The sequence below is a fragment of the Thermoanaerobaculia bacterium genome, assembly GCA_035717485.1.
Taxonomy (GTDB): domain Bacteria; phylum Acidobacteriota; class Thermoanaerobaculia; order UBA5066; family DATFVB01; genus DATFVB01.
Genome location: DASTIQ010000315.1, coordinates 1 through 57,671 on the forward strand (window position 1 = coordinate 1; position 57,671 = coordinate 57,671).

Below are 57,671 nucleotides of genomic sequence, written 5' to 3' on the forward strand. Positions count from 1 at the left end.
CCCGGCGGGTCGCCGACTTCCTCCTCGCCGCGCACCTCGCGGGAGGCCGCGTCCTCCACGGATCGCGCGGCGGGAAGGGGAAGATCGCGGGGTTCCTCGAGGACTACGCCTTTCTCGCCGACGCGCTGCTCGACCTCGCCGACGCGACGGGGGAGAAGGCGTACGCCGAACGGGCCCGCGGGATCGCATCGGAGATGGTGCGCCGCTTCGCCGATCCCGGGGCGGGCGGCTTCTTCCAGACGGAGACCCCCGATTCCGGAAAGCGGGGCCTCCTCGATCTCGCGAAGGAATACCTCGACCAGGTGGTCCCGTCGCCCGACGCGGTCGCCGCGCGGGTGCTCCTGCGGCTCGACCGCGCTTCCGCGGCGCCGGATCTCCGGCGGGCGGCCGACGCCGCGCTCGCATCGGCCGCGCCGTACGCGCGCGCGTTTCCTTCCGCCGCGACCTCGTGGGCGATCCTCGCCTCGGCCACCGCGGCCATCCCGGAGACCCGCCCGGCGGCCGCGACCCGCGGACCGGTCCGCGTTCGCGTCGCGCGGCGGCCCGGCGAGGTGGAGGTGCGGTTCTTCCTCGACGGCGGCTGGCACGTCCAGAGCCGGAATCCATCCCGCCCCGACCTCGTCCCGACGCGCGTGACGCTCCGAACGCCGGGCGCGGCCGAGCCGGCGTACCCGGCGGCGCAAGACGTGATCGTCGCGGGCGAGCGGCTGTCCGTCTACTCGGGGCAGTTCTCGGTGACGGCGAAGGCGGCCGGCCGCGGCGCCGTGGGCGTCGACGTCGAATTCCAGTCGTGCGATGATTCGCGCTGCCTGGCGCCGGTCCGGCTGGAGCTCGAGGCGCCGTCTCTTCCGGAGGAGAACCGATGACGCGCCGTATCGCTCCCCTGCTGCTGCTCCTGGCGATCGGTCCCGCCCGCGCGCAGGAACTGTTTTCGGGCGTGGGAGCCGTCCACCACGCGATCGCGACCTCCTCGCCGGAAGCGCAGAAATACTTCGATCAGGGTCTCGCTTTCGCCTACGGATTCAACCACGACGAGGCGATTCGATCCTTCGAGAAGGCCGCCGCCCTCGACCCGAAGGCCGCGATGCCGCTCTGGGGAATCGCGCTGGCGCTCGGGCCGAACATCAATCTGGACGTCGATCCCGACCATGAAAAGAAGGCCTTCGACGCGGCGCGGAAGGCGCTCGCCCTCGCCGCCTCCGCGCCGGAGCCGGAGCGGGCCTACGTGCGGGCGGTCGCCCGCCGCTACACCGACGATCCGAAAGGAAATCTCAAGGCGCGTGCGGAGGACTACGCCGCCGCGATGAAGGACCTCGTCGAGCGATATCCCGACGACCTGGACGCCGCGACGCTGTACGCGGAAAGCCTCATGGATCTCCGTCCCTGGAAGCTCTGGAAGCCGGACGGCACGCCGGAGCCGGGGACGGAGGAGATCGTCTCCGTCCTCGAGTCCGTTCTGAAGCGCGATCCCTCGCACCTCGGCGCGAATCACTATTTCATCCATGCCGTCGAGGCGTCCGGCCATCCGGAACGGGCGATCGGGAGCGCGAAACGCCTCGAAACGCTCGCTCCGGCGTCGGGACACCTCGTCCACATGCCGGCCCACGTCTACATGCGGACCGGCGATTACCCGGGGGCGATCCGGGCCAATGAGCGCGCCGCCGAGGCGGACCGAGCGTACATTGCGCGCACCCACGCCGAAGGCGTCTACCCCGCCATGTACTACAACCACAATCTCCAGTTCCTGGCGGCGGCGGCGATGATGCAGGGCAAGCGCGCCGACGCGCAGAAGGCGGCCGACGAGCTCGCGAAAAACGCGGCGCCGATCGCCAGAGAGATGCCGATGGCCGAGTTCGTCGTGCCGATGCCGCTGTTCGTCGAGCTGCGGTTCGCCGACTGGAACGCGGTGCTCGCCGAGCCCGATCCCGGACTTCCCCTCGCGGGCGCGATCCGACATTTCGCGCGCGCCTGGGCCGCCGCGGAAAAGGGCGACCGCGCCGCGGCCGACGCCGAAGCCGCGGCCTTCGCGCAGGCCCGGAGGGCCGTCCCGCCGGAAGCGACCTGGGGGAACAACACGGGGGCGGACGCGCTCGCCGTCGCGGCCGCTTCTCTCGAGGCGCGCCGCGCCGAGATCGCCGGGCGGGGCGACGCGCTCGCGCTCTGGAAGAAGGCGGTCGACCTCCAGGACGGGCTCTCGTACGACGAGCCGCCTCCCTGGTACCGCCCTCTCCGCGAGAGCTGGGGGGCCGCCCTCCTGCGCGCCGGAAAAGCGGAGGAAGCGGAGGGGGTCTATCGCGACGACCTGCGCCGGAATCCGAAGAGCCCGTGGTCGCTCGCCGGTCTCGTCGCGAGCCTGGAGGCGCAGAAGCGCGCCGACGACGCACGCGGAGCCGACGCGGAGTGGCGCGAAGCGGCGGCGGGCGTCGACGCCGCGGTCTTCCGGCCGAAGCCGTGAACGGACGCTTCGCGAGCTTCGAGGATTTCTGGCCCTTCTACGTGTCGCAGCACGCGAAGCCCGCGACGCGGCGGCTGCACTTCGCGGGCACGGCCGGGGCTCTGGCGATCCTCGGGGCTTCGGCGGCGCTCCGCCGTCCGGCGCTCGCCGCGGCTGCTCCCGCGTTCGCCTATGGCCTCGCGTGGTTCTCGCACTTCGCGATCGAGAAGAACCGGCCGGCGACCTTCGTCCATCCGTGGTGGTCCCTGCGCGGCGATTTTCGGATGTTCGGCCTGATGCTCTCGTTCCGCATGACCGGCGAGGCGGAGAGGCTGCTCGCCGCGAGAAATTGATAAAGTGACGCCGTGAATCTTCCCCAGCGGATCCAGGAGCTCCTTGCCGAGCTCGCCGCGAGAACCGAGCGGCCGACGCCCGGCTCCGTGCTCCTGCCGATCGCGCGCGAAGTCGAGTCCTGCCTCGACCGCGTGCGCTACAGCGGCGAGCGATACATGCGCCATCCGGTGTATCTCGCGCCCGACTGGGAAATCATGATGATCGCCTGGGAATCCGGGCAGAAGACCCCGATCCACGATCACCGCGGCGTGATGGGCTCGATGCTCGTGATGTCGGGAGGTCTCGTCGAGGAGTGCTTCGAGACTCCCGACGACCGCCCGCAGCTGCTCGAGCGCGCCGATCGCGCCTCCGGGACGACCTGCCTGACGAGCCCGACGCTCCTCCACCGGCTCTTTCCCCGGCGCGGCCGCTCGCTCTCGCTCCACGTCTACCGGCCGCCCCTCCGCGAGATGGGGATCTGGGAAGCGGACGGGATGCGGGAAATTCGCGCGTCTGAGTACGACCTGCCGGCCGATACCCTCACCAAACAGATCAGCTGACGCGTCCTTCCGGCCGCGGGCGGAAAACGTCCATGCTTGCCGGCGCCGGCTAGCGACGGGCCGCCGGGACAGGACGCCGGCTCGGTTTGGGATGAGCCGGCTCCCGCAGGATCCGCGACCGGGAGGGAGCTTTCCTTCGCCGCAGGCCGAACTGCTCGATCGCGTGCTTCTCGATGTGGGCGATCGCCTCGTCGATCGAATCGGTGAGGAGGATGAGATGCAGGTCCTCCGGGGCGATCGTCGCCTCGGCGACCATCTTCTCGAGCATTTCCGTCATCGGCGCCCAGAACGACTTCTCCATCACGACGACCGGAAACGAGAGGATCTTCTTCGTCTGGATGAGCGTCAGGGACTCGAAGAGCTCGTCCAGCGTGCCGAGGCCGCCGGGCATGACGACGAAGGCGTACGAGTACTTCACCATCATCACCTTCCGCATGTAGAAATGGTGGAAGGTGATCCAGCGATCGAGGTACGGGTTCGGTTTCTGCTCCATCGGGAGCTCGATGTTGCATCCGATCGAGGGGCCGCCGACGTCCCGTGCGCCACGGTTGGCCGCCTCCATGATTCCGGGACCGCCTCCGGTCATGACGGTGAAACCGAGCTTCGCGATGCGACGTCCCATCTCGCGCGCGACGGCGTAGTAAGGATGGTCCTCCTTGAACCGCGCGGAGCCGAAGACGCAGACGCAGGGACCGACGAAATGCAGCGCGCGGAACCCGCGGATGAACTCGCCGAGGATCTGGAGAACCGAACGAAGCTCGGCGAGCCGCGGCCGCGGACCGGCCAGCAGGCCTTCGGGACGCGGCGTCTCGGGCTTGGCGAACCGGTCCGCTTTTCGATCCACGTTTTCGATCATAAAGGAACGCCCGACGTCCCGGCCCCGCCGCGCGTTGTGGTAGAAAAGTCGCGCGTGAATTCCGACACATCTCCCGCGATCCGCTGCCGCGGCCTGCGAAAGGCGTTCGGATCCGTCCAGGCGGTCAACGGACTGGACCTCGAGATCCCCCGCGGCGAATGCTTCGGCCTGCTCGGCCCCAACGGCGCCGGAAAGACGACGACGATCGAGATCCTCGAGGGCCTCACGGTGCGCGACGGCGGCGAAGTGGAGATCCTCGGAATGGCGTGGGAATCGGCCGCGCGGGCGATCCGCCGACGGATCGGCGTCTCGCTCCAGGAATCCCGCACGACCGAGAAGCTGACGGTGTTCGAAACGCTCCGGCTGTTCCGCTCGTTCTACGACGCCGGGATCGATCCCGAGGAGGCGATGCGGTTCCTGTCGCTGGAAGAGAAGAGGAACACGTGGGTCGTCAAGCTCTCCGGCGGCCAGCGCCAGCGGCTCGCGGTCGCGTGCGCGCTCGTGGGGGATCCCGAGGTCCTCTTCCTGGACGAGCCGACGACCGGGCTCGATCCGCAGAGCCGCCTCCAGCTCTGGGATCGGGTCGAGGCGCTGCGCGAACGGGGCAAGACGATCCTCCTGACGACTCACTACATGGACGAAGCGGAACGGCTCTGCGCGCGCGTCGCGATCATGGACCACGGAAAGATCATCGCGGAAGGCACGCCTCCCGAGCTGATCGGGCGCCTCCACGCGTCGAACATCCTCGAGTTCTCGAGCGAGCCGATGATCGCGGAGGAGGACGTCCACGGGATCGCGGGCGCCCGCGAAATCCGCGCGCGCGACTCTCGATGGCTCGTCTCCGTCGATTCGCTCGTCACCGCGATCCCGTCGCTCTTCCCGCTCCTCGAACGGCAGAACGCGCGGCTCGTGACGCTGTCGACGCACCGCGCGACGCTGGAAGACGTGTTCGTGGCCCTGACCGGGCGGGAGCTGCGCGATGAGTGAACCTCGGCCGACGATGCCCCCGGCCCGGGGGCCCGCGATCCCGACGTCGGCGTCTTCCGGGTCGAAGACCCCGGTCGCGCCGCCGCTCCTCGAGCTCACCCGCATCCGGATCCTCGCGTTCTTCCGGGAGCCGGGCGCCGTTTTCTGGGTGTTCGTCTTTCCGATCCTGATGGGGCTCGCGCTCGGCTTCGCGTTCCGCGAAAAGCCGCCGGAGAAGATCGCCGTCGGAGTGGAAACGGGCGCGCTCCCGCCGCCCATCCTCGCGGCCGTGTCCCGCGATGCCGACCTCGCCGTGCGGGAGTTCGCCGACGAGGCGGAGGCGCGCCGGGCGCTGACGTTCGGGAAAATCGCGCTCCTCGTCGAGCCGGGAACGCCTCTTCGGTATCGCTACGATCCCACGCGGCCGGAGTCGCGAACGGCGCGGCTCGCGCTCGATCACGCCGTGCAGAGAGGCGCGGGAGCCCCGGAACCGATGCCCACGCGGTCCGAGCTCGTCCGGGAGAAGGGCTCTCGCTACATTGACTTCCTCCTCCCGGGCATCCTCGGGCTGAACCTCATGGGAACGGGAATGTGGGGCATCGGCTTCTCGGTGCTCACGTCGCGGATCAAGAAGACGCTCAAGCTCCTCGCCGCGACGCCGATGAGCAAGCGCGACTACCTACTCTCGCACCTGCTCGGCCGGAGCGTCTTCCTCGCCTTCGAAGTGCCGTTCATCCTCCTGTTCGGCGTGCTCGTCTTCAAGGTCCCGATCCGCGGGTCGATCCTGTCGCTCGCGGCGCTTTGCGTGCTCGGCGCGTTCACGTTCGCCGGAATCGGGCTGCTCACGACGGCGCGGGCGCAGACGCTCGAGTCCGGCTCGGGGCTGATGAACCTCGTCATGATCCCGATGTGGCTCCTCTCCGGGTCGTTCTTCTCGGCGGACCGTTTTCCCAAGGCGATCCAGCCCTTCATCCAGGCGCTCCCGCTGACGGCGCTCAACAACGCGCTGCGCGCCGTGATGCTCGAAGGAAAGTCGCTCGCCACGAACGCGGGCGAGATGGCGATCCTCGCCGCGTGGGGGATCGTGACCTTCGTGGTGGCGCTTCGGATCTTCCGGTGGCAATAACCCGTCGCGTTCGCGACGCTCGCGGAGCTCGGATCGCGAACGCGGCTCGCCGAACGAGCGACTCAACCGCGGCGACGGGCACCCCCTCGCAGTGCTTCCGCTCCCGCGGCGCGAGTCGTCTCGGCGAGTGATCGCGCGAGACTTTGTCGCGCCGCGAGGGCTCGACGCAGCGGCCTAGTCGAGTCTAATGATTGACCGCGGTGGATTCGATCTGGAGCAACCCAACTAGGGGAGAGATTGACTCCGAGGTCGGCGACGCGTTTCGCTACTCGCTTGGCATGTTCATTCTACAGATCGCCGTCACAATCGGTTTCTGCGCGTACATCGCATACATCTTTGCCAAGTATTGGGAGCCCGGGTATCTGCCCTATGCAATTCTCGCAGCGGTGGTCTCGCTTTTAATCTGGGTGGCTATCTATCAGACCTACCACGACCCTCGTCTGTACGAGGTAAACGACGAGCAGGTGAAAGTCACTCGTTTCGACGGAACGCGCGACTCGTACTCGCTCTCCTCGATCGTCGTCGATCCAGCCGGGAACCTGAAGGAAGCGATCAAGGTTCGCGATGTGAACGGGAATCTTCTGTTCAGGGTATGGCGATTCACGGAACGACGCGAAGAACTCATCCGCCGGCTCCGTCGCGAGCCGCGGAGCTGAACAACGGAAAAGCCCCGCTTTCGCGGGGCTTCGACTTTCGCCTTTCCGACTCGACGAATCTCGACTCGTGACTCGCGACTGTCGCGCCTGCGGCGCGACCCGACTCGCGACTTCTAAGGCGCCAGCGTCACCTTTTCCGGGTCGAGCATGTCGCCCTTGAGATCGCCGCGGATCTGGACCCGCTGGCCCGCGAACTTCTCCATCTTGTGCTGGTCCTTCAGGTTGTAGGTCCGGTTCCCCTCGCGGTCGGCGAGGACGTACTTCGCGCCCCCTTCGACGCACGCCTTGACGCAGGCGGCGTCGGAGAACTTCGCGACACCCCCGTGCTTGTCCTGCATCGCCGAATGATCGAGACCGCACATGCTGTCGCTGACGTATCCAGTGACGACGACGTCGTCGCTCGCGCGCGAGATCCCGGCCCCCGCCGCCGCGATCACGAGGACGCCGATTCCCGCCCATGCTTTCTTCATCGCAGACTACCTCCAGGGGGAAGAGGAGCACTTTCCGTGCCACGGCGGCTCAAGTACAGCCGCACGAATGAGATAATCCCGCCATGACTCTCCTGCTGTCGGCCGCCGACGTGAGGCGCCTGCTCCCGATGGACGACGCGATCCACGCGATGGAAGGGGCCTTTCGCGCCCTTTCGGACGGCGAAGCGCGCCTGCCCCTGCGGACGATCGTGTGGACGCCGGACCGCGCGGGAGGGCTCGGCGTCATGCCGGGCTATCTGCCGGCGCGCCTGGGAGCGAAGGTGGTCAGCGTCTTCCCGGGAAATCACGGGACGGAGCTCGATTCGCATCAGGGCGTCGTCCTCCTCTTCGAGGCCGAGCGCGGCCGGCTCGTGGCCATCGCCGACGCCACCGCGATCACCGCGATCCGCACCGCCGCCGTCTCCGGCCTCGCGACGCGGCTTCTCGCGCGAAACGACGCCGGGGATCTCGCGATCTTCGGGTCGGGAACGCAGGCCCGCAGTCACCTCGAGGCGATGCTCGCCGTCCGCCGCATCCGGCGCGTCCGGATCTGGAGCCGGTCGGCGGAGAACGCGCGCGCCTTCGCGGCTCGGGAAGGAGCACGCCACCGGGTGACGATCGAAGTCGCTTCTTCGGCGGAAGAAGCGGCTCGCGGCGCCGACCTCCTCTGCACGGCGACGTCGTCGAAGGAGCCGGTCCTTCGGGGCGAATGGCTCTCCCCCGGCGCGCACGTCAACGCCGCGGGATCGAGCGTCGCGTCCGCACGGGAGCTCGATTCCGCCGCGGTGGCCCGGGCTTCTTTCTTCGTCGATCGCCGCGAGTCGACCCTCAACGAATCCGGGGACTTCCTCTTCGCCCGGGCGGAGGGCGCCGTGACGGAGCAGCACATCCGGGCGGAGCTCGGCGACGTGCTCACCGGAAAGGCCGCCGGCCGACGGTCGCCGGACGAGATCACGCTCTTCAAATCCCTCGGCCTCGCGATCGAGGACGGGGCGGCCGCGGAACACGTCCGGCGGCGCGCGATCGAAGCGGGAATCGGCGTCGAATTCGATTTCGGCGGAAGACGGGAACCGTGACGCCGCTCTCCCCCGTTTCGATCGAGGAAATCCTCGCGGCGCGCGATCGCATCGCCGGGGCGGCCCTGCGGACGCCGCTCGTCCGGTGGAACGGCGAGGCTCCGCCGGGCGTGGAAATCCATCTCAAGCTCGAGTGTCTTCAGCCGATCGGGTCCTTCAAGATCCGCGGAGCCGTCAACGCGATCGCCTCGGCCGATCCGGAACGGCTCGCGGGAGGCGTCTACACGGCGAGCGCGGGAAACATGGCGCAGGGAGTCGCGTGGGCCGCCCGGCGCCGGGGAATTCCGTGCACGGTGATCGTCCCGGAGCACGCTCCCTCCGCGAAGATCCGGGCGATCGAGCGCCTCGGGGCCTCGATCGAGAAGAGACCGTTCGACGCCTGGTGGAGGGTGCTCGCCGAGCACGGCTCGCCGGAGCGCCGGGACTTCTTCGTCCATCCGGTGAGCGACCCCGGCGTGATCGCGGGGAACGGGACGATCGGCCTCGAGATCGTCGAAGACCTCCCCGACGTCGATGCCGTCGTGGTTCCCTACGGCGGCGGCGGGCTCTCGTCCGGAATCGCCTGCGCCTTCCGCGCGCGGCGTCCCGCCGCGCGCGTGTTCGCCGCGGAGGTCGAGACGGCGGCGCCGCTGTTTCCTTCCTTCGCGGCCGGGACGCCCTCCGTTCCCTCTTACGCGCCGAGCTTCGTCGACGGCATCGGGGCCAAGGCGCTCCTCCCCGAGATGTGGCCGATGGTCCGCGAGCTCCTCGCGGGATCGATCGTCGTCTCCCTCGCGGAGACCGCTGCCGCGATCCGGACGCTCGTCGAGCGCCACCGCGTCGTCGCGGAGGGCGCCGGCGGCGCGGCCGTCGCCGCCGCGCTCACGGGAAAGACGGGTCCCGGCAGGATCGTCGCGGTCGTGTCGGGAGGAAACATCGATCCGGAGAAGCTGGCGATCATTCTGACCGGCGGAATCCCGTAGAAGCGTCTCTCCCCACGGCCGCGCTTCGAGGGCAACCACGAGGCGCGCCGAGACGGGCGGAAAGACGCGTTCGAGGCGGCCTCCGGCTGGCGAGGCGTACCGGGGCGTACGTTGAGCCCGCCGGCGGCCGCCACGGGCGCGTATAGCAGCCCGTATCGACGCGCCCGATCTTCAACGTGGCCAGAGCCATCCGAACGTCGCCCCCGCGATCACCGCATAGATGATCCCGTCGATCGTCTCCTTCACCGCGGAACTGAAGGCCCGGCGGTACCAGATCGTGGTCTGCCAGAGCGCGAGGACGTATCCGATGAAGGAGACCGCCGCCGTGAACCGGAAGGCGCGCCGGAACGTCGAATCGGGGGTGATCGCCCGGCTCGTGACGTAGGCGGCGAAGAGCTCGACGACGACGAGATACACGAACCAGAGGGCGAGGTTCCTTCCCATGGACATCACTCCGTTGGGATAGACGGTCGCGACCATCACCGGCCCGCGGTTCATCTTTTCCTTGAATTCCGCGGATTTCATCTCGGCGCCGCTCGAGCAGCGGGGAAGCATGTAGTCGCCGGGAGGAATGGCGAAGGGCCGGAGCGCGTCCATCACCTCCGCTTCGCGCGGGATCTTCGGGTAGTCGCTCTTGTGCCAGAACGGGCCCATGTGAAGGATCGAGCTCGCGAGAAACACGAACACGGCCGACAGCAGGATCGGGAGCCAGAGCGCCGACAAGGGTGTCATGACCTCTCCTTTCTCCGGGGGTTTCGGACGATTATCCCGGAGGGTCCGGAGAGGCGTCAAACGTCGGCGGGCCGGTCAGCGCCGTTTTCGCTCTTCCCATTCGTCCAGGGTCTTCGGCCAGTCGTGCATCAGCCGCGAGAGCGCCCGGTCGGCGAGGAGCCTGCCGCCCGTCTGGCAGGGAGCGCAGTAGTTCGCCTCGTTCTCGCCGTGGACGATCCGCTGCACGGGGGCGCCGCAATCGGGACATGGCTCGCCGAAGCGTCCGTGAACGGCCATCCCCTTCCGGAACGCGGTCACCTTCTCGGGAAAGCCGTCCCCGGTTTCGGCCCGGATCCGCTCGATCCAGCGCGCGAGCGTCGTTCGCGTCGCGTCGTAGAGCCGTGTCCTCTCTTGCGCGGTGAGGCGGCCGGTCAGCTTGACGGGGGAGAGTTTCGCGGCGTGGAGGATCTCGTCCGAATACGCGTTCCCGATCCCGGAAAAGAGCCGCGGGTCGGTCAGAGCGCGCTTCAGCGTGTGGTTTTCCGACCTCAGGACGGCGTCGAATTCCGCCGCCGTCGCCTCGAGGGGCTCGATGCCGCCGCGGGCGAACGACGCGAGCGCATCCTCTCCCCGGACGAGGTGGATCGAAGCGCGCTTCTTCGGGCTCGCTTCGGTGAGGAACAGGGAGCCGCGATCGAAATCGAAGGAGGCGAGGTTCACCTTCCCCGCGATCCTCGCGCCCTTCGGCTTCCAGTGGAAGCGGCCGGCGATCATGAGATGGACGACGAGGAAGAGCTCGCCGTCGAGAGCGAACACCACCCGCTTCCCGATCCGGCGGACTCCGCGGACGGCCTTTCCCTCGGCCTCCGAGATCGGCGGGTCGTACGAGCGGAGCACGAACGGGCTCGCGATCCGCACCCGCTCGAGGGTGCGGCCGCCGATCGCCCGCTCGAGGCACTCGACGTACACCGCGACGTCGGGAAGCTCCGGCACGGCCGGTATCGTACACATCGGACGCGGCGTCCGGCGAGGTGCGACAATCGCGGCATGCGCGCGATGGTCCTCTCGCGGAGCGGCACGAACGCCCTCCTCGACCCCGCCGAGAGGCCGAGCCCCGAGCCCGGCCGCGGGGAGATCGCGATCGCCGTCGAAGCGTGCGGGGTCTGCCGGACGGATCTCCACATCCTCGACGGAGAGGTGCCGGCGGCGCTGCCCGTGGTGCCGGGACATCAGGTCGCCGGGCGGGTGGCGAAGGTGGGCGGAGGCGTTGCCGGTTTCCGCGAGGGAGACGCGGTCGGCGTCGGCTGGCTCTGGCGAACCTGCGGGGTCTGCCGCTTCTGCACGACGGCCCGCGAAAACCTCTGTCTTTCCCCGCTCCACACGGGCCGGGACCGGGACGGGGGTTGGGCCGAAACGATGGTCGCCAGCGCGGCATTCGCCTTTCCGCTTCCCGCCGGGCTGCGCCCGGAAGCCGCCGCGCCGCTCCTTTGCGCGGGGATCATCGGATACCGTTCGCTGGCGCTCTCCGGGATCCGCCCCGGGGGCCGGCTCGGCCTCGTCGGATTCGGGGCCTCGGCGCACCTGGCGATCCAGGTGGCGCTCCACCGGAAATGCGAGGTCTACGTCTTCACGCGCGAGGAGCGGCACCGGCGCCTCGCGCGCGAGATGGGCGCGGTCTGGGCGGGAGAAGTCTCGGACGAGCCGGGCGTCCCGCTCGACGCCGCCGTGACGTTCGCGCCCTCGGGGGACCTGATTCCGGCGATGCTCCCCCGCCTCGACCGCGGCGCCACCCTCGCGGTGAACGCGATCCACATGAGTCCGATCCCCGCGTTCCCGTTCGACGAGATCTACTGGGAACGCGGCGTCCGAAGCGTCGCCAGCTACACGCGGCGCGATGCGGAAGAGTTCCTCGCGCTCGCGGCGGAGATCCCGATCCGCGCCCGCGTCGAGACGTTCCCCCTCGAGCAGGCCGGTGCGGCGCTCGTCGGGATCCGCCGCGGCGAAATCGAGGGGGCGGCCGTCCTCCGCGTGCGGTGAGATCCGCGGCCGGTTCGCCGCGGAACGCGGCGGTCGGCCATCCCGGGTTCCGCGCCGGAGTTCCCTCTGCCGCATCCGGGCGGCGGGCGATCACGCCCGCGAATGCTTCGGACTAGAATCCTCCGCGCGTGACGCTCCCGCACATCCTCGTGCTCGTCGCCTCGTCGCTCGGCGCCGGGGTGATGAACGCGATGGCGGGCGGAGGCACGATCCTCACGTATCCGACCCTCCTCTTCCTCGGCGAATCGGCGATCGTCGCCAACGCGACGTCGACGATCGCGCTCTGGCCGGGGGCGGCCGCCAGCATGTGGGGCTACCGCCGCGACGTCGCGACGCATCGCGAGTGGCTGAAGACGCTCCTCGTCCCGAGCCTGCTCGGAGGCGCCGTCGGGTCGATCCTCCTCCTCCGGACGCCCGAAAAGGCGTTCGAGCGCCTCGCGCCGTTCCTGATCCTCTTCGCGACGGTGCTCTTCCTCGCGCAGGGCGCGGTGTCGAGGTCGTCCGCCGCGCGATCGGCCCAGCCGCGCTCGGCGGCCCGGCTCGCGGCGGCGCTCCTCTTCCAGTTCGCCGTGGCGGTCTACGGGGGTTACTTCGGAGCGGGGATCGGGATCCTGATGCTCGCGACCCTCGGCTTCCTCGGCCTCTCCGACATCCACGCGATGAACGGCCTGAAGAACTTCTTCGGAATGTGCATCAACGCCGTCGCCGCCGCTTACTTCATCCTCCGCGGGGCCGTCGAATGGCGGGCGGCGCTCGTCATGATCGGCGGCGCGATCGCCGGGGGTTACGGCGGCGCCCGCTTCGCCCGGCGCATCGGAAAAGCGAAGTCGCGCGCGGCGGTCGCGGTGATCGGCTTCGGCATCGCGATCCTCCTCTTCGTGCGCGGTATCCGGTGACGGCATCCTTCCTTCCGAAGACGTTCATCGTCCTGCGCGGCTACGACGCCGGCAGTTCCTGGCGGATCTCCAGGCCGGCGTCGTCGTCGGAATCGTCGCGATCCCGCTCGCGCTCGCTTTCGCGATCGCCTCCGGCGTGACTCCCGAGAGGGGCCTCGTCACCGCCGTCGTCGCCGGTTTCCTGATCTCCTTCCTCGGGGGGAGCCGCGTCCAGATCGGTGGCCCGACGGGAGCGTTCGTCGTGATCGTCTTCGGGATCGTCGAGAAGTACGGCACCGACGGGCTCGCGGTCTGCACCCTGATCGCGGGAGTCCTGCTCGTGGCGATGGGCCTCGCGCGCTTCGGCGGGGCGATCAAGTTCATCCCGTACCCCGTCGTCACCGGTTTCACGAGCGGGATCGCCGTGATCATCTTCTCCTCCGAAGTTCGGGACCTGCTCGGGCTTCGCATGGCGTCGGTTCCCGCCCCGTTCTTCGAAAAGTGGGAGGCGATCGGCGCGGCGCTGCCGACCGCTTCCGGGCCCGCGATCGCGGTCTCCGCGGCGTCTCTGGCGATCCTCGTGTTCTGGCCGAAGGTCTCGGAGGAAGATCCCCGGCCCGATCGTCGCGATCGTGGCCGTGACCGCGGCGGTGGCCCTCCTGCACGTTCCGGTCGAAACGATCGGCTCCCGGTTCGGCGCGTTCCACCCCGGAATTCCCGCGCCCCGTCTCCCCCGGGTCTCGATCGGCCGCGTCCGCGAGCTCTTCTCCCCCGCGGTGACCGTGGCGCTCCTCGCCGCGATCGAGTCGCTCCTCTCGGCCGTCGTCGCCGACGGCATGATCGGCAGCCGGCACAAGTCGAACGTGGAGCTCGTCGCGCAGGGAGTCGCCAACGTCGGTTCGGCTCTCTTCGGGGGGATTCCCGCGACCGGCGCGATCGCGCGCACGGCGACGAACGTGAAGAACGGCGGACGAACGCCGGTCGCCGGAATGATCCACGCGGCGACCCTCTTCCTGGTGCTGCTCCTGTTCGGGCGGTGGGCGAGCCGGATTCCGCTCGCCACCCTCGGGGCGATCCTCGCGGTCGTCGCGTACCACATGAGCGAATGGCGCTCCTTCGCGACGCTCCTGAAGGCGCCGCGGAGCGACGTCCTCGTGCTGCTCGCCACCTTTCTCCTGACGGTCGTCGTCGATCTCTCCGTCGCCGTGCAGGTCGGGGTCGTTCTCTCGGCGTTCCTCTTCATGCGCCGGATGGCCGAGGTCACGAACGTGGCGGCGATCACGAGGGAGTTCCAGGAGTCTCCCGACGGAACGATGCTCGCCGACCCGGGCGGCGTCGCGCGGAGGCGCATTCCGCCCGGCGTGGAGGTCTACGAGATCAACGGTCCTTTCTTCTTCGGAGCCGCCGACAAGATCCTCGACGTCCTCGGCGTCGTCGCGCGGAAGCCGTCCGCCTTCATCTTCCGGCTCCGCAACGTGCCGGCGATCGACGCGACCGGAATCCGTGTCCTGGACGATCTGGACGAGGCCTTCCGGCGGCGCGGGATCCGCTTCGTCCTGGCGGGCCTCCACGCGCAGCCGTTCCTCGCGCTGGACCGCGCCGGGGGTCTCGACCGCTACGGACGCGAAAACCTCGCGGCCGACCTGGACGAGGCGCTCGCCCTGGCCGAGCGGGCCGCTCCGAAAACCGGGGCCGTTTGATCCGATTGGATCTGGAACCCGGGGCCTCGCGCCGCTAGCCTCGAACCCGGAGGCAGCCGGCCGCCCAACGCCCGCCGCGCCTCCCTGGAGGCGATCATGAACGAAAAGGACCGATTTCGAATTCTCCTTCCGATGGCCCCGGAGGAGTCCTGCAGCGAAGTGCTTCCGCTGCTTTCCGCGATCTTTCCGCCGGCCGCGACGCACGTGCGCCGGCTCTACGTCTCGCGCCCCCTCCATTCCGACGCCTTCCTTCCCGAGATGTACGCCGATTTCGAGGAAATCACGCGGATCGACCGCGAGGCGCGCCTCGCCGCCAACGAGCTCGCGCGCCGGAACACCGAACCGCTCGAGCGTGCGGGGTTCGCCGTCGAGACCGACGTCGCGGAAGGGTTTCCGATCGCGGAGGTCACCCGCGAGATGTTCGCCTGGAGCGCGGACCTGACGGTGATCCGCGCGACGCGGCCGGAGATGCGGGAAACCCGGCTCGGGCAGCTCACGTCCGCGCTCCTCCGGCAGTCGACGACGCCTCTCCTGATCCATCGAAGCATCCCCGAGGAGTGGCGGCTCCGCCGCGTGCTCATCGCGACCGATTTCTCCGAAGCGTCGCGGGCGAGCGCGGACTGGGGCATGGCGATCGCGGCGGCCGCCGGTGCGGAGGCGCATCTCCTCTACGTGCTCGCCCGCCACGGCACCCGGCGTCTCGATTCCGGAGCGCTCCTGCGCGCCGGCACCGACGAGATCGCCCGCTGGCGTGCCCATCTCACCCCCGGGTTCGGGATTCCCGTCAGCGACGCCCATGTCGTTTCCGCGGAATTCCCGGCCGAGGGAATCCTGAACTTCGCCCGCGAGTCGGGTTTCGACCTCGTCGCTCTCGCCGGCACCGGCCGGTCGGCGATGTCGGGTCTTCTGCTCGGTTCGAACGCGCGGACTGTCGTTCGCGACGCGGACCGCCCCGTGCTGCTCGTCCCGACCCACAGCCGGATCGAGCCGGGGGCCGCGATGGCGAAGCTCCGGGCCGCCGCGGTTCCTTCGGTCGCCTGAAGTCCGTCGGCCGCGGCAGGGCGGAGTCCCCCGCCGCGGCCCCGGCGAGCCCCCCCGGAAGCCCTTGCCGGCGCGGGGTCCGGACACGGTGATGGACGCCCCCGGCCCGTTGGCCTGCTCGTGTCGCCGGGATGCCCACCGTGCGGGTTCTGTTAGGATTACGTCATGCCGTCACCCGTCCGCGAAGCGATCGATCTGCTTTCCAAGAGCGGCGAGGCCGCCTTCGCGATCGACGCGTCCGACCGGCTCGTCTACTGGAACAAGGGATGCGAGGAGATCCTCGGCTTCGAGGCCCAGAAGGTCCTGGGAAAGCTCTGCTTCGAGGTCATGGGGGGACGGGACGAGCACGGAAATGTGTATTGTTTCAAGAACTGCCCCGTCGCCCATCAGGCGCGGCACAACGAGGACGATCCGGTCCAGCCCTTCGTGCTTTCCGTCAAGGACAAGAAGGGCGAGCAGCGGAAGCTGACCGTTTCGATGTTCGCGGTCCCGGCCGTTCGCCCCTCCCTGTCGGCCGTCGTGCACGTCATCCGGGAAACCGGCGCTCCGGCGTCTCCTCTCGAGAAGACGCTCGCGAAGCAGGCCGCCGCGGCGCCCCCGACGCGCTGGCCCCTTCTCACGACCGAGGGACAGCCGGTCGAGCTCACGACGCGCGAAAAGGAGATCCTCCGCTGCCTGGCCGAGGGCTTCTCGACGTCGGCGATCGCGGAGAAGCTCTTCATCGCCCCGGTGACGGTGCGGAACCACGTCCAGAGCATCCTGCAGAAGCTCGACGTGCACACGAAGCTGGCCGCGGTCGTGTTCGCCTACCGCCATCAGTTGATTTAGCGGCGCGGCGATACGCCGCGTGATACGGGCCCGTGCGGCCCGGCGCCGAGTCGTCCGAGCCCGTCTTCCACGACGTCTCGCCGCGCCTCGAACTCGACCCAATCGGCAGGGGGAGCCGGGGTCCGCCGGTCTCCCCGACGGCTTCAGCGAGCGCGGCGGAGTGCTTTCCTGGGAGCTCTACCGGTCCGTCGCCGCTTCGCCTTCGCGCCGAGCTCGCGGGAGACGAGATCGAGCAGGTCCGAGACGGTCAGGATGCCGACGAGCTTCCCGTCCGAGACGACCGGGAGCGCGCCGATCTTCCTCCGCCTCATCAGGTAGGCGGCGTCCTCGACCGGCGTCGCCGGCGCGACGACCGCGACGCCGCGGCTCATCACCTGGTCGATCGTCCGATCGATGCGGAGGTTGCCGACGAGGAGCCCCGCGATGTCGCGGTCCGAGACGATCCCGACCACCCGCTCCCCCCGCACCACGACGAGGTGGCGCAGCCGCCGCGCGCGCATCCGTTTCAGGGCCTGCTCCGCGGATCCGTCCTCCCCGATCGTCTCGACCTTCCGGTGCATCAGCTGTTCGACTCGCACGGGCTCCCTCCCCCCTCCACTCTACCCTCCGCGGCCGCTCTTCGAGCGCCGAAATGATGCATTTGGAGCAAGACCGGCTCCCGGCCGGGGGACATGATCGGATCGGCAAGGAGGGCGTGCATGCGGGTTCGCGATCTGATGACCACCCACGTCTGGTCCTGTTCCGAGAACGCGACCGTCGCTTCGGCCGCCAATACGATGCTCGACCACAACTGCGGCTTCGTTCCCGTCGTGGGCAAGGACGGCGACGTCCTCGGCGTCGTGACCGACCGGGATCTATGCATGGCCCTCGTGCGGAACGACCGGCGCGCCGCCGAGATCCCCCTCGCCGAGGTCTGCTCGGGCCGGGTCGTCTCCTGCCGGCCCGACCAGGAGATCCACGACGTCCTCCAGATCATGGAGGGCGCGCGGGTCCACCGGCTGCCCGTCGTGGAGGACGGCCGGCTCAAAGGGATCATTTCGATGACGGACGTGCTCCGGCACGCCTCTCCCGTCCGGAGCGCCGACGGGGACTGTCTCACCTGCGCCGAGGCGGTGGGCGCGCTGAAGATGATCACCGCCGTCCGCCGGCCCCGGAAGAGCTGGGTCGCCGCGGCGGAATGACCGCAGATTGAAGTGTTTGCATCATGCGTCCGCGTGTGACTTTCGCGAGACTGAAAGCGGCAAAAGGAGCAACGGGCTCATACCGCCGATTCGAGGAGGGCCAATGCAAGACCTCAACCGAACCATCCGCACCCGAGGGCCGGGCGGGGAAACGGCTTCGCCCGCTCCGATTCTTCCGCCGAGAACCGAATCCATGAAGACGACTTCCCCGGGAGAATGGCTGAGCCGCACCGAAGTGGCGCGGCTGTTCCAGGTTTCCGCTTCGACCGTCACGCGCTGGGCCCGGGAAGGAAAAGTCCCCGCCAAGCGCACGCCGGGAGGGCACTATCGATATCCGGCGGCCGAGGTTCGCCGACTCGCCGGGACGTCGGGGCCCGGCGATCTCGTCCGACTCGACTGATTCTTCCGGGTCATTTCGGCGCCGAGCGCGCCACAGGAGGAGAACATGAAATCGGTTACCCGTACCGGGCTCGTCATCGGCGGGCTCTACCTGGCGTCGATCGCTTCCCAGGGAATCGCGTTCGGCAAGGCGTCGTGGGTGAAGGGCGCCAAGGACCTCGGTATGCCCGCCCAGAACTGTCTCTACTGCCACACCGAGAAGATGCCCAAGAAGGACACCTTCAAGGTGGACGAGCTCAACGATCGCGGCAAGTGGCTCATGAGCGAAAAGGACAAGAAGAAGGCTGCCGAGATCGACCTGGCGTGGCTCAAGGAATACCCGGGAGGCCCGGAACAGAAGTAGTCGTCAGCTGACCACCGGGGCCGGACGGAGTCCGGCCCCGTTTTCCGTCCATCGGACGGACAAAAAGGCGCGCGGTGAGACCATGAAGAGCTTCAGGATCGTTCTGATCGCGGTGTGCGCGGCGGCGGGCGTCGCGCTCGGGGCCGAAACGAAAGCCAAGGCGAAACCGCCCGCCGATGCCGATTGTCTCGGCTGCCACTCCGACGCGACGTTGAAATCCGCGAAGGGCCGCTCCCTCTTCGTCGCCGCCGCGAAGCTCGCCCGGTCCGTTCACGGAGCCGCGGGTCTTTCCTGCGTGGACTGCCACGCCGGATTCGACCCCGGAGAGATTCCCCACAAGGCGAAGATCACCCCGGTCGCGTGCGTCGGATGCCACGACGACGTCGCCGCCAAGCACCCGTTCCACCGCGATCTCGCGGAAGCGAAGAAGGGCGGCGCCGCGCCCGCGGTCGACTGCCAGTCGTGCCACGGCGGACACGGCGTCGTTCCCGTCTCGTCGCGCGCGTTCCTGCTCAAGAGCGACCCGGCCGCGGGCTGCGGATCGTGCCACGACGACGTCGTCGCCGAATTCCGCTTCTCGGCGCACGGGCGCGCGCTCGCGCGCTCCGTCAAGGGAGCGCCGGACTGCCTCACGTGCCATCGCCAGGACATGATCGGCTCGATCGGCGTGCCGTATGCGACCCGCAAGATCGCGCAGGAGAAGATGTGCCTCTCCTGTCATCTCAAGAACCCCGCGATCCGCGCGATGATGCCGAGCGCCGGGTTCATCGAATCCTTCGAGACGAGCGTCCACGGACGCGCGCTCGCGCGCGGAAACGGTGCGGCGCCGACCTGCATCGACTGTCACGGAACCCACGGCATGAGCAACCCCCTCTCGCCGGGCTCGAACGTCGGGAAGCTCGAGATTCCGCACCTCTGCGCGAAGTGCCACAAGACGGAAGCCGCCCAGTACGCCACGAGCGTTCACGGAACCGCGCTCGCTCGCGGGATGAAGGACGCCCCCGTCTGCACCGACTGCCACGGCGAGCACGCCGTGCTCCCGCGCCGTGATCCGAACTCCCCGATCGCCGCGGCGAACGTCTCGGCGCGCGTCTGCACGCCCTGCCACGGCTCGCTGCGGCTCGCGCAGAAATTCAACCTGCCCACCGACCGCTCCCGGAGCTACGCGGACAGCTTCCACGGCATGGATTCCCGCGGGGGGGTCGCCTCGGTCGCCAACTGCGCGAGCTGCCACGGCGCGCACGACATCCTTCCGTCTTCCGATCCGCGCTCGCGCGTCGCCAAGGCGAACCTCGCCTCGACCTGCGGCCAGAACGGGTGTCACCCGAAGGCGAACGACCGGTTCGCGCTCGGCCGCGTCCACGTCACCGGCACGAGGGACAAGGACCCGCTCCTCTTCGTGATCGCGACGATCTACATCGTGCTCATCGCCGGCGTCATCGGCGGGATGCTCGCGCACAACGCGCTCGACTTCCTCCGGAAGCTCCGGCACCGATTCCGGATCCGGATGGGCAAGGACGTCGAAGCTCCCGCGGGGAACGGCGTCTACCTGCGAATGACGCTCTTCGAGCGGCTCCAGCACGGGGGCGTCGCCCTCCCGTTCATCCTGCTCGTCATCACCGGCTTCATGCTCCACTACCCCGACGCCGCCTGGGTGCGGCTCATCCGGCGGATGAACCCGAGGGCGTTCGAGCTCCGGAGCGTCCTCCACCGCGCGGCGGGCGTCGTGATGACGGTGACGAGCCTCGTCCACGTCGCCTACATCGTCCTCTCCGCGCGCGGCCGCCAGCTCGTCGCGGATCTCTGGCTGCGCCCGAAGGACCTCACGGACGCCTGGAAGACCCTCAAGTACAACCTCGGTCTCTCGAAAGAGAAGCCGATGTACGGAAGGTTCTCGTACGCCGAAAAGGCGGAGTACTGGGCGCTGGTCTGGGGCACGATCGTCATGACGGTCACCGGCGTCGTCATGTGGTTCGACAACACCTTCATCGGACTCCTGACGAAGCTCGGCTACGACGTCTCCCGCACGATCCACTTCTACGAGGCGTGGCTCGCGTTCCTCGCGATCGTCGTGTGGCACCTGTATTTCGTGATCTTCAACCCGGACGAGTACCCGATGAATCTCGCCTGGCTCACCGGAATGCTCTCCGAGAAGGAAATGGAAGAGGAACACCCGCTCGAGCTCGAGCGGCTTCGCCGTTCCGGACCCGAGCCCGGCGCCCCCGCACCGGCGCCCCCGGCATGATCCGTCCGGCGAGAACGCTCGCGCTCCTGTTCGCGGTCCTGGCGCTCGCCCCCGCGGCCGGGGCCGCGAACCCGGCCCCCTCGAAGGACGACTGCCTCGCGTGCCACGAACCGGGCGTCCGCGTCGGGCGGCGGAAAGCCGGCGAGGCCCCGCCGTTCAACGCGGCGGCCCTGAAATCCTCTCCCCACGCGGACCTCGACTGCGTTTCCTGCCATGCCGACATCAAGGAAGTCCCTCATCCGGACAAGCTCGCGCGCGTGGACTGCGGCTCCTGCCACTCGGACGAGGGAAAGCAGTATGCGGCGAGCGTGCACGGCCGGAAGAGCGCCGCCGGCGATCTCTACGCCCCGGGCTGCAAGAGCTGCCACGGCACGCACGACGTTCTCCGTCCCGGAACGCCCGGTTCGCCGACCTCGACGATGCAGATCCCGCGCCTCTGCGGCGGCTGCCACCGCGAAGGGTCCGCCGTCAGCCTCACCCGGAAGATCCCGCAGACGAACATCCTCGGCAACTACATGGACAGCATCCACGGCGAAGGTCTCTTCAAGCGCGGGCTGATCGTCGCCGCCGTCTGCACGAGCTGTCACACGGCGCACTTCGTGCTCCCCCACAACGACCCCCGCTCCTCGATCGCCAAGGAGAACATCGCGAAGACCTGCACGAAGTGCCACGCGCAGATCGAGATCGTCCACCGCAAGGTGATCCGGGGCGAGCTCTGGGAGAAGCAGCCGCACCTGATTCCCGCCTGCGTCGACTGCCACTCTCCGCACAAGATCCGGAAGGTCTTCTACTCGCAGGGAATGGCGGACCAGGACTGCCTGCGCTGCCACGGCGACCCGAACCTGAAGGGAACCCGGGGCGGCGAGACCGTCTCCATGTTCACGGACGCGAAGGAGCTCGCGCATTCCCGCCACGCGAAGATCGCCTGCGGGCAGTGCCACACCGGCGGCGACCCCTCGAAGACCCGCCCCTGCCTCACGATCGCGGCGCGCGTCGACTGCTCGATCTGCCACGCCGCCGTCGTCGACCAGTACAAGGAAAGCCGACACGGTCAGCTCTTCGCGCAGGGCAGCCCCGACGCGCCGTCGTGCCAGGACTGCCACAGTCCGCACGGGACGTTGTCCAAGACCGACCTGAATTCCCCGACGTTCTCGCGGAACGTCCCGGCGCTGTGCGCGCGCTGCCATCGCGCGGGCGAGAAGGCGGCCGTCCGATACCGGGGCGCCCAGAAGAACATCGTCGAGAACTATCTCGAGAGCATCCACGGCAAGGGCCTCATGGAGTCGGGGCTCACGGTCACCGCCAACTGCGCCGACTGCCACAGCGCGCACCGCGAGCTGCCGTCGGCCGACCCCCGGTCGACCGTGAATCGCGCCAACGTCGCCCTGACCTGCGCAAAGTGCCACCGCGGGATCTACGAGCTCTTCAACGCGAGCGTCCATTCGACGGCCGTGACCCGGACGAACAAGACGCTTCCGGTCTGCAGCGACTGCCACTCGGCTCACAGCATCCAGCGGACGGACCTCTCGAACTTCCGCCTCCACATCATGGACCAGTGCGGCCGATGCCACGAGAAGATCGCGGCGACGTACTTCGACACGTTCCACGGAAAGGTCTCGAAGCTCGGGTATCTCGCGACCGCCAAGTGCTACGACTGCCACGGGTCGCACGACATCCTTCCCGTGACCGATCCCCGCTCGCGCCTCTCCCGCGCCAACATCGTCAAGACGTGCGGGAAGTGCCACAGCGGTTCGCACCGCCAGTTCGCCGGATATCTCACGCACGCGACGCACCACGACCCGAAGCGCTACCCCTTCCTCTTCTACACGTTCTGGGGGATGACGTTCCTCCTCGTCGGAACGCTCACGTTCGCCGGCACCCACACCGCGCTCTGGCTCCGCCGCTCGCTCGCCGACGGAAAGGCCCCCGCCGCGGCCGAGGCCCAGGCCGACCGCGTCTACGTCCGCCGCTTCACGACGTTCCAGCGGAACCTGCACCTGATGGTGATCGGCAGTTTCCTCGGGCTCGCGGCGACCGGCATGACGCTGAAGTTCTCCTACGCGCCGTGGGCGCGCGTCCTCGCGCGGCTCTTCGGCGGATTCGTCGCGGCCGGCCTGATCCACCGCTTCTGCGCGGTCGTGACCTTCACCTATTTCGGGCTCCACCTCTGGGACCTCGTCCGCCAGAAGCGGAAGAGCGGGAAGAGCTGGATCCGGCTCGTCTTCGGTCCGGACAGCATGATGCTCAACCGCCGCGACTGGCGCGAGTTCGTCGGATCGATCAAGTGGTTCCTGAAGAAGGGGCCGCGGCCCCGCTACGGGCGCTGGACCTACTGGGAGAAGTTCGACTACTTCGCGGTGTTCTGGGGCGTGGCCGTGATCGGCATGACCGGCCTGATCCTCTGGTTCCCGACCGTCTTCACGCGAGTGCTGCCCGGGTGGATGGTGAACGTGGCGACGACGATCCACAGCGACGAGGCGCTGCTCGCCGTGTGCTTCATCTTCAGCATCCATTTCTTCAACACCCACTTCCGTCCGGAGAAGTTCCCGATCGACACCGTGATCTTCACGACGGGAGTTCCGCTCGAGGAGCTCAAGCACGACCGGCCGCTCGAGTACCGGCAGCTTCGCGAGAGCGGAGAGCTCGAGCGCCTGAAGATGCCGGCGCCGATCCCGCTGGCGAACCGGATGTGGCGCCGTTTCGGCTTCACCGCGCTCGCGATCGGGCTCGTGCTGATCGGGCTGATCCTGTATTCGATGCTCTTCCTCTATCGGTGACCGGAGCGAGGAATAAAATCGACCATCGCCCGCCGAGGACGCGGGCCGAACGACAGAAAGGGGACCGGCGGGAATGAAGGATTTCGCGAAGAACTGGCTGCGCCCGATCGTCTATCTGGGGCAGAACCCCATGAGCATCCTCGGCGCGGTCCTCACGACGAGTTCGGCGCTGACTCTCGCCGGCTTCTGGGTGTTCGAGATCCTGCAGACACGACCGCTGCCCCCCTACGCGGGGATCGTCCTCTACCTCGTCCTTCCCGGCATCTTCGTGATCGGCCTCGTCCTGATGCCGGTCGGCGCGCTCTGGCAGCGCCGCAGCCTCAAGCGCGCCGGGAAGCTTCCCCACGAGTATCCGCGGATCGACCTGCGGCACCCCGTGCTCCGGCGCGCGGCCGTGCTCGTCGCGATCGCCACCGGGTTGAACGTGATGATTCTCGGAACCGCTTCCTACCTCGGCGTGGAGTACATGGACTCGGTGCAGTTCTGCGGACAGAGCTGCCACACGGTGATGGCCCCGGAATACACCGCCTACAAGGATTCCCCCCACTCCCGCGTCGCCTGCGTCGAGTGCCACATCGGAGCGGGAGCGCCGTGGTTCGTGCGCTCCAAGATCTCCGGCGTGCGGCAGGTCTTCGCGGTGGCGTTGAAGACGTACTCGACGCCGATCCCGTCTCCGGTCCAGCACTTGCGGCCGGCGCGCGAGACGTGCGAGCGCTGCCACTGGCCGCAGCGGTTCGTCGGCGACAAGCTGCTCGTCCGTCCGAAGTTCGCCGACGACGCCGCGAACACGAAGTCGTACGACGTCCTCGTGATGAAGATCGGGGGCCACACCTGGCAGGGGGCCGTCGGAATCCACGGCCGGCACCTCGCCCAGGCGTCGCGCGTGTCGTATGTCTCGACGGACGCGCACCGGCAGGTGATCCCCGTCGTCCGCTACACCGACGATTCCGGCAAGACGATCGAGTACGTCTCGACGGACGTCAAGACGACTCCCGAGCAGCTGCAGCGCGGCGAGAAGCGGACGATGGACTGCATGGACTGCCACAACCGGCCCTCCCACACGTTTCAGATACCCGAGAAGGCCGTCGACCAGGCGATGGCGGCCGGTCGGATCAGTCCGGAGCTCCCGTTCGTCAAGAAAGAGACCGTCGCGCTCCTGAAGACCCCGTATGCGGACCGGGATGCGGCGTCGGCGGCGATCGGCGAAAAGATGGCGGAGTTCTATCGGACGTCCTATCCGGACGTCTTCCGGACGCATCGCGCGCAGATCGAGGCGGCCGCCGACGAAGCGCGGCAGATCTATCTGCGGAACGTCTTCCCCGCGATGAAGATCGGATGGGGCACCTACCCGAACAATCTCGGGCACGAGGACTTCCTCGGCTGCTTCCGCTGCCACGACGGCAGCCACCAGTCGAAGGACGGGAAGGTCATCACCCAGGACTGCGACGCGTGCCACGCCCTGCTGGCGCAGGACGAATCGAACCCGAAGATCCTCGCCGAGCTCGGGATGAAATGAGGGGCGCCGCCGGTCCGCCTCCGGACCCCGCGCCGTGAGCGCGACGGCCGGGGAGCGGCCGAGCGGCCTCTCCAGCGCGCGCGCCCGGGAGCTCCTCGCCGAACACGGGCCCAACCGGTACGTCCCGGCGGGCCGCACCGCCTCGTTCGCCGAATTCCTCCGCACGCTCGCCGACCCGATGGCGATCATGCTGCTCGCCGCGGCGATCCTCTCCTTCGCGGCGGGACAGCGGCGGGACGGAATCGTGCTCCTGGTGGCCCTCTTCCCGGTGCTCGCGGTCGACGTCGTCCTCGAGGCGAGGTCGCGGCAGGCGCTGAAGAAGCTCGCGCAGGCGGTTTCCCCGCGTGCCACCGTCGTCCGCGACGGCGTGCCGGCCGAGATCCCGACCGAGGAGATCGTGCCCGGCGACATCCTCGTGATCCGCGAGGGAGACGTTCTGCACGCCGACGGGACCGTCGCGTGGTCCGCGCACCTGGCGATCGACGAGTCCATGCTGACCGGCGAGTCGGAGCCGAAGGACAAGATCGCCGGCACGCCGTTCTACGCCGGCTCGCGCGTGCTCACCGGTCAGGGCGGGGGCGAAGTGGCCTCGACCGGCCTCCGGACGCAGTACGGCCGGATCGCCTCGCTCGTCGCGGAAGCGCCCGCGGGGCAGACGCCGATCCAGGAGAAGACCGCGAAGGTCGTCTCCATCCTCGGGAAAGTCGCGCTCGTCGTCGCGGCCGCGGTCTTCGGCCTCGCGTGGCTCCGGGAACGGTCGCTGGCGCGCGCCTTCGTGTCGGCGATCAGCGTCGCGATGTCGGCGATGCCCGAGGAGTTCCCGCTCGTGTTCACGCTGTTCCTCTCGCTCGGGGCCTGGCGCCTCTCGAAGCATCGCGTCCTCGTCCGGCGGCTCGCGAGCGTCGAGACGCTGGGGTCGACGACGGTGATCTGCACGGACAAGACCGGGACGCTGACGCTCGGGCAGTTCGTCCTCGAAGCGGTGCTCCCGTTCGGCGACTTCACGGAGGCCGATCTCCTGGAATCCGCCGTCCTCGCCTGCGAGATCGACCCCTCCGACCCGCTGGATCAGACGATCCTCGAATCCGCGCGCGCCGCCGGACTCGACCCGGGGCGGCTCCATTCGGGCGGGCGCCTCGTCCGCGACCATTCGTGGGACGCCCTCGGCAAGCACATGTCGCACGTGTGGAGAACGGAAGACGCGGCGGCGGGCACCCTCGTCGTCGCGGCGAAAGGCGCCCTCGAGGGGATCCTCGAGCACTGCGCGCTGACGCCCGGGCGCCGGGCCGAAGCCGAAGCGCGTCACGCGGAGCTCGCGGCGGGAGGGCTGCGCCTCCTCGCGGTCGCCGGAAAAACGCAGCGGGAGGGGTCCGAGGACCGCGCGAGCGACGAATCGAACCTCGCGCTCGTCGGCTTCCTCGGCTTCCGGGATCCCCTCCGGCCGGAGATCGCGGCCGCGGTCGCGGACTGCCGCACCGCCGGAATCGCGATCAAGCTCGTGACCGGCGACCATCCGGTCACGGCGCAGGCGATCGCCGAGAGCGCCGGCATCGTCACGGGACGCGAGCCGATCGCGACCGGCGACGAGCTCGCGGCGCTCTCTCCCCCCGATTTCGCGCGGCGCGTCGCGGAATCGCCGATCCTCGCCCGCATCCTCCCCGAACAGAAGTACGCGATCGTCGACGCGCTCCGCGCCGGCGGAGAAGTCGTCGCGATGGCCGGCGACGGCATCAACGACGCTCCGGCTCTCCGCCGCGCGTCGATCGGGATCAGCATGGGCGCCCGGGCCACGGAGGTGGCGCGCGCCGCGGCCGATCTCGTCCTTCTCGACGACAATTTCGGCTCGATCGTCCAGACGATCCGGGAGGGCCGGCGGATCTACGACAACCTCGAGAAGGCGTTCCGGTACCTGCTCGCCTTTCACGTGCCGATCGTCCTTCTCGCGGTGGTCGTTCCCCTCCTGGGGTTCCCGCTCCTCCTCCTTCCGGTCCACCTCGTCTGGCTCGAGCTCGTCGTGCACCCCGTTTCCGCCCTGCTGTTCGAAGGAGAGCCGGCGGATCCCGACGTCATGCGGCGCCCGCCCCGGCCGCCCGGATCGTCTCTGCTCGGGAAGCGTTCGGTCCGGAGCTCCGTCGCGACCGGCGCCCTGCTCGCGGCCGCGGTGCTCGCGATCTACGCCGCGGCGGTGTCGAAGGGAGAAGACGCGGCACGGGGCTTCGCGCTCGCGGCGCTCATACCGGGGACGCTCCTGATCGCCTGGGCGGAGCGCGCCGGAGATCGTCCCTGGCGGCGCGTTCCGGCGCCGAACACCGGCCGGTTCTGGGGGATCATGGCGCCGATCGCGGTCTCGCTCCCCCTTCTCGTCGCCTGGCCGACCGCCTCGCAGATTCTCCACGCCACGTTTCCGTCCTCCGGGCAGTGGGCGATCGCGCTCGCGGCGGCAACCGCGGCGGTCGCCTGGCGCGCGTTCGGCACCGGGGAAGAAAGGCGAAAACTCCCCGTCTCGCCGGACTTCTCCGCCGATCGAAATGCCGCCGGCGCCGCCGGACGGCGGCCCGGTGCGCCCCCGCTCTGAGGAGCGACGGCGAGACGCGAGCCCGGATGGAATGCGGGCGGCCCGCAGCGACCGCAGGCGTACTGAAGAAGTACGTCGGAGGAAGCGGCGGGCCGCACGCGCCCGTCCGGCTCGATGGATGGTCCGCGCCCGCTCCACGACGATTCGAGCCGCTTCCCGGATGACCGGAATGCGGCTCAGGCGCGGCCAGACGCGAGCCCGGATGGGATGCGGGCGGCCCGCAGCGACCACAGGCGTACTGAAGAAGTACGTCGGAGGAAGCGGCGGGCCGCACGCGCCCGTCCGGCTCGATGGATGGTCCGCGCCCGCTCCGGTTACGAGGGCGTCACCCCCGGCTCATGCGCCTGCAATGACGGCTCCGGACCGCGCTTCTCGCGCCGGCTCGGCCCCTCGAATTCTTCGGTCTGGGCGATGAACGCCTCTTTTTCTTCGGGTGTCATCCGGTCGTTCGGCGTGACGCGCGTTCGCGCGGGGCGCCGGTTTCCGGTCGTGGCAATCGGTTTCATGGCAAGCCTCCTTCTGTCGGCCTGACGCGTTCACGATCGCACGGGCGCGCCTCGGAATCCATCCTCCAAACGCTTCAATCTATGATCGGAAGATGACGACGAAACCCGCCTGGCCGGAGCTCCCCCTCGACGAGTGGCGCGAAACGAACGAAACGCTCCATCGCTGGACGCAGATCGTCGGCAAGGTCGCCCTCGCGCTGACGCCGCGGGTGAACCACTGGTGGAACGTTTCTTTCGCGGTGACGGCGCGCGGCCTCGCGACCTCCCTCCTTCCGTTCGGGACCGGGGCGCTCGACATGGAATTCGACTTCGTCGAGCACGTCCTGCGCCTGCGCACGACGGATGGGCGGACGGCGACGATCGCCCTCGCGCCGAAGAGCGTCGCGCGCATGCGCTCCGAGATCTTCGGCGAGCTCGAGGCGCTCGGCGTTCCCGCGCGGATCTGGAACGTGCCCGTCGAGATCGAGGACCCGATCCCGTTCGATCGGGACGAGACGCACCGCTCGTACGAACGCGAGCCGGTCGAACGGTTCTGGCGCATCCTCGCCGGGACTCACGCCGTGTTCACCGAGTTCCGAGCGGGGTTCCTGGGGAAGTGCAGCCCGGTCCAGTTCTTCTGGGGCACCTTCGATCTCGCCGTGACCCGCTTCTCCGGACGCGTCGCGCCGCCGCGGCCGGACGCCGACGCGATCACCCGGGAGGCGTACTCCCACGAGGTTTCGAGCGTCGGCTTCTGGCCGGGGGATTCCCGCCTGCCGCTCCCGGCCTTCTACAGCTACGCGGCTCCGGAGCCGCCGGGGTTCCGCGACTCCCGCGTCCGGCCGGACCCCGCCTACTACCATCCGCAGCTCGGCGGGTTCTACCTGCACTACGACGAAGTCCGCCGAAGCGGCGAACCGGAGCGTCGGCTCCTCGATTTCTGCCGCGCGACGTACGAAGCGGCCGCCGACGCGGGAGCGTGGGACCGGGCGAACCTCGAAAGAAGATGACCTCCGCGCGAGGGTTCGCCGCACTCGTTTCCCCGACGCTGCGCGAGCGCCGATAGGGGCGCTCCGGAATTCCGGCGGCCATCGCCCGCGGCATATCATCGGATCCGGAGGCACGATGGCGGAAGAAAGGCTCGGGATCCTGGTGGGAGGCGGACCGGCGCCCGGAATCAACAGCGTCATCTCGTCCGCGACCATTCGCGCCGCGCTCCAGGGTGTCGAGGTCGTCGGGATCCGGAACGGATTCGAAGGAATCATGCGCGGAAACGTCGACGACGCCCGGCCTCTCACGATCGGAGAAATCAGCCGGATCCATTTCCGGGGCGGGTCGCACCTCGGAATCTCCCGCGCGAATCCGAGCCGCGATCCCGCTCTCCTGGAAACCGCGGTGGGGTCCCTCCAGCGCCTCGGGATCACGCGCCTCGTCACGATCGGCGGCGACGACACGGCCTTCTCCGCGATGAAGCTGGAGGAGAAGGCCGGGGGCCGCCTCCGCGTCGTTCACGTCCCGAAGACCATCGACAACGACCTCGATCTCCCGCCGCACGTCGATACCTTCGGATTCCAGACCGCACGCCACTACGGCGCGGAGATCGTCGAGAGTCTGATGGTCGACGCTCGAACCACCGCCCACTGGTATTTCGTGGTCGCGATGGGGCGAAAGGCCGGCCACCTCGCTCTCGGGATCGGAAAGGCGGCCGGGGCGACCCTGACGCTCATCCCGGAGGAGTTCACCGCGGGCCCCCCGACGTTCGGCGAGGTCGTGGACACGCTCGTGGGCTCGATCGTCAAGCGCCTGAGCCACGGGCGCCGCGACGGCGTCGCGGTGATCGCGGAAGGCCTCGTTCTCTCTCTCGCGCCCGGAGAGATCGCCGCGCTCCACGACGTCGAGCGCGACGCGCACGGCAACGTGCGAATCGCCGAAATCAACTTCGGCGAGATCGTCAAGCACGCCGTCGGCGAGCGGCTGAAGGAGCTCGGGCTGGCGGCGACGATCGTCGCCAAGAACCTCGGATACGAGCTGCGCTGCGTGGATCCGATTCCGTTCGACCTCGAGTACACGCGGGACCTCGGCTACTGCGCCGCGAAATTCGTGCTCGAGGGAGGGACCGCCGCGATGGTATCGATGCAGAACGGACGCTTCGTGCCGGTACCGTTCTCGCAGCTCCTCGACCCGGCGACGGGACGGGCGAAGGTCCGCATGGTCGACGTCCGTTCGACGGGGTACGGCATCGCGCGCCGCTACATGATCCGGCTCCGGCGGGACGATTTCGAGAAGCCCGACGAGATCGCCCGGCTCGCCGCGGCCGCGAAGCTCCCGGTGGCCGAATTCCGGCGGCGCTTCGAGCCTCTCGTCGCCCACGAGCCTCCGTCGATCGCGCTCTGACCGGCGCTATCCGGGGCCCGGCACCCGCATCATCCGAAGCGGCCGGCGGCCCTCCCGGCGGAACTTCGGGAAGGCGAGGGCCCGGATCGCGCGACGGGAGTCGCGCGGGATCGTGAGGTACGCGGTTCCCCATTTGAGCGCCACCCAGAGCTCGTCGGGAAACGGGAGCTTCCCGTGGCCGGCCGGAAGAACGCGTTCGGTGAGCTCCCGCTCGAGCCGGCGCTTCTCGGAGGGCGGGAGCGCCTCACCGCGGGCGTTCGCCGCGAGCCGCTCCGCGACCGCCGCTTCGATCCTCGCCCGTTTCCGGCGGCCGGCCGTGAAGACCGGCGGGTCGAGCGCTTCGTCCCAGCCGGGTTCGACGAAGCGGCACACGTCGACCTCGCGGCGCCGGACGAGGAGTCCCGTCGCCGCGCTCCGGCCGAACACCGGGTCGTTCCCCTCGAACCAGCTCGACGCGAGACGATAGCCGGCGGTCGTCGCTTCGGCATCCGCGCGGCTCACGACGCCCGTCGACCGCGCGCCCATGAGACCGCGTTCGTCGGCCATCGCGTCCCGGAACGCGTCCTCGGCGTTTCGGATCGGCGACCCGCGTTGTCGCCCCGCGTTCCAGGCGAAGAAGCCGTTGGAGAAGAGATGGGTGAGCTTGTCGGTGCCGATCCGGACGCCGCAGAGTCGGAAGGTCGGCGCGAGAGACCGCATCGCGAGCCGGTCGTAGCGGCTCTCGTCGTAGATGCTCTCCCGGCCGAGGAGGACGATCCTCTCGAACCGCGGCCAACCCGGGCAGTCGTTCCGTTCGACGCAGGCTCCGAACGACGGAAGGAGGCGGTCGTCGAACTTGCGGAGGACCTCCGCGCGGTACTCCTGAACGAACGCGAGCTCGACCGTGACGTCGTCGTCGCGGAGGGGATCTCCCCCGGCTGCCAGGCGGGCGTTCGCGCGCGCGGCGATCCGGGCGAGCGCCGCGTTCACGATCCCGTTCAGCTTTCCCGCGGACTCCTCCAGAGGAACGTACCGGTACGTCAGGTTGTCGGTCTCGGCGGCCGCCGCGATTCCGGGCAGGAGCGCGACCAGGAGGGCCGCCGGGATGCCGACGGCGCGCCATGACCCATGGATCTTCCACCCCCGCCGATTCGACGTGGCCGCCTCCCGTCGCCGGCGCCCGCTCACGGTCTCCGACGTCGAAGTCGTGCGGCGTCGCGCTCGGGGTTTCGGGATTGCAGGAACCGGGCCGGGTTCCCGGGAGCCACCGCCGGGTGCCGAGCTCCGGGAGTTCAGCGCCGCCCGAGCAGGACGACCCCGCCCATGCGCCTCATTTCCTCGCGCCGGGCGGGCGAGCTGATGCGGGAGAAGAGCCGGTAGAGCCAGGCCATCTTCGGTTTGCGGTCGAGCCGAATCCCCTCCTCGATCGTGGAGCGGAACTCGAGCTCGTTCCATCCGTGGGGCTCGAAGAACCTCGTCCCTTCGGCCGGCGCGAAACGGAACGGTGCGTTGGCGGCGCCGACGTGCCTGCCGACCCTCCGGTCGAGCATTTTCTTGAGGCGCGGAGAGGCGAGGTCGATGAGCCAGAGGCGCATCGCCGGCTCGGCATGGAGGTCGTCGGAGAGAGAGGCCACCTGCTCCGGCGCGAGGTACGCGAGGAGACCTTCGGTCACGACGAGGACCGCCGCGGCGCCGTCCGCCGCGCGGGAGAAGAGCCGGCGTCGGGCATCGGGGTCGGACAGGTCGGCCGCCACCCGCTCGAGCGCGCAGACCGGCTCCTCGCCGGCGAGTTTCTCCTCCTTGTAGGCGATCATCGGCGGAAGATCGGCCTCGATCCAGCGAAGGGACCTCGGCAGCGGCAGCCGGTACGGACGGGCGTCGAGGCCGGCGGCGAGGTTGAGGACGCAATCCACGCCCTCCCGGGCGATCGACCCGAGGATGATCTCGTCCATCACCGCGGTGCGCACGATCATCGGCCAGGCGAGATCGCCGACCTTCATCCGGCGGACGATCTCTTCCCCGCGATCCGCGACGAGCGTCTTCGCGAGCGGATCCCGGAAGATCGCGTCCGGGCGCGCGCTCTCCATCACGCGGTACTGGGCGACCCAGAGCGCGGTGTCGGAGACGTTCTTCAGCGTCGGCTCGTCGGGCATGCGTGAATGATACGGGAGGCCACATGGGATTCACCGTAAGGTCCCGGATTCGTCACGAGTGAGAACCGCGTGCCGCCTGGAACGAGGACCCGTTCCGTCGAACGACCTCCACCCGATCGTGCCCGGGGGCTATCGCATCGCGGAGAGCTTTCGCCGAAGTAACCGGGGCGAAAGCTCCGCGATGCGGGAGCGGCGGCGAAGGGGGTGGCGGCGGCGCGGTCGAGTCGCTCGTTCGACGAGCCGTGCCGCCGTTACACGCTACCGGTCCCCGAGCCCGCTCCCGCGACGGTCAGTTGTGCCAGCGGATGTAGACGCCGTACCGATTCGCGTCGTAGTTCGCGAGCGATCCGGCGAGCGTCGCCTTTTCCTCGTACTTGTCCCGGTTCCACTCCCCGATGAGCGAAAAATTCTTCGCCACGTCGACGGCGGCGCGAACGGCCGCGCGATCGATCGTGAAGGGGAAAGAACCCTCGTTCTCGAAGCGGCCGACGGCGCCATCGATCGACACCGGCGCGAAGATCAGGGTCAGCCCGCCGTCGAACGACCGGCCGTTCTCGCGGTGGAACGACGTGTCGATCGAGAAGTCCTCGGGATGCCGGAAGAGGATCCGGCTGTCGGATTCGTACTTCTCGGCGGAAACTCGCAGGCGCAGGAACTTCGCCGGAGAGCCCTCCGCCTCGCCGCCGTACTGGCGGATCCTGGCGTCGTATCCGATCCCCGTGCGGTCGTTCGAGGCATCGATCTGCTCGCCGGTCAGGCTCAGGCGGAAGACGTCCTTGAGCGCCCAGGCGGCGCGGAGACGGTATCGGTCACGGTCCAGGAAGTCGGTGCGGACGACGGGATCGTCGGCACGGTCGCGACGCCAGTCGGCGCCGAGAGTCAGGCCGCTCGCGGTGAATTTCGCCCCGAGATCGAATCCGTTGATCCGCCGGTCGAAGGAACCGTCCTGCGCGCCGGGAACGACGATCTCTTCCGGCCCTTCGACGACGGTCACGCGCTGCTTGTTCTGGGAGCCGCCGGCGAAGACCGAGAGCCCTCCGAACGCCCGCGCATCGACCCGCGCGTCGAAGATCTCGTCCGTGCGCTCGACCGAGGTCTTCGCCTCGATCGTCTGGAGGAGATCGCGCGGATCGAGACCCGCAAACGTCACCGTCTGGAGATACAGATCCGAAATCAGCGCGAATCCGTCGAGCTCCTGGTGATTCTTCGACCAACCCGCGGAGAGGTCGATCCCGTCGGCGAGATTCGCCTCGACGCGGCCGCTCCCCCGCCATGCCGTGTTCTCGGCGCGCGAGGAGATCGTGTCGGTCAGGCCGGCGAAGATCCGGCTGATCCCGAAGGAGACGAGGTTCCCCGCGAAGTCCTCGCGCTCCGTGACGTCGGCTTCCGCGGCCGCGCGCACGTACGAGCCGATGAGCTTCACGCGACTGCCCAGGCGCGCCGCGACGGCGGCGTTCGTGATCGGCGTGTTCGCGTCGTTCTTGGTCGTGCGATGGAAGTTGTCGAGCGACACGGGAACGCCCAGCACCGTTCCGGAGCCGTTGCCGGCCCCCGCTCCCGGCACGAGGTCCTGGGTCTCGACCTCGTGGAGCTTTCGCCAGCCCTGGGTGACCTGGCCGGTGACGGGACCCGCGTCGAATGCGGCGCCCCCGTAGATCTCCTGATCGTCCTCGTCGAGGTTCTGGGTGAGCCGGAACTCGTCGCCGCCGGCGGAGTACGTCGTCCGGCCGGGCCCCTCGTAACGGTTGTAGACGTAGCCGACGATCGGCGTGATCCAGTAGCCGGGAAGGAAGCGCAGCTCGACTCCCAGGATGTTCCGGGTGCGGTCGTACGTGTGCTCGCCGGGAGTGATCCCTTCGGAGATCAGCGGGTTGGCGAACGCCGGAAGCGCGGAGAACATCTCCGTCCGCCGGTAGTTGAGCCGCAGGTCGTACTTGCCGGCGAGGCCCGCCTGCAGGCGGAACGATCCCGCCGGTCCGGCGCCCAGGTCGTTCGCGTCGAGGCGGAACTGGTCGAAGAGTCCCGCGCCCGCGGGACCGCCGGCGGACAGGCTCAGGGCGCGGAGGAGGAAACCCTCGCGCTCGTTGATCTGGCTCCGGTACATGTCTTCGTTCCCGCTGACGTCGAGGAACCGGTATCCGAGCTCGACGTCCACCGGGACGGCGGGGGGATCGGCCGCCAGGACGGCGCTCGAAGCGCCGGCGGCGATCAGGGCGATGACGAGGCGGAGCTTCTTCATCGCGTCCTCCCTACTTCAAAAGCGTCGGCGAACGGTTCGAACCGTGGATCGCCGTGTGACAGACCGTGCAGTTCTGGTATCGCGGCAGGAGGATGTTGTGAAAGGAAGGCGGCTGCGAGCCGAGGGTTCCCGCGGCGATCGGCGAGTGGCATTCGAGGCAGAGCTGGGAGACCTGGGCGCGCTTGAGCTGCTTCGGATTCGACGAGCCGTGCGCCTCGTGGCAGCTCAGGCAGTTGCCGGCGACCCCGGACACGTGCTCGAAGACGAAGGGCCCCTTCTTCTCGGCGTGACAGGAGAGACACGGGAGCTCGTCGGCCCGGGTGAATCGCAGCGCGGAGTCGCGCGGGAGCCCGTGCGGATCGTGGCAGGAAGCGCAGTCCATCCCTGCCTGGAGCCGGTGCGCGAACGGCTTGTCGCGGAATCCCGCCGCCTTCCCGGGATGGCACGACTCGCAGAGCGCGACCGAATCCATCACGAGGAGATGCGGCCGCGCCGGGGCGGCGTGGATCGAGTGGCAGCTCAGGCAGTTGACCGTCGCCGAGTTGCCGTGGACGCCGTTCCGGAACGAGGCGTGATCGGAAGGATGGTCGTGACAGGTCAGGCAGAACTCGGCGCCGGTCCGGCCGTGCAGCTTGCGCTCGACCGGCTTCTCCCCGGAGGACTCGACGTGCGCCGACGTGTCGCCGTGGCAGCTCGAGCAGACCGCATCCCCCGACACGCGAGCGCGACCCGCCAGGAATGGAATCCGTGCGTGGGGATTGCGGGAGAAGTCCTTCGCCTGATCGTGGCAGTCCGCGCACGCGGCGACGGCGCTCTTTTCGGAAGGGGGCGCCGCGGGCGGGGAAGCCTGCGCGGCGGCGAGGGCGGCCGCGCCGAAGATGACCGCGGCCATCGCCGCGCGAAGTCCGAGCGTGATCTTCATTTCGCCGCGCCTCCTCGCACTCCTCCGGCCCTGCGGTTCTCCGCCGGCCGGATTTCCCCCGGTCCGCCGTCAATCGGCGGACCGAAGGAACGGACCCGCGTCACCGCGCGTGCACCTTGTCGACCGAGAAGTCATCCTCAGGAGCGTGGCAGGCGGCGCAGGCTTCGCCGAACGGCGCCGTCATCACGTACGCATGCGCCGCGGCTTCCTGCGTGTCGTGGCAGCCGAGGCAGGCCGCCGCCGTCGTCTGTTGCGGCGTGTACCACTCCAGTGGTGGAGGAGGAGTCTGGACCGGGAGGTTCGTGGTCGGCAGCGGGAGCTCCTGGGAACCGTTGACATGGCATTTGGCGCAGTCCCGCAGATCTCCCGGGAACAGCACTTCCCGGAAATTTTTCTCGGAGACGATGAAATCGCGGGTCAGGTTTTCGCCGCGGTGAATCCGGTGGATGAAGCGCTGGAAGCTGATCGACTGCGGCACCGGATCCGCGCCGTCGTTCTTATTCGGATTGTGGCAGATCACGCATTCCTCCGGGGTCCGCCGCTGGGTGCCGTGGAACGCGATCTGGTCGTGGCAGACGTTGCAGTTCGCGAGCGACACGACGGTCCGACGCGGGACCGGCGCGGGGTCGGTCACGGCGAAATCCAGGATCGGGTTCAGCGCGGATTCGTCCTGCTCGATGTCCGCGCCGCCGTCCCCACGGTGGAGCGTGATCGACCGCCGGGTATCGACCGAAAGGCGCCAGGTTCCCGCCGCGTCGGCGGGGATCGCGTTCGTGAACGTGTAGGTCGCGTTCGTGCCGTCGAAGACGAGCGCCGCCGTTCCTGCGCCGTTCGGTTCCTGAATGTAGGTCCCGATGTCGGTCGTCGGGCCTCCGATGAGGAACCGGCAGCGTGCGAGCGTGTTCGGGTCGACCGGCGTGCCGTCGCCGTTGGTGACCTGGAACGTGACGACCGGCTTCTCGCCCGGAGCCGTGTGCGCGATCGACAGGATCTTCGCGTTCAGACCCGGGAGCTGGGTGGACTTCGTCGGATTCGTGTGCGCGCCCAGGATCGACGCGTCGAACTCCGTGTCTCCCTGCGGAACGTGGCACGACGCGCAGGCGCCGTCATCGACGGCGATCCCGCCCGGATGGTTCTCACCGGTCGCGAAATTCACGTTGTCGTGGCAGGAGCCGCACGCCGCCTGGCTCGGATACGTGTAGTAATTCGTCGCCTGAGTGGCCGGCGCCGCATGACACTTCGTGCAATTCCGCACGTCCTGGGGGAACACGACGGTCGAGAAATCGGAGACGCCATGGCTGTTGATGATCTGGTACGGCGTGCCCGCCGCGACGCTCGGCAGGTCTGCGCCCCGGTGGATCTTGTGGATCAGGACCTTGAAATCGACGGTGTTTCCGGTGTCGGGGTTGACGCTCTGCGGCGAATGGCACAGAACGCAGAGCTTCACGTCCTGGCGCGAGCCGCCGTGGGCGGAGAGCGGGTTGTGGCAGTTGTTGCAGGCGGCCGTGTCGATCATGTCCCACTTGTCGACGACGGCCTGGGTGTCAGGACGGAAATCGAATTCGGCGTTGGCGTAGTAGTTCTTGTCGAAGACGTTGGGGTCGACCGCGATGAGGTTCCGGGTCGCGTAGATGCCGAGCGTCGTGGTCTTTGTCCCGTCGTAGCTCGCCGGGAGAACCGTCTTGAACGTATAGGTCGAATGCCCGAGCGAAAGGTCGTTGAACCCCGCCAGTCCGGCGCCGTCGGCGCCCGCCTGCGTGACGGTCTGCTGAATCGGGCTCGTCGGAAGCGACGTGGCCTGCCGGGTCGTGTAGGAGGTGTACTGCCTCTGGACGGGGTCCCACCAGGCGAGCACGAAGCTCATGCTGAGCGCCCCCGGCGTGACCTTTCCAAGCCGGTCGAGCGGCTGGCCGGCATCGTCGTAGTACGTGACGTCGGCGACCACCTTGCGGTCCGAACCGATCGTGACGCTGTTGATGGCGATGTGGAATCCGGGCCGGATGTACCCGAACTGGTCCGTCGTGAGGTAATGCTCCTTCGCGCTGGCCGCGTACGCGCTCGGGCTCGTGAGAGTGACCGGCCGCGACGAGATCGCCGCCGGCGCCCCTCGATCCCCGACGCCGCCGAACGGGACGACGATTCCGGCAGCTGACATTCCCAAAACGACGAGGCGCCTGAGGATCTGCATTTCATACCTCCCGGATATGTGGCCATTCTAGGCACGCCGACCCAGTGCTCCGTTTGATGAAAACGAATCAAATTGTTCGGGCGGCGCATTCTTCGCGGCTCGATCGACGGACGTAAGATCCGCGCGTGAACTCGGTCGACGCTCCGGACCGGCCGCCCCTCAGCCGGCTGTCGGTGCGCTACCGGTTCCTCTACGCGTTCGCCGGCGTCGTCCTGGCGACGGGAGCCCCGCTCGGGGCGCTCGCCATCCGCCTCGCGACCGGCTCGGTCGCGCCGGGGATCGAGGTGAGGAATCACTTCTTCTATTACGTCTACGAGCTCTTCGGCACCGCGGTCGTCTTCGGGACCGCGGGGTTCTTCGCCGGGCGCCGCGCGGACCGCCTGCAGGCGGGGCGTGAGCGGTTCCGCGAGCTCGCCGGCCGGGACGACCTGACGGGACTTCCGAACCGGCGCCTGTTCCGCGAACATTACGGGCGCGTGGCGGCGCGGTCGCACCGCTTCGGCGAGCCGGTGTCCCTGCTGCTCGTCGACGTGGACGGCCTGAAGGAAATCAACGATCGTTGGGGGCACATGGCGGGAAACGCCGTGCTTCGCCACGTCGCGCGGATCGTCCGTGAAAAGAAGCGGACGGAGGACCTTGCCGCGCGGTGGGGAGGCGACGAGTTCGTGCTCCTCCTTCCGGGCGCCGACGCTTCCGCCGCCGAGCGCGTCGCGGGAGACATCCTCCGGGCGGCGGAGCGAAGCGCGTTGAAGGCTCCGCCGACGACGGTGACCGTGACGATCGGGATCGGCAGCGGGATCGCGGCTTCCCCGGAGCACGATTTCTTCGCCGCCGCCGACCGGGCGCTCTACGAAGGGAAAGCCGCGGGTCGCAACCAGTACCGCGTCGTCCGGAGCGACCTTCCGCCGCCCGAAGGACCCGACCGGAGTTCGAGCCCCTAGGGCGCCCGGCGGCAGTGATTCATTCGCATCTGCCGGCCTCTTCCCGGTCCGACCCAGAATGACGCGAGCCGCAGGGGCTCGGGAAGGAGACCGCCATGCCCACCATTGCCGGCCCTCGGCCGGGAAAGACACCTCGCGCGGGCGGCGCACCGCCGAAAGCGCCGCGGCTGAGGACTCTCGTTCGCGACCTCATGACCGAGAACGTCGTGACGTTCTCGCCCAAGGACAACCTCGCCGATCTGGCGGACCGGATGGCGGACGAGCACATCCGCCACGCTCCGATCGTGGACCGGGAGGGGGAGCTCGTCGGCCTCGTGACCGAAAGAGACCTCGCGCGGTTCGCGTTCTTCGACTCTCCCGACGCGCCGCTGTCGGTCGAACGCGAGGTGCTGGGCGGAAAACGTGTTCGCGAAATCATGGGAACGGAAGTGGACACCCTCGAACCGGACGCCTCGCTGCGGGAAGCGGCCGAGCTCCTGCTCGAGAACAAGGTCGGCTGCATTCCGATCGTCGAGGGGCGCCGCGTGGTCGGCATCCTCACGGAGGCCGATTTCGTGCGCCGCTATCTCGAGACCGAATAGCGCGCCGGGAGCCGCGATGTTCCGCCGCATCCTGGTTCCCGTCGACTTCACCCCGAAAGCGATGCGGGCGGCCCGGGCCGCCGCGCGGATCGCGGCGACCGACGCCGAGGTGACGCTGCTGCACGTCATCGAGAAGCTGCACGGGGACGTGCCGGGAATCGAGCGTTTCTACCGGCGTCTCGAGCGGCTCGCCCGGGGGAAAGCGGGCGCCTTCACCGGCCTCTTCCGGCGGAAGAAGACCCGCGTCCGCGTCGAAATCGTCTACGGGGACCCGCTGCAGGAGACGCTCCGCTATGCCTCCTCGATGCGCGCGGACCTGCTCGTCATGGGAAGCCACCGATTCTCGCGGTCGAGCCCGGGACGCGGATGGGGAACGCTCTCGTATCGCGTGGGATTGCTTTCCCGCGCGCCCGTCCTCCTCGTCAAGTAGCCCGGCGCCCCCGGAAAGCGCCCTCGTCGCCGAAGCCGGGACGCCTCCCCCTCCCTCGTCCCCGGCGGGCTAGTGGCGGAGATGCCGGAGGAACCAGGATCCCGCTTCACGGGCGACTTCCTCGAGCGCGCCCGGTTCCTCGAAGAGGTGCGTCGCTTCCGGAACGACGTGAAGCCGCTTCTCCCCCCGGAGGGCGTCGAGCGCCGACTCGTTTTCCCGGAGGATCGCCGGATCGGCCCCGCCGACGATCAGGAGCACCGGCGCGCGGACCGCGTCGAGGAAGGCGCCCGCGAGAGCCGGCCGGCCGCCGCGCGAGACGATCGCCCCCACGTCGCCGGGGATCCGGGCGGCCGTCACGAGCGCGGCGGCGGCCCCGGTGCTCGCGCCGAAGAAGCCGATCGGCGCGATCCGCGGCCGTTCCGCGAGGAGCCAGGCGGTGGCGCGCTCGAGGCGCTCGGCGAGAAACCCGATGTCGAACCGGAGATGGGCGGTGTGGACGTCGATCTCCCCTTCTTCGGGAGTGAGCAGATCGAAGAGCAGCGTCCCGAACCCCTGGTCGCGAAGCACGCTCGAAACGAACCGGTTCCTCGGGCTGCTTCGCCCGCCTCCCGAGCCGTGCGCGAAGACGATGACGGAAGGCGACCCTTCGGGAATGTCGAGCTCTCCGGCGAGGCTCGCATCCCCCGCGGGAATCCGGATCTCCTCCCGCTCGGCGACGGCGTTCACGAAGGAACCGTCGAGCAAGCGCCGTGCCCCGGCCCGTGAGAGGGGCGGAGCCCGCGGGAGCGGGGATCAGCCGACGGGGAGCGGAGCGGCGTCAGCGTGGCGCGTACATCGCGATCACGCGCTCGAGCGACCGGCGGCAGACCGCACAGAAGCCGACCTCGTCCCGCGTGAACATGATGCAGTCTTCCTGGGGCCGGAAGTAGCCTTTCGCCTGATAGTCGGCGCCTTCGAACGCTCCCACCTTCCCGGAGTAGCGGTCGGTCCCGAGGAGCTTCGTCTCCTCCTCGCGCTCGGTGCGGAAGAGCGCGTCCATTTCCGCCTCCGGGCGGTTCGCGGCCCGGATCGCCCGCCGCTTCGCCTGGATCTCGCGCGAGCGGGTCTCGAACGTCTCCTTGTTCCACGGCGTCGGGATGGGCGTCCCCGGGGAGACGAGATCCTTCCACTTCAGGGCGGACGGGTCCTTCATCGCGGTCGCATTCGGCTCCCACGGCTCGACCCTTTCGCTCCCCGTCTCGTAGGCGACGTCCGAAGTGAAGTACTCATCGGCGAGCCCGGAGAACTGATGGCCGAATTCGTGCACGAAGATGTACGGGGCCCATGCGCTGTCGGCCGCCACGGTGCTGTAGAGGTTATGGATCCCTCCTCCCCCGTAGGTGTTTCCGTTGACGAGGATCTCGACGAACTCGTACGGCGCGAACTGCGCGATCTCGCGGAACGCGCGGTTGTCGAAGGTGAGCACGTACCGTTCCGAACCGAAGGCGTCGTACGTCGAGCCGACGGGGTTCCGGCGATGGACGCCGGTGGACGGACGGGAGATTCCCGACTCGGCGGCCGCCGGGCAGAGCCCCCAGACGTTGAAGTCGGACCTGTGCTCCTTGAACGGCGACGTCGCGAAGAGGATCTCGACGAGGCGGCGGGCGTCCTTCTCGAACTTCGGCTCCTCCTCGCGCGTGTACCCGTCGCCGAGGATCAGGAAATCGACTTTCGCCGCCGGATCGCCCGATTTCTGGAGCGCCAGCAGAGGAGCGGGCGCCGGAGGAATCGAAGAATCGACGAACATGCTCTTCGGATCGATCGTCGCCCGCCAGATCTCGCGGAACGCGTTGGCGGCATCGCGCTTCTCGATCACCACCGTCACGGGCGCATCCGGCGCCGGAAACCGGACGGACTCCTCGAACGTCCGATCGACCTGCTTGGCTTCGTCGGTCGTCTCCCACTCCCCGTAGATCGACGCGAAGCCGCGCGAATAGAGCGGGTGCCCGGTCGCCGCGTCCCGAACCTCGAAGAAGTACTTCCCGAGGTTCAGGTCGTCGAGAGGGCGCGCCGGGTTGCCGGGCCACTCGAGGGGCTCGAGGACGACGCGTCCCCAGCTGAAGCGCTCCTCTTTCGCGTTTCCGGAATGGAAGTAGTCGAATCGCATCGTGCGCGGAGCCGCTCCCGCGAGGGCGGGGGCCGTGACGAGCAGAAGGAGCCCGACGGCGTGTTTCATCGGGGAATGATATAGGTTCCGAGGGGGGGTCTTCGCCCCGGAGAGGAAGCCTGTCGAGTTGGCCATCGTTCGCCCGCCGGGCCCCGGCCCGCTGGAAATCATCCTCGCCGAATACGGCATCAATGCGGACTACGCCCTCGAGCTCTATGACCGGTGGCGGAGCGATCCCGCCCTCGTCGACGAGGACTGGCGCGAATACTTCGAGGGGCTGACCGGTGCGCCCGCGCGGGCCGCGTCGCCGGCCACTCCGTCCGCTCCCGTCTCCCCCGCTCCCCCGGCGCCCGTCTCCCAGGCTCCGTCGGCCGCGCCCCCGCCGCGCCCGGCGCCGGAGCCTCCGGCGGGAGAGCGGCAGCCGATCCGCGGCGCGGCGCTCCAGATCGCGCAGAACATGAAGGCGAGCCTCGAGGTGCCCACGGCGACGTCGCAGCGGCAGGTCGCGATCAAGCTCCTCGACGAGAATCGCCGGCTCGCGAACGAATATCGCGCCTCCAACGACGAGAGCAAGATCTCGTTCACGCACCTGGTCGCCTGGGCCGCCCTCCGCGCGCTCCACGATTTCCCGCGCCTCAACGACGCGTTCACCGGGGGACCCGATCCCGCGCGTCTCGCGCGGACGGAGGTCCATCTCGGGATCGCGGTCGACGTCCAGAAACGGGACGGCAGCCGGAGCCTCCTCGTTCCGAACATCAAGAACGCCCACACGATGTCCTTCGGCGAGTTCGTCGGTGCGATGGACGACGTCGTGTCGCGCGCGCGCGCGGGAAAGCTCGCGCTCGCCGACTTCCAGGGCACGACGGTCTCCCTCACGAACCCCGGGCCGATGGGAACCACGGCCTCGATCGCCCGGCTGATGCCGGGGCAGGGGCTGATCCTCGCGACCGGCGCGATCGACTGGCCGGCCGGATTCTCCGCGATGGCGCCGGAGGCGATCTCGAACCTCGGGATCAGCAAGGTCATGACGCTTTCCTGCACCTACGATCACCGGATCATCCAGGGGGCGGAGTCGGGCGCCTTCCTCGGGCGAATCGAGGAGCTCCTCCTCGGGGAGCACGGCTTCTACGAGGAGATCTTCGAAGACCTCGCGATCCCCCATCGCCCGTTTCATTGGGCCGTCGACCTCAACCCCGCGTTCGGCGGCGCGGACGTGTCGCGGCTCCGCGAGATCGAGAACCAGGCGCGGGTCCTCGAGCTCATCAACGCCTACCGGGTCCGCGGGCATCTCGTCGCCGACATCGACCCTCTTCGCGCCGCGCCTCCGCCCCGGGTCCCGGAGCTCGACCTCGAGACGTACGGACTGACCATCTGGGATCTCGACCGGGAGTTCATCACCGGAGGGCTCGGCGGATCGGAAACGCTCCCGCTCCGGAAGATCCTCGAGATCATGCGCCGCTCCTATTGCGGGAAGATCGGCGTCGAGTACCGGTTCATCCAGGACGGCGCGGAGAAGGAATGGCTGCGCCGGCGGATCGGAGCGCTCCCGGAGCCGCCGCCGGCCGAGGTTCGGAAGCAGATCCTCTGGAAGCTCCTCTCGGCCGAGGTCTTCGAGAAATTCCTGCACAACCGGTTCCTCGGCCAGAAGCGCTTTTCGATCGAGGGCGTCGAAACGCTGATCCCGTTCCTCGACCAGCTCGTTTCGGGAGCGGGAGCCCGCGGGATCGACGAGATCACGATCGGAATGTCGCATCGCGGCCGTCTCAACGTCATCGCGAACGTGATCGGGCGTTTCTGCGAGCGGATCTTCGCGAGCTTCGAGGGCGTCGTCCATCCCGACTTCCCCGCCGACGAGGGGGACGTCAAGTACCACCGCGGGGCGCAGGGCGCCCGCGACGTCGGCGGCCGCCGCGTCTCGATCGAGCTCGTCCCGAACCCGTCGCATCTCGAGTTCGTCGACGCGGTCGTCGAGGGCATCGTGCGCGCGCGACAGGACAAGCTCGGCGGCCGCGGCCCGGCGGTCTGGAACCGGGTCCTCCCCGTCCTCGTCCATGGAGACGCGGCGTTCGCCGGGCAGGGAATCGTCGCGGAGACGCTGAACCTCGCGCAGCTCCGCGGCTACCGCACCGGCGGAACGATCCACGTCGTCGTCAATAACCAGATCGGCTTCACGACCCCGCCGGGCGAGAGCCGCTCGTCGCTCTATTCGACCGACATGGCGAAGATCAACCAGGTGCCCATCTTCCACGTGAACGCCGACGAGCCGGAGGCGGCGCATCGCGTCCTCCAGATCGCCCTCGATTACCGCCAGGAGTTCCACAAGGACGCCGTCGTCGACCTGATCGGGTTCCGCCGGCACGGTCACAACGAAGGGGACGAGCCGAGCTACACCCAGCCGGTGATGTACCGGCGGGTCCGAGAGCACCCGGGGGTGTTCGCGCTCTACGCGAAGAAGCTCGTTCGCGAGAAGGTCGTCACCGAGGACGAGGTCCGGGAGCTCGAAGCGGAACGGCTCCGCCGCTACGAGGCCGCCCTCGACCGCGCGAAGGAGATCGCCGCCGGCGGCGGCGCGCCGCGCTGGGACGAGCGACCGGCCCCGGCGGCTCCCCCGCCCGCGCCCGAAACCGCGATCGCGGCGGAGGCTTTCGACGCGATCGGCTCGGCGCTCGCGAAGCTCCCGCGCGATTTCCACGTCAACCCGAAGGTCGCGACCCTCCTCGCGCGGCGCGGGAAGATGGCCCGCGGCGAGTCTCCCGTCGACTGGGCGTCCGCGGAGGCGTTCGCGTTCGGCTCTCTCCTGCGGGAAGGAACTCCCGTGCGTCTCTCGGGCGAAGACACCAGCCGCGGGACGTTCTCCCAGCGCCACATGGTCCTCCACGACACGGTCACCGGCGCGCGATGGACGCCGCTCGAGTCCGTCGCCCCGGGCGTCCGCTTCTCCGTCTTCGACAGCGCCCTGTCCGAGGCGGGAGTGCTCGGTTTCGAGTACGGGTACAGCGTCGAAGCGCCGGAGACGCTCACCCTGTGGGAGGCGCAGTACGGGGATTTCGTGAATGCCGCGCAGGTGATCGTCGACCAGTTCATCGTGTCGGGACGCGAGAAGTGGGCCCAGCCCAGCCGGCTCGTCCTCCTCCTCCCGCACGGCCAGGAAGGACAGGGACCGGAACATTCCAGCGCGCGGCCCGAGCGGTTCCTCGCGCTCGCCGTGGACGGCAACCTCCAGGTCTGCCAGCCGTCGACGCCGGCGCAGTATTTCCATCTCCTGCGCCGGCAGGTGCGGAGGCCGGAAGCTTCCCCCCTCGTCGTCCTCACGCCGAAGAGCCTGCTCCGCCTCGCCGCGTCCTTCTCCGATCGTGCGGAGATGACCGCCGGGCGCTTCGAACCGGTCCTCGGCGACCGCACGATGGCCGGCGCCGATCGCGTGATCCTCTGCAGCGGAAAGGTGTCCTACGAGCTCGCCGCCGCGCGCGAAAAGAGCGGCGCGCGAGCGGCGATCGTCCGCGTCGAGCAGCTGGCGCCGTTCCCGGCGGCGGAGCTCCGCGCGGCTCTCGACGCCCATCGGGACGCGACGGATCTCGTCTGGGTGCAGGAGGAGCCGCGCAACATGGGGGCGTGGGCGCACGTCTCGGAGCGGTTCGCCGACGCCCGCGACGGCCGGACGCTCCGGTACGTCGGACGACCCGCCTCCGCCTCGCCGGCGACGGGATCGGCGCAGGTCTTCCACGAGGAACAGGAGAAGCTCGTCCAGGAAGCCCTCTCGTAGTTCGACCCGCGGTGTCACGTAAAAAAAGGCCCCGGCGTTTCCGCCGGGGCCGTCCCATCACCCGATTCGGGATTTCAGTGGGCGACGACGTCGTCGTAGTACGTGTAGGTCGGATCTCCTGCGTAGTTGTCGTCGTGGTTGGAGAGCGTGAGAGTCACGCTGTGCCCGGCGCTGGCCGACGCGTTGTAGTTGATCTGCGTCCAGGTCGGCGTCGCCGTGCAGACCTTCGCGAGGATCGTGGTCGTGGTCCCCGTCACGTTGTCCTTCAGGGTGGCGGTGGCCCAGTCGTACGTGAGGGTGTCCGGGCACTTGTTCGCGTACCAGAAGGAGACCGTCGGGCTGCTCGACCCGAGGGTGAACGTCTGCGAGATCGAGCTGTTCGTCGAGGGCGACGCGCTCCCGACCATGGCTCCGTAGGTCCCCGAGTGCTTGGCCGAGGTGTTGACGGCCGTGACGCCGGCGGAGGTCCAACCGCTGAGCGTCCCGGTCTCGAATCCGCCGTTGGTGACGACGTTCGTCACCGGGACCGTGACCGTCAGCGAGACGCTGGCGGTGTGCGTGATTCCGCCGCCGCTCCCCGTCACGGTGATCGCGTAGGTGCCCGCCGCGGTCGACGCCGCGACCGCCATCGTCATCGTCGACGAGCCCGAGCCCGGCGCCGCGATCGACGTCGGATTGAACGAGACCGTCACGCCCGAGGGCTGGCCGGACGCCGAGAGCGACACGACGTTGTTGAAGCCGCCGGACACCGTCGTCGAGATCGTCGAGGTCCCGGAGTTCCCTTGCAGAACCGAAACCGAAGTCGGCGAGGCGGCGATCGTGAAGTTCGGGGTCGCGGCCGCGGTGACCGTGAGCGACACGGAGGTCGTGTGGGTCACGCCGCCGCCGGTTCCCGTGATCGTGATCGGGTAGGTGCCCGTCGCGGCCGTCGAGCCGACCGTGAACGTCGCCGTGGAAGAACCGGAACCCGGCGCCGCAATCGACGTCGGATTGAACGAGACCGTCACGCCCGACGGCTGGCCGGACGCCGAGAGCGACACGGTGTTGTTGAAGCCGCCGGTGACGGCCGTCGAGATCGTGGAGGCTCCCGACGATCCCTGGACGACGGAAACGGCCGTCGGCGACGCCGAGATCGAGAAGTCGGGCGTGCTGGCCACCGTGAAGACGAGGTCGTCATGATCGTCGTAGGCGCCCGTGCTGCACGAGGATGCGCTCCCCGTGTACCGGAAGTTCGCGCGGACCGCCTGCAGGCTGCCGCCGGAAGGAAGCGTGTACGTGCCCGAGAGGACCTGAGAGCCGGCCGCCGTCGGATTGATCGTGCCGATGAGCGTCCAGGCGGGCGCGCTCGCGTTGGCGGCGTAGTACAGGTCGAGGTGATCAGACGTGTATCCCGAATACGCCCACACCGTCGCCTGCACGGTCACCGACTTCCCGGGGGCGAAGTTGCTGCCGTCGGTCGTGAAGACCTTCAGCCGGTCGTTGGATTCGTCGGAATGGAACGTGCCGGAAGTGCCGTCCGCGCACGAGCCGTTGATCGTGTTCGGCTGATTCGGCTCCGGCCCGAGGTTCGCGCGACCGAGGAGCAGCGAAGTCCCCGAATCGCAGGAGCTCCCCAGCGTCGCGCATTTCGGCGCCTTGAGGGTCGCGTCGTAGGAGGCCGTCAGCGCGCCGGCCGCGGTGACCGAGAGCGCGACGCTCGCCGTGTGCGTGACGCCTCCGCCCGAGCCGGTGACGGTGATCGTCGAGTTTCCGACGGCGGCCGAGGAGGCCACCGTCACGGTCATCGTCGACGAACCGGTCCCGGGCGCCGCGATCGACGTCGGATTGAACGAGACCGTCACGCCCGAGGGCTGGCCGGACGCCGAGAGCGAGATCGCGTTGTTGAAGCCGTTCAGCGCGGACGTCGAAACCGTCGACGTGCCGGAGTTCCCCTGGACGATCGAGAGGGAGGCCGGCGAAGCGGACAGCGAGAAGTCCGGGGTCACGGTCGTCGAGCAGGAGGAGTACTTGAAGTTCCCGATCCGGGTCTGCCAGTGGAACGAATCTCCGTTGCTCGCGTAGTACTCGGTCGTGTACCAGAAGGTGCAGTCGTCGGACGGATCGACGCTCATGCTCGAGTAGTCGCCCCAGCGGGAGTACGTTCCGGTGTTGACGCCTCCCCCGGCGATCATCGTGCTCTCCCCCTGCGAGAGCTGTCCCGCGGGGTCGGTGGCGAGGCGTCCGGCGAAACGGATCCCGGGCTTGTTCGAGGAAGCGTCCGAGATGCTGTAGCCGGCGGCGATGTTTCCGACGTGATCCATCGCGACGGAACCCATCCAGCGATAGCTCGAATCCGGCGCGAAGGTCCCCTGCTGGAAGATCGAGGGAGAGCTCCCGGGCGACCGGATCTCGTACCAGCGGATGCCGCCGCCCGAGCCCGCCGCCACGCTGTGGTCGACGACGAGCGATTCGTACGTGCCCATGTTCCGGTAGGCGAGGCGGTACATCAGGCGGTCGGCGAGTGAGTCGAGCTTCTGCGTGGTGCCCGGCTGGGGAACGCACGTCCCGCCGCCGCAGAGGGCCGAATAGCTCGCGACGGCGAGGCTCGTCGGCCCGGTGAAAGTCGAGTTGGAGGGCGTCGTCCAGTCCACGTGGAAACGCCACAGATTCAGCGAGCTCGTCTGGAGGTCGACGTAGTAGTTCGGCGAACCTCCGGGGGGAACCGTCGTCCCCGTGACGTCGGACGGCAGGAGGCCGCCGTCGTTGGCCTCGGGGCCGAAGCACTGCGCGGCTTTCGCGGCCGCGCCCGCGATCATGTCGGTGCGATCGTACGCGCACGCCATGCCGCCGGAGAACGTGCTGCCGTTGGCGAAGATGTTGAACGAGAAATAATACGCATCCGGCCAGACGCCGATCTTCGGGTAGTCGTTGAAGTTGGACGATCCGAACGAGAAGGAATAGCGGTTCCACGATCCGGTCGGGTCGTTCGTCGAGGAAACCGCGACGCACTGGAGGTAGGGCGTCGAGCTCACGGCGAACTGCGACACGACCCAGCGGTCCGCCGCGCGGTCGTACTTGACGACCGGGTCACCGTCGTTGTTCGTCTGGCAGCCGCCGCCGAACCCGCTCCACAGCGTGTTGATCGACTCCGGTCCGAGGACGATCGCGCCGCTCTTGCTGAAGACGGTGAGCGAGGAGTTGACGGTCTGGACGTAGTGGTTGGGTCCCACGTCGCCGTTCGTGTCGGGAGGCGTGCCACCGGGCGAGAAGCCGGCGAGGCCGGCGCCCATTCCCTCGAAGCTCGAGGAGGTCGGCATCGCGAGCGTCGCGGCGGACGTCTGCCGAACCGGGTCGGGACGGTTCGACGGCAGATCCAGGGGGATGCGGCCGGGCGAACGATCGACGTCCTCCGGCGGGCCGGGAGGAATCGGCGGAATCGCCGCGAGCGGGAGGGAGACGTCGTGGTGAACCGAGGGAATCAGGGTCGCGCCGTTTGGCAGCTTCCGGCTGCCGGGGATGTCGGAACCGAACGGGACGCCGTTGGCGGCGAGGGCCGCTCCGGCTCCGAAGAGAAAAGCCGCAGCGATCGCCGCGGCTCTTCCCGCCTTCGACTCGAAATGCATCTCCGGTTCTCCTCAATGTTCATTCGGTTGGGGCACCACCAGCCTCGGGCCGGCCGGCTTGGCTCTGGTCCCGACCAGACGAGCACGGGAGCGCCCCCCTACGAAAAGCCCGCGGGGGAGACGAAGCTCTCCCGTCGGGCGAGGTTCTCCCCGAGGTACACCGGTCCGAGTGCCGAATGAATCGAAACGATCATTGAAAAAATTGCAACGGATTCTACGAGCGTTTCAGACCGAGTCAACACATATTTGCGCAAATCCGCAAACGCCTACAAAAAGCGTGCCTTATCATCGCCCGATGCTGCCGATTTTCCTCGCGCCGCTCGTTGCGGCCTCCTTCGCTCCGATCCGCGACCGCTACGTCGACCGCTACTTCGCCGCCTATCCGACCGCCGCGACCCAGGCGGGCCGACACGAACACGACCGCGAGCTCGAGGACTGGAGTCCGGCGCGGCGCCGCCGCTGGCTCGACGAGAACCGCCGGACGCTCGCCGCGATCGACGCGTGGGAACGCGCCTCTCCGGGCACCGCCGACGACCGCCTCGACGCGGAAGCGCTCGCCGCGCAGGTCCGGCGCGAGATCCACGATTTCGCCGTCCGGCGACGTCCGGACCGCGATCCGCTCTGGTGGACGGAACCGATCGGGAACGCCACCGTGTTCCTCCTGATCCGCGACGATCGCCCCGCCCGCGAGCGGCTCTCCGCCGCGGCCGCGCGCGCAACGCTCCTCCCGAGGCTGGCGGGCGAAGCGGAGAACGCCCTGTCCGCCGCCCCGCCGGGGGAAATCGCCCCCGAGCTCTGCTCGATCGCCGCCTCGCAGGTCCGCGCGAGCGCCGCCTTCTACCGGGAAGGATTTCCCCGCGTCGATGCCTCCGACGCGGCGCTTTCGCGCTCCGGCGCGCGCGCCGCGGCCGCGCTCGAGCGGTTCGCCGCGTTCCTCGACGGACTGGGCCGGAAAGCGACGGGCTCACCGCGCCTGGGGAAGGACTACGCCGAGACGTTCCGGCTCGGCACGGGGATCGCCGAGCCGATCGAGAACGTGCTGGCCGACGCCGAACGCGACCTCGCGGCCAAGCGCGTCGAGGCGGCCGCCTACGGGAGAACGATCTGGAAAAGCTACTTTCCCGATTCCGCGCCCCCGCCGGACGACCGGGAGCTCCTGCGCCGGCTGTTCTCGCGCGCCGCCGACGACCACGCCCCGACGGTCGAATCGTTCGTCGCGCAATACCGGGCGCGCGTCGTGGAGCTCGAGCGGTATCTCCGGGAGCGGAAGATCGTCACGCTCCCCGATCCGCTGACGATCTGGACGGACCGATCCCCTGCGTTCTTCGTCGGGCAGAGCGTCGGCGGAATCTACGCGGCGGGCCCGTGGGAACCCGACGCGAAGACGCTCTGGTTCCTCCCGACGCCTCCCGAGGGCGCGACGGCGGCGGAACGCGAAGCGTTCTTCCGCGACTTCAACGACCATTTCAACGCGATGATCACGCCGCACGAGACGCTTCCGGGCCACTACCTGCAGCTGAAGTTCGCCGCGCGTCACCCGCGGAAGGTCCGCGCGATCTTCGCCGACGGCGTCTTCGTCGAAGGATGGGGGACGTTCTGCGAGCGGCTGATGCTCGACGAAGGGTGGGGCGGCCCGCTCGACCGCGTCGCGCACCTGAAGAAGCAGATGGAAAACATCGCGCGAACGATCGCGGACATCCGCGTCCACACGAAGGGGACCTCCCGCGAGGAGCTGACCCGGTTCCTGCGCGACGATGCCGTGCAGGACGCGCAGTTCTCCTCGAACATGTGGACCCGCGCGATCACGAGCGCGCCTCAACTCACGTTCTACTACCTCGGTTACCGGGAGGTTCGCGGCCTGTTCGACGACGTCCGCCGCGCGCGCGGGCCCGCCTTCCGCCTGCGCGACTTCATGGACGCGATGATGGAGGACGGCCCGGTGCCGGTCGCGCACTACCGGGAGAAGATGCTGGGAAAACGGTGAGATTGCCGATGCGAGCCCGCCGATGACGGCGCCTCGTGCCACCGGCGGGATCGAAGAAGGACCGGGCTTCGCCGGTTGAGGTCATCGCCAGCGCGGCTCGGGCCGGGGGGAAGGTGGGTGGCCCGCCGGGTCAACCATGGGTCTGGTCCACTCCGGCGACGTCCGCCGCCGGTCGGATCGTGTAGAGAGTCTCTCCTTCCACGGGATGGCCCGCGTCCGCCCAGCCGTCGAGGCCTCCCTCGAGCGGCCGCACCTTCATGAATCCCTTGTCCATCAGGAGGCGAGCCACACGGGCCGCCGAGGCTTCGTTCGGTCAGGTGCAGTAGAGGACGATTTCCCGGTCGAGAGGGAGCTGAGCGATCGAGGAGTCGATCTCCTCGAGGACGAGGCGCACCGCTCCCGGGATCCGCCGCGGATCGCCCTGGACGGCGGCCCGGTTGCGGACGTCGACGATCACCGGCGCCCTTCCGGCGTCGATCAGGCTGCGAAGCTCCGCCACGGAGATCCGCGCCATCCGGAGGAAGCGGTAGAAGCGCCGCCGTTGCCACCATTTCCACCCGACGAATGCCGCGAGGAGGAGCGCCGCGATCACGAGCGCCCAGAACCCGAGCCCCTCGAGGAGCTCCGCCACGCGATCGATCGCCCTGTGGAAGACGATTCCGGCGGCCACGCCGGAGCCGGCCCAGACGAGCGCGCCCCCGGCGTCGAACAGCGCGAAGCGGAGAAACCCGACGCGCAGCGCCCCCGCGAGCGGCGGAGCGACCGTCGAGAACCCGGGGATGAACTTCGCGTAGAGGAGCGAGCCGACCCCGTGCCGCTCGAAGAGCGACTCCGTCTGGCGCACGCACGAATCGGGAGAAAGCGAGATCCCGCACACCGTCTTCAGGATCCGGTACCCGTGCCGGCGTCCGAGGACGTACCAGAGGGAGTCCGCGATCAGTGAGGCGCCGACCGCGAGGGCGAGGAGAGCCACCGTCGACAGACGCCCTCCGGCCGAGAGCGCGCCCGCCGCGACCAGGGTCGGAATCGCGGGGACCGGGAGACCGAGCTGCTCCAGCAGGACGTTGGCGAAGACGAGCGGCAGACCGTGCCGCGCGAGCTGCTCGATCAGCGCGTGCACGGCGCAACCCGGGTCGACGCGGCGGGATTTCGGGACAACATCGCGCGGTAGCTTACCGCGGCGGGGTCACTCCTCGGATTGGCCCTCGTGAGTCTCGGGGTCGGAGGCGGGCTCCGAGTAGCCGCACTTCGAGCAGCGGAAGAATTCTTCCACCAGCGCCCTGTCGATGAGCGGAACGAGGAACACCTCTCCGCACTGAGGGCATTTCTTGGCGATTCGCGGCTCGCTCATGGACGGCCTCCCCATCCGACCGTCGATCAAAAGTTGTATTTGTTCGCTAACCGCAATCCGCACGCCAAGGCGGTATTGCAGAATTTTACTTCTATTTCAACGATTTAGAACGCAATCCCGGCGGGCGCCGATTGATTTTCTGTCAGCCGCCCGATCCCGGCGGTGACAAAAAGACGCACTCAGCCCCCGCCGGCAGCGGCGATGTGTCGCGCCCTCCGGGCGCGGTGTTCGGCGACCGCGAAGACCAGCGTCAGCCAGGCGAAGCCGATCGTCCAGCCGCCCAGGACGTCCGTCGGCCAGTGAACGCCCAGCGCCACGCGGGACGACCCGACGAGGACGACGGCCGCAAATCCCGTGGCGAGGTACGCGGCGGCATGACGTCCCCGTTTCGCCGAGGCGGCCGCAAGGCCGGCGACCGAACCGAAGAACGCCGCGGACAATGCCGAATGGCCGCTGGGAAACGAGTATCCGATCGCGTGGGCGAGCGGATCGAAGAGCCCCGGCCGCGCCCGATGGAAGAAACGCTTGAAGAGCTGCACCCAGATGACCGCGCCCGCAATGGACACGAGGAAAGCCCGAAGGCGGCGCCACGCCCGGATCCGGCCGAGGAAGAGAGCCACCGCGAGCGATCCGGCGGCGATGAAGGTCGTGCTCCCGAAGAAGGAGACGACGCGGAGGGCCGCCGTGAGCGGCGCGGCGATCCAACCGTGCACGCCGAGCTCGATCCGGCGATCGAGCGGCCCTCCGAGAGGAAGGCGCGCGGCCGCCCGCGCGAGCGCGGTGAAGGCGACCGCGAGAACGGCCGCGATCGCGAAGAGGCTCTCCGCCTGATGCCAGGCGCGCGGACTCGGGCGCGTCACGCGGGCGAGCTCATGCCGGAATCTCGGCGCCCGAGCCGGGTTACTTCTCCAGCAGGTCGAGGAGCACCGCCACTTCGGACCGGATCCCCGTCGTGATGGTCGCCTTTCGGTCGGGCGCGAAGAGCGCCGAATGGAGGGAAGGAAGCCGCCTCCCCTCCCGTCTCGCGGACTCCCAGGCTGCCGGTTCGGCGGCCCCGAGACGGTAGATCACGGACGGGACTCCGGCGCGGCCGAACTCGCTGAAGTCCTCGGACGCCGTCTCGGGCGGGAGCGCCGAGACTTTCTCGTTCCCGAGCTCGCGCCGGAGCGCCGCCGCGACCCTCTCCGTGAGCGCCGGGTCGTTGACCGTGACGTTCGAGCTCACGTCCACGATCTTCACCTCCGGAGGTTTCGGGGCGGCCGCCGCCTCGGCTTCCGCCTTGGCGATGCGGGCGATCCCGGCGAGAAGCCGCTGCCGGACCTCCTCGCGAAACGCCCGGACCGTGAGCTGAAGACGCACTTCGTCCGGGATGATGTTGTGCTTGGTTCCCCCGTGGATCGAGCCGACGGTGACGATCGCGGGGTCGAGAGGGTCGTTCTCCCGGGAAACGAGGGTCTGGAGCGCGAGCACCGTCCGCGCGGCGATCACGATCGGATCGACGCTCGCCTCCGGATGCGCGCCGTGAGCGCCCTTCCCGAAGATGGTGAGGTCGACGGAATCCGCGCTCGAGAGCGCGGGACCGGACGTATAGCCGACCGAGCCCGACGGCAGCGTGGGGATGTCGTGCAGCGCGATCACCGCGTCGGGTTTCGGGAAGCGCGTGAAGAGCCCGTCGTCGAGCATCGCGCGGGCGCCGATCCCCCGCTCTTCGGCGGGCTGCGCGATCACGACGAGCGTCCCGGTCCACCGGGACCTCTCGCGGGAGAGAAACGTCGCGGTACCGAGCCAGGCGGCCATGTGGACGTCGTGCCCGCACGCGTGCATCACGCCGACATCCCGCCCGGAGTCGTCCTTCGTCCGTTCCCGGCTCGCGTACGGCAGCCCGGTCTTCTCCTCGAGAGGGAGCGCGTCGAGCTCGGTCCGGAGCATCGCGGTCTTCCCGGGACCGTTGCGGAGGACCCCCACGACGCCGGTTCCGCCCACGTGCTCGGTGACTTCGAAGCCGAGCTTCCGGAGATCGCCCGCGAGGATCGATGCCGTGCGCGTCTCGTGGAGAGAGAGCTCGGGGTGCCGGTGGATGTCCAGATATACCGGCTCCATCTCCGAATACAGCGCCTCGAGCTTCGCCGCCGGGATCGCCGGTTCGGCACGGCCGGTTCGCGCGCCCACGAACGCCGCGAGGATCAGGATGCCCCACCTCTTCATCGGGTTCCTCCGGCGGGGATTATCGCAGACGAGCCGGGACGAGGTGGCAGAACGATTGCAGTCCCCGGGAGGCATGCTTCGAACTCGAGACCGAACGGCAGCGGCTGAGCCCGCACCGATCCGAACGGCGGCGCGGGCGCAATTCGTCCGGCTGCTGCGCGACGAGTCCGAGGAAGTGGGGGCCGAGATCCACTACCGCTCGGGCGACGGCGAGCAGACGAAGGTCTTCTTTCGGGACCGGGAGAGCCTTCGCGCGCATATCGGCGAGCTGCGGCGCGCGGGCGCCGACGTCGTCGAAGAGGAGACCGCCCTCAACGCGATGATCGCGGCCGGGAGGCCGGGAAACTGAGGGGGAAAACGGGAGAGTCGTCCCAGCGCCGCGACGAGGAGTGGGAATTCGGCTTCCCGGAATGGCGTCTCTCCGGTCCTCGATACGCCGTCGTCAACCGGCGGCGCCGGTCGGAAAAGCACGACGCGCAGTAGTACTTCCCTCCCATCGGGAAGAGGTGGAGCGTCTCGTGGCACCGCTCACAGATCCCGTTCACGGCTTTTCTTTCCTCGTCGTTCCGCTTTCGACACTTCGGCACGCAAGAAATCGGCCAGTCAATCGCAGTGCTCCCGGACGAGCGCCATCAGCCGAACGGGGTCGAAGGGCTTGAGAAGGAAGCCCTGGAAGTTGAGGTCCGCCTCCCGGCCGGCGAGATCGCTCGTTCCGCTCAGCATGATGACCGGGATCTTCGCGAGTTCCGGATCGCGGTTGCGGAGCTCGAGGAATTCCAGGCCGTTCATCACGGGCATCTTCAGGTCGAGGAGAACCAGGCACGGGCGCGGCGACGCGCGGAGCCGCTCCCACCCTTCGGCGCCGTCTCCGGCCGCCGTCACCTCCGCTCCCTCCCCGCGGAGGATCTCGACGAGGACTTCGCGCACCTCCTCGTTGTCTTCGACGACCAGAACCGGGCTCATCCCGCTCCTTCCGTTCACGCCGGAAACGATCGGTCGTTTCCGCCGACGGGAATTGCAGATTGAGTGCCATTCCGGAACGCCTCCTTTGGAATTCCCGCCCGGGTGAACGAGATCTTGCTTGGTGGGGGCAGAGAGATTCGAACTCTCAAGGGATTGCTCCCAACAGGTCCTAAGCCTGTCGCGTATGCCAGTTCCGCCATGCCCCCGGGTCCGCAGGATAACCGCAACGGCCGAAGCGGGCATGGCGCTGTCGGCAATGCTCTGGAAGGAACCGGCGGTCGCGCGCAGGGCTACGTGGATGGACCGGCGCTCCCGGCGCCGCGCTACTGCTGGAGCGTCAGGGTGATCGACGCCTCGGCGTCGCCCGCATGGACCTCGTCCGAGGTCAGCTCCGCGGTCACGGTCACCGGCACGTTGTTCGTGCCGCCGCCGAGCGTGCCGTGCAGATGGATCGTGCCCGAGGACTGCGAGTTCTTGTCGATGGTGCCGAAGGAGAAGTCGGCCGTCCCGCCGTTGGCTCCATTCGACGAGGAGACCGTTCCCCCGCCCGAGGTCACCTCGGCGGACTCGATGACGATGGGCGGCGGAAGGACGACGTGGACGTGGACGTCGTGCAGGACCGAGAAGCCGAGGTTCCGTGCCTTGACGTCGACGTTGAAACTCTCCCCCGACGCCACCGGTGCCGACGGCCCCCCGAGCTCCACCTGTGCGAGCGAGCCGCCCGTCGGGGTCGTCCCGTGATCGCTGTTGTCGTTGCAGGCGACCCCGCTCGCCAGCGCAAAGGCCGCCGCGGCGAAGATCGTCGAGAAGCGTCGAAATCCCCTCATGCCCGGCGGTAGCAGCAACCCCGGTGCCAGTATTCCGCGGGGTGGGTCCGGAATGAACGCTCTTCGCGATCCGAGTCCCGCGAGCGTCGTGAATGCGACGGATGGTGAGGCGTCAGGGAATCGAACCCTGAACCTAGAGATTAAGAGTCTCTTGCTCTGCCAATTGAGCTAACGCCTCAACGGAGCCGGAGGATACGGGAAAGGACCGGGTCGCGCAAGAGCGGAGCTCCTCGGCCGATCGATCCCGGAGATCGCTTCGCTCCGCTCGCGACGACGGAGAGCTTTCGGGAGAATTTCGAAACTTTCGTCGACCCGCGGGAGGCGCGCCTCTTACCCGCCGCCGACGAAGGTCACCACTTCCAGGTCGTCCCCCTCGTGCAGCACCGTCTCCGCGTACTGCGTCTTCGGCAGGATCTCGCGGTTGTATTCGACCGCGACGCGCGGCATCGAGACGCCGAGCGAAGCGAGGAGATCGGCGACGCGCGTGTCGGGTCCGACCGCCCGGGGCTCGCCGTTGACGCGGATGCGGACTTCTGCCGCCGCTCCGCTCACCCTCGATGCCTCAGGAGGTACTTGATCTCGTTGCTTCCCGTTTCCGACGTGGCCTGGATGATCAGCGCCGCGTTCCCGTTGCGGTAATCGGGAAGCTTGCAGTGCGCGATGCACGAGCCGTCGGAGGCGGTCTTCCCCTGGAACACGACGGTCGGCTTGTCCACGGTCGAGATGATCTTGACGAGGATCGCCGCCCCGATGATCGGCCGGCGGGAGAGCGACGTCTCGGCCTTGACGCGGATCTCGACGTTCTCTCCCAGATAGAACTCGGGAGAGGAGTAGAGCGTCAGGTCGAGATG

Annotated in this window: 52 protein-coding genes, 2 tRNA genes and 1 pseudogene (1 of these 55 running past the window's edge); 30 read left to right on the forward strand and 25 right to left on the reverse strand. The window is 68.8% G+C overall.

The window, feature by feature from the left end:
• The 4 genes from VFS34_16300 to VFS34_16315 all read left to right on the forward strand — a co-directional run.
• Positions 1-866, forward strand: an 866-nt coding sequence (locus tag VFS34_16300; protein HET9796013.1) for a hypothetical protein, incomplete at its 5' end; no start/stop codon positions are given.
• On the forward strand, positions 863-2,455 hold the full coding sequence (locus tag VFS34_16305) for a hypothetical protein (protein HET9796014.1): 1,593 nt from the start codon (positions 863-865) through the stop codon (positions 2,453-2,455). The genes VFS34_16300 and VFS34_16305, both read left to right, overlap by 4 nt.
• Entirely contained in the window at positions 2,452-2,787 is a 336-nt protein-coding gene (locus tag VFS34_16310) for a DUF962 domain-containing protein (protein ID HET9796015.1), read from the forward strand. The genes VFS34_16305 and VFS34_16310 overlap by 4 nt, the downstream gene beginning before the upstream one ends.
• A gap of 12 nt (positions 2,788-2,799) precedes the next feature.
• Positions 2,800-3,327, forward strand: a complete 528-nt coding sequence (locus VFS34_16315; GenBank protein HET9796016.1) for a cysteine dioxygenase family protein — start codon at positions 2,800-2,802, stop codon at positions 3,325-3,327.
• 49 nt (positions 3,328-3,376) lie between these two features.
• On the opposite strand, the gene VFS34_16320 is transcribed toward VFS34_16315, so the two are convergent.
• Positions 3,377-4,171: a TIGR00730 family Rossman fold protein gene (locus VFS34_16320; protein HET9796017.1), complete on the reverse strand. Its 795-nt coding sequence runs from the start codon at positions 4,169-4,171 to the stop codon at positions 3,377-3,379.
• A gap of 66 nt (positions 4,172-4,237) precedes the next feature.
• Between VFS34_16320 and VFS34_16325 the strand changes: the two genes are divergently transcribed.
• The 3 genes from VFS34_16325 to VFS34_16335 all read left to right on the forward strand — a co-directional run bounded on the left by VFS34_16325 (position 4,238) and on the right by VFS34_16335 (position 6,931).
• Entirely contained in the window at positions 4,238-5,170 is a 933-nt protein-coding gene (locus tag VFS34_16325; protein HET9796018.1) for an ABC transporter ATP-binding protein, read from the forward strand.
• On the forward strand, positions 5,163-6,275 hold the full coding sequence (locus tag VFS34_16330; GenBank protein HET9796019.1) for an ABC transporter permease: 1,113 nt from the start codon (positions 5,163-5,165) through the stop codon (positions 6,273-6,275). The genes VFS34_16325 and VFS34_16330 overlap by 8 nt, the downstream gene beginning before the upstream one ends.
• 200 nt (positions 6,276-6,475) lie before the next feature.
• On the forward strand, positions 6,476-6,931 hold the full coding sequence (locus VFS34_16335) for a hypothetical protein (GenBank protein HET9796020.1): 456 nt from the start codon (positions 6,476-6,478) through the stop codon (positions 6,929-6,931).
• A 113-nt stretch (positions 6,932-7,044) separates the two neighbouring features.
• On the opposite strand, the gene VFS34_16340 is transcribed toward VFS34_16335, so the two are convergent.
• Positions 7,045-7,401: a DUF5818 domain-containing protein gene (locus tag VFS34_16340; GenBank protein ID HET9796021.1), complete on the reverse strand. Its 357-nt coding sequence runs from the start codon at positions 7,399-7,401 to the stop codon at positions 7,045-7,047.
• Between the two features lie 83 nt (positions 7,402-7,484).
• On the opposite strand from VFS34_16340, the gene VFS34_16345 reads away from it, so the two are divergent.
• Both VFS34_16345 and VFS34_16350 read left to right on the forward strand, forming a co-directional pair.
• Positions 7,485-8,477 (forward strand): ornithine cyclodeaminase family protein, encoded by a 993-nt coding sequence (locus VFS34_16345; protein HET9796022.1) that lies wholly within the window; start codon positions 7,485-7,487, stop codon positions 8,475-8,477.
• Positions 8,474-9,439: a pyridoxal-phosphate dependent enzyme gene (locus VFS34_16350; GenBank protein HET9796023.1), complete on the forward strand. Its 966-nt coding sequence runs from the start codon at positions 8,474-8,476 to the stop codon at positions 9,437-9,439. The genes VFS34_16345 and VFS34_16350 overlap by 4 nt, the downstream gene beginning before the upstream one ends.
• Before the next feature lie 171 nt (positions 9,440-9,610).
• Here VFS34_16350 and VFS34_16355 read toward each other — a convergent pair whose 3' ends face one another.
• Together VFS34_16355 and VFS34_16360 are read right to left on the reverse strand one after the other, a co-directional pair.
• The gene (locus VFS34_16355) at positions 9,611-10,171 is read right to left on the reverse strand and encodes a hypothetical protein (GenBank protein HET9796024.1); all 561 of its coding nucleotides are present in this window, start codon (positions 10,169-10,171) and stop codon (positions 9,611-9,613) included.
• Positions 10,172-10,246: 75 nt separating this feature from the next.
• Positions 10,247-11,143, reverse strand: a complete 897-nt coding sequence (locus VFS34_16360; protein HET9796025.1) for a DNA-formamidopyrimidine glycosylase family protein — start codon at positions 11,141-11,143, stop codon at positions 10,247-10,249.
• A gap of 54 nt (positions 11,144-11,197) precedes the next feature.
• Here VFS34_16360 and VFS34_16365 point away from each other — a divergent pair, with 54 nt between their 5' ends.
• The 6 genes and pseudogenes from VFS34_16365 (at position 11,198) to VFS34_16390 (ending at position 16,631) form a co-directional block, all read left to right on the forward strand.
• Positions 11,198-12,187, forward strand: a complete 990-nt coding sequence (locus tag VFS34_16365) for a zinc-dependent alcohol dehydrogenase family protein (protein HET9796026.1) — start codon at positions 11,198-11,200, stop codon at positions 12,185-12,187.
• Positions 12,188-12,315: 128 nt separating this feature from the next.
• The gene (locus VFS34_16370) at positions 12,316-13,083 is read left to right on the forward strand and encodes a sulfite exporter TauE/SafE family protein (protein HET9796027.1); all 768 of its coding nucleotides are present in this window, start codon (positions 12,316-12,318) and stop codon (positions 13,081-13,083) included.
• Between the two features lie 100 nt (positions 13,084-13,183).
• A pseudogene (locus VFS34_16375) lies at positions 13,184-14,171 on the forward strand (SulP family inorganic anion transporter).
• Between the two features lie 204 nt (positions 14,172-14,375).
• A complete protein-coding gene (locus VFS34_16380; protein ID HET9796028.1) occupies positions 14,376-14,762 on the forward strand; it encodes a sodium-independent anion transporter in 387 nt (128 codons plus the stop codon).
• Between the two features lie 96 nt (positions 14,763-14,858).
• The gene (locus tag VFS34_16385; GenBank protein HET9796029.1) at positions 14,859-15,803 is read left to right on the forward strand and encodes a universal stress protein; all 945 of its coding nucleotides are present in this window, start codon (positions 14,859-14,861) and stop codon (positions 15,801-15,803) included.
• 165 nt (positions 15,804-15,968) lie between these two features.
• The gene (locus VFS34_16390) at positions 15,969-16,631 is read left to right on the forward strand and encodes a LuxR C-terminal-related transcriptional regulator (GenBank protein ID HET9796030.1); all 663 of its coding nucleotides are present in this window, start codon (positions 15,969-15,971) and stop codon (positions 16,629-16,631) included.
• A gap of 143 nt (positions 16,632-16,774) precedes the next feature.
• On the opposite strand, the gene VFS34_16395 is transcribed toward VFS34_16390, so the two are convergent.
• A complete protein-coding gene (locus VFS34_16395; GenBank protein ID HET9796031.1) occupies positions 16,775-17,209 on the reverse strand; it encodes a CBS domain-containing protein in 435 nt (144 codons plus the stop codon).
• 120 nt (positions 17,210-17,329) lie between these two features.
• On the opposite strand from VFS34_16395, the gene VFS34_16400 reads away from it, so the two are divergent.
• The 7 genes from VFS34_16400 (at position 17,330) to VFS34_16430 (ending at position 27,667) form a co-directional block, all read left to right on the forward strand.
• Positions 17,330-17,812 carry a CBS domain-containing protein gene (locus VFS34_16400; GenBank protein HET9796032.1) on the forward strand — a complete coding sequence of 161 codons (483 nt, stop codon included), beginning with the start codon at positions 17,330-17,332 and terminating at the stop codon, positions 17,810-17,812.
• Between the two features lie 193 nt (positions 17,813-18,005).
• Complete coding sequence (locus tag VFS34_16405) at positions 18,006-18,212, forward strand: helix-turn-helix domain-containing protein (protein ID HET9796033.1); 207 nt, start codon at positions 18,006-18,008, stop codon at positions 18,210-18,212.
• A gap of 45 nt (positions 18,213-18,257) precedes the next feature.
• A complete protein-coding gene (locus tag VFS34_16410) occupies positions 18,258-18,554 on the forward strand; it encodes a hypothetical protein (protein HET9796034.1) in 297 nt (98 codons plus the stop codon).
• A gap of 82 nt (positions 18,555-18,636) precedes the next feature.
• A complete protein-coding gene (locus VFS34_16415; protein HET9796035.1) occupies positions 18,637-20,799 on the forward strand; it encodes a cytochrome c3 family protein in 2,163 nt (720 codons plus the stop codon).
• Entirely contained in the window at positions 20,796-23,576 is a 2,781-nt protein-coding gene (locus VFS34_16420; protein HET9796036.1) for a cytochrome c3 family protein, read from the forward strand. Before VFS34_16415 ends, VFS34_16420 begins: the two co-directional genes overlap by 4 nt.
• 73 nt (positions 23,577-23,649) lie before the next feature.
• Positions 23,650-25,092, forward strand: a complete 1,443-nt coding sequence (locus tag VFS34_16425; protein HET9796037.1) for a NapC/NirT family cytochrome c — start codon at positions 23,650-23,652, stop codon at positions 25,090-25,092.
• Positions 25,093-25,126: 34 nt separating this feature from the next.
• Positions 25,127-27,667, forward strand: coding sequence for an HAD-IC family P-type ATPase (locus VFS34_16430; GenBank protein ID HET9796038.1), 2,541 nt, complete (start codon positions 25,127-25,129; stop codon positions 27,665-27,667).
• Positions 27,668-27,981: 314 nt separating this feature from the next.
• Here the strand turns inward: VFS34_16430 and VFS34_16435 are convergent, their stop codons facing one another.
• Positions 27,982-28,173: a hypothetical protein gene (locus VFS34_16435; protein ID HET9796039.1), complete on the reverse strand. Its 192-nt coding sequence runs from the start codon at positions 28,171-28,173 to the stop codon at positions 27,982-27,984.
• Between the two features lie 92 nt (positions 28,174-28,265).
• On the opposite strand from VFS34_16435, the gene VFS34_16440 reads away from it, so the two are divergent.
• Both VFS34_16440 and pfp read left to right on the forward strand, forming a co-directional pair.
• Complete coding sequence (locus tag VFS34_16440) at positions 28,266-29,162, forward strand: DUF5996 family protein (protein ID HET9796040.1); 897 nt, start codon at positions 28,266-28,268, stop codon at positions 29,160-29,162.
• 115 nt (positions 29,163-29,277) lie between these two features.
• A complete protein-coding gene (gene pfp / locus VFS34_16445; GenBank protein HET9796041.1) occupies positions 29,278-30,546 on the forward strand; it encodes a diphosphate--fructose-6-phosphate 1-phosphotransferase in 1,269 nt (422 codons plus the stop codon).
• Positions 30,547-30,552: 6 nt separating this feature from the next.
• On the opposite strand, the gene VFS34_16450 is transcribed toward pfp, so the two are convergent.
• The 5 genes from VFS34_16450 to VFS34_16470 form a co-directional block, all read right to left on the reverse strand.
• Positions 30,553-31,713 carry a hypothetical protein gene (locus VFS34_16450; protein HET9796042.1) on the reverse strand — a complete coding sequence of 387 codons (1,161 nt, stop codon included), beginning with the start codon at positions 31,711-31,713 and terminating at the stop codon, positions 30,553-30,555.
• 104 nt (positions 31,714-31,817) lie between these two features.
• Entirely contained in the window at positions 31,818-32,678 is an 861-nt protein-coding gene (locus tag VFS34_16455; protein HET9796043.1) for a class I SAM-dependent methyltransferase, read from the reverse strand.
• 289 nt (positions 32,679-32,967) lie between these two features.
• The gene (locus VFS34_16460) at positions 32,968-34,917 is read right to left on the reverse strand and encodes a hypothetical protein (protein ID HET9796044.1); all 1,950 of its coding nucleotides are present in this window, start codon (positions 34,915-34,917) and stop codon (positions 32,968-32,970) included.
• 10 nt (positions 34,918-34,927) lie between these two features.
• Positions 34,928-35,839, reverse strand: coding sequence for a cytochrome c3 family protein (locus VFS34_16465; GenBank protein HET9796045.1), 912 nt, complete (start codon positions 35,837-35,839; stop codon positions 34,928-34,930).
• A gap of 100 nt (positions 35,840-35,939) precedes the next feature.
• Positions 35,940-38,027 (reverse strand): OmcA/MtrC family decaheme c-type cytochrome, encoded by a 2,088-nt coding sequence (locus VFS34_16470; GenBank protein HET9796046.1) that lies wholly within the window; start codon positions 38,025-38,027, stop codon positions 35,940-35,942.
• A gap of 125 nt (positions 38,028-38,152) precedes the next feature.
• Here VFS34_16470 and VFS34_16475 point away from each other — a divergent pair, with 125 nt between their 5' ends.
• The 3 genes from VFS34_16475 to VFS34_16485 all read left to right on the forward strand — a co-directional run bounded on the left by VFS34_16475 (position 38,153) and on the right by VFS34_16485 (position 39,979).
• On the forward strand, positions 38,153-38,968 hold the full coding sequence (locus tag VFS34_16475; protein ID HET9796047.1) for a GGDEF domain-containing protein: 816 nt from the start codon (positions 38,153-38,155) through the stop codon (positions 38,966-38,968).
• 95 nt (positions 38,969-39,063) lie between these two features.
• Positions 39,064-39,549 carry a CBS domain-containing protein gene (locus tag VFS34_16480; GenBank protein ID HET9796048.1) on the forward strand — a complete coding sequence of 162 codons (486 nt, stop codon included), beginning with the start codon at positions 39,064-39,066 and terminating at the stop codon, positions 39,547-39,549.
• Between the two features lie 16 nt (positions 39,550-39,565).
• Positions 39,566-39,979, forward strand: a complete 414-nt coding sequence (locus tag VFS34_16485; GenBank protein ID HET9796049.1) for a universal stress protein — start codon at positions 39,566-39,568, stop codon at positions 39,977-39,979.
• Between the two features lie 69 nt (positions 39,980-40,048).
• On the opposite strand, the gene VFS34_16490 is transcribed toward VFS34_16485, so the two are convergent.
• Positions 40,049-40,705, reverse strand: a complete 657-nt coding sequence (locus VFS34_16490) for a dienelactone hydrolase family protein (protein ID HET9796050.1) — start codon at positions 40,703-40,705, stop codon at positions 40,049-40,051.
• A gap of 91 nt (positions 40,706-40,796) precedes the next feature.
• Positions 40,797-42,194, reverse strand: coding sequence for an IgA Peptidase M64 (locus VFS34_16495; GenBank protein ID HET9796051.1), 1,398 nt, complete (start codon positions 42,192-42,194; stop codon positions 40,797-40,799).
• A gap of 58 nt (positions 42,195-42,252) precedes the next feature.
• Between VFS34_16495 and VFS34_16500 the strand changes: the two genes are divergently transcribed.
• Positions 42,253-45,888, forward strand: coding sequence for a multifunctional oxoglutarate decarboxylase/oxoglutarate dehydrogenase thiamine pyrophosphate-binding subunit/dihydrolipoyllysine-residue succinyltransferase subunit (locus VFS34_16500; GenBank protein HET9796052.1), 3,636 nt, complete (start codon positions 42,253-42,255; stop codon positions 45,886-45,888).
• Positions 45,889-45,962: 74 nt separating this feature from the next.
• Here the strand turns inward: VFS34_16500 and VFS34_16505 are convergent, their stop codons facing one another.
• A complete protein-coding gene (locus VFS34_16505) occupies positions 45,963-49,490 on the reverse strand; it encodes a hypothetical protein (GenBank protein ID HET9796053.1) in 3,528 nt (1,175 codons plus the stop codon).
• Between the two features lie 295 nt (positions 49,491-49,785).
• On the opposite strand from VFS34_16505, the gene VFS34_16510 reads away from it, so the two are divergent.
• The gene (locus tag VFS34_16510) at positions 49,786-51,474 is read left to right on the forward strand and encodes a DUF885 domain-containing protein (GenBank protein HET9796054.1); all 1,689 of its coding nucleotides are present in this window, start codon (positions 49,786-49,788) and stop codon (positions 51,472-51,474) included.
• A 130-nt stretch (positions 51,475-51,604) separates the two neighbouring features.
• Here VFS34_16510 and VFS34_16515 read toward each other — a convergent pair whose 3' ends face one another.
• The 5 genes from VFS34_16515 to VFS34_16535 form a co-directional block, all read right to left on the reverse strand.
• The gene (locus VFS34_16515) at positions 51,605-51,763 is read right to left on the reverse strand and encodes a hypothetical protein (protein ID HET9796055.1); all 159 of its coding nucleotides are present in this window, start codon (positions 51,761-51,763) and stop codon (positions 51,605-51,607) included.
• Positions 51,764-51,787: 24 nt separating this feature from the next.
• Entirely contained in the window at positions 51,788-52,594 is an 807-nt protein-coding gene (locus VFS34_16520; GenBank protein ID HET9796056.1) for a VTT domain-containing protein, read from the reverse strand.
• Positions 52,595-52,660: 66 nt separating this feature from the next.
• A complete protein-coding gene (locus VFS34_16525; protein HET9796057.1) occupies positions 52,661-52,825 on the reverse strand; it encodes a hypothetical protein in 165 nt (54 codons plus the stop codon).
• A gap of 179 nt (positions 52,826-53,004) precedes the next feature.
• The gene (locus VFS34_16530; GenBank protein ID HET9796058.1) at positions 53,005-53,685 is read right to left on the reverse strand and encodes a phosphatase PAP2 family protein; all 681 of its coding nucleotides are present in this window, start codon (positions 53,683-53,685) and stop codon (positions 53,005-53,007) included.
• Positions 53,686-53,725: 40 nt separating this feature from the next.
• Positions 53,726-55,030, reverse strand: coding sequence for an amidohydrolase (locus tag VFS34_16535; protein ID HET9796059.1), 1,305 nt, complete (start codon positions 55,028-55,030; stop codon positions 53,726-53,728).
• 175 nt (positions 55,031-55,205) lie between these two features.
• Between VFS34_16535 and VFS34_16540 the strand changes: the two genes are divergently transcribed.
• Positions 55,206-55,379 carry a hypothetical protein gene (locus VFS34_16540; GenBank protein HET9796060.1) on the forward strand — a complete coding sequence of 58 codons (174 nt, stop codon included), beginning with the start codon at positions 55,206-55,208 and terminating at the stop codon, positions 55,377-55,379.
• 254 nt (positions 55,380-55,633) lie between these two features.
• Here VFS34_16540 and VFS34_16545 read toward each other — a convergent pair whose 3' ends face one another.
• From VFS34_16545 to VFS34_16570, 6 genes are all read right to left on the reverse strand, one after another.
• Positions 55,634-55,993, reverse strand: coding sequence for a response regulator (locus tag VFS34_16545; GenBank protein HET9796061.1), 360 nt, complete (start codon positions 55,991-55,993; stop codon positions 55,634-55,636).
• 119 nt (positions 55,994-56,112) lie between these two features.
• Positions 56,113-56,199: transfer RNA gene (locus VFS34_16550), tRNA-Leu, on the reverse strand.
• Between the two features lie 117 nt (positions 56,200-56,316).
• A complete protein-coding gene (locus tag VFS34_16555) occupies positions 56,317-56,820 on the reverse strand; it encodes a hypothetical protein (GenBank protein ID HET9796062.1) in 504 nt (167 codons plus the stop codon).
• Between the two features lie 102 nt (positions 56,821-56,922).
• Positions 56,923-56,998 (reverse strand) — tRNA-Lys (locus tag VFS34_16560).
• Positions 56,999-57,150: 152 nt separating this feature from the next.
• Positions 57,151-57,372, reverse strand: coding sequence for a sulfur carrier protein ThiS (thiS, locus tag VFS34_16565; protein HET9796063.1), 222 nt, complete (start codon positions 57,370-57,372; stop codon positions 57,151-57,153).
• Positions 57,369-57,671, reverse strand: partial view of a hypothetical protein gene (locus VFS34_16570; protein ID HET9796064.1) — the 3' end only. The gene runs 432 nt beyond the window's last position; the window shows 303 of its 735 coding nt (coding positions 433-735); its start codon lies off the right edge, out of view — the gene reads right to left on this strand; its stop codon occupies positions 57,369-57,371. Before VFS34_16570 ends, thiS begins: the two co-directional genes overlap by 4 nt.

Bases quoted from the DNA above. Each gene is read 5' to 3' on its own strand.
- VFS34_16330 (HET9796019.1), top strand. From the start codon at position 5,163: ATGAGTGAACCTCGGCCGACGATGCCCCCGGCCCGGGGGCCCGCGATC.
- VFS34_16400 (HET9796032.1), top strand. From the start codon at position 17,330: ATGCGGGTTCGCGATCTGATGACCACCCACGTCTGGTCCTGTTCCGAG.
- VFS34_16345 (HET9796022.1), top strand. From the start codon at position 7,485: ATGACTCTCCTGCTGTCGGCCGCCGACGTGAGGCGCCTGCTCCCGATG.
- VFS34_16440 (HET9796040.1), top strand. From the start codon at position 28,266: ATGACGACGAAACCCGCCTGGCCGGAGCTCCCCCTCGACGAGTGGCGC.
- VFS34_16510 (HET9796054.1), top strand. From the start codon at position 49,786: ATGCTGCCGATTTTCCTCGCGCCGCTCGTTGCGGCCTCCTTCGCTCCG.
- VFS34_16555 (HET9796062.1), bottom strand. From the start codon at position 56,820: ATGAGGGGATTTCGACGCTTCTCGACGATCTTCGCCGCGGCGGCCTTT.
- VFS34_16455 (HET9796043.1), bottom strand. From the start codon at position 32,678: ATGCCCGACGAGCCGACGCTGAAGAACGTCTCCGACACCGCGCTCTGG.
- VFS34_16495 (HET9796051.1), bottom strand. From the start codon at position 42,194: ATGAAACACGCCGTCGGGCTCCTTCTGCTCGTCACGGCCCCCGCCCTC.
- VFS34_16525 (HET9796057.1), bottom strand. From the start codon at position 52,825: ATGAGCGAGCCGCGAATCGCCAAGAAATGCCCTCAGTGCGGAGAGGTG.
- VFS34_16380 (HET9796028.1), top strand. From the start codon at position 14,376: ATGCTCGCCGACCCGGGCGGCGTCGCGCGGAGGCGCATTCCGCCCGGC.
- VFS34_16425 (HET9796037.1), top strand. From the start codon at position 23,650: ATGAAGGATTTCGCGAAGAACTGGCTGCGCCCGATCGTCTATCTGGGG.
- VFS34_16410 (HET9796034.1), top strand. From the start codon at position 18,258: ATGAAATCGGTTACCCGTACCGGGCTCGTCATCGGCGGGCTCTACCTG.
- VFS34_16480 (HET9796048.1), top strand. From the start codon at position 39,064: ATGCCCACCATTGCCGGCCCTCGGCCGGGAAAGACACCTCGCGCGGGC.
- VFS34_16405 (HET9796033.1), top strand. From the start codon at position 18,006: ATGAAGACGACTTCCCCGGGAGAATGGCTGAGCCGCACCGAAGTGGCG.
- VFS34_16355 (HET9796024.1), bottom strand. From the start codon at position 10,171: ATGACACCCTTGTCGGCGCTCTGGCTCCCGATCCTGCTGTCGGCCGTG.
- VFS34_16340 (HET9796021.1), bottom strand. From the start codon at position 7,401: ATGAAGAAAGCATGGGCGGGAATCGGCGTCCTCGTGATCGCGGCGGCG.
- pfp (HET9796041.1), top strand. From the start codon at position 29,278: ATGGCGGAAGAAAGGCTCGGGATCCTGGTGGGAGGCGGACCGGCGCCC.
- VFS34_16545 (HET9796061.1), bottom strand. From the start codon at position 55,993: ATGAGCCCGGTTCTGGTCGTCGAAGACAACGAGGAGGTGCGCGAAGTC.
- VFS34_16415 (HET9796035.1), top strand. From the start codon at position 18,637: ATGAAGAGCTTCAGGATCGTTCTGATCGCGGTGTGCGCGGCGGCGGGC.
- VFS34_16390 (HET9796030.1), top strand. From the start codon at position 15,969: ATGCCGTCACCCGTCCGCGAAGCGATCGATCTGCTTTCCAAGAGCGGC.
- VFS34_16505 (HET9796053.1), bottom strand. From the start codon at position 49,490: ATGCATTTCGAGTCGAAGGCGGGAAGAGCCGCGGCGATCGCTGCGGCT.
- VFS34_16535 (HET9796059.1), bottom strand. From the start codon at position 55,030: ATGAAGAGGTGGGGCATCCTGATCCTCGCGGCGTTCGTGGGCGCGCGA.
- VFS34_16435 (HET9796039.1), bottom strand. From the start codon at position 28,173: ATGAAACCGATTGCCACGACCGGAAACCGGCGCCCCGCGCGAACGCGC.
- VFS34_16420 (HET9796036.1), top strand. From the start codon at position 20,796: ATGATCCGTCCGGCGAGAACGCTCGCGCTCCTGTTCGCGGTCCTGGCG.
- VFS34_16365 (HET9796026.1), top strand. From the start codon at position 11,198: ATGCGCGCGATGGTCCTCTCGCGGAGCGGCACGAACGCCCTCCTCGAC.
- VFS34_16470 (HET9796046.1), bottom strand. From the start codon at position 38,027: ATGCAGATCCTCAGGCGCCTCGTCGTTTTGGGAATGTCAGCTGCCGGA.
- VFS34_16465 (HET9796045.1), bottom strand. From the start codon at position 35,839: ATGAAGATCACGCTCGGACTTCGCGCGGCGATGGCCGCGGTCATCTTC.
- VFS34_16460 (HET9796044.1), bottom strand. From the start codon at position 34,917: ATGAAGAAGCTCCGCCTCGTCATCGCCCTGATCGCCGCCGGCGCTTCG.
- VFS34_16485 (HET9796049.1), top strand. From the start codon at position 39,566: ATGTTCCGCCGCATCCTGGTTCCCGTCGACTTCACCCCGAAAGCGATG.
- VFS34_16385 (HET9796029.1), top strand. From the start codon at position 14,859: ATGAACGAAAAGGACCGATTTCGAATTCTCCTTCCGATGGCCCCGGAG.
- VFS34_16305 (HET9796014.1), top strand. From the start codon at position 863: ATGACGCGCCGTATCGCTCCCCTGCTGCTGCTCCTGGCGATCGGTCCC.